The 56893-nt window shown below is 72.3% G+C and carries 50 protein-coding genes and 1 pseudogene; 33 read left to right on the top strand and 18 right to left on the bottom strand.

The genetic code is table 11. From position 1 onward, the window contains the following. The first annotated feature begins 62 nt into the window (after positions 1–62). From ACFV3E_RS37890 to ACFV3E_RS37835, 12 genes and pseudogenes are all read left to right on the top strand, one after another. Positions 63–1424, top strand: a complete 1362-nt coding sequence (locus tag ACFV3E_RS37890; protein ID WP_500539711.1) for a ferredoxin reductase family protein — start codon at positions 63–65, stop codon at positions 1422–1424. Positions 1425–1434: 10 nt separating this feature from the next. Then, complete coding sequence (locus tag ACFV3E_RS37885; RefSeq protein WP_500539709.1) at positions 1435–1878, top strand: FMN-binding protein; 444 nt, start codon at positions 1435–1437, stop codon at positions 1876–1878. Between the two features lie 34 nt (positions 1879–1912). Next, positions 1913–2638: an FAD:protein FMN transferase gene (locus ACFV3E_RS37880; RefSeq protein WP_500539737.1), complete on the top strand. Its 726-nt coding sequence runs from the start codon at positions 1913–1915 to the stop codon at positions 2636–2638. Between the two features lie 149 nt (positions 2639–2787). Next, positions 2788–3429 (top strand): CBS domain-containing protein, encoded by a 642-nt coding sequence (locus tag ACFV3E_RS37875; protein ID WP_500539707.1) that lies wholly within the window; start codon positions 2788–2790, stop codon positions 3427–3429. A 120-nt stretch (positions 3430–3549) separates the two neighbouring features. After that, on the top strand, positions 3550–4617 hold the full coding sequence (locus ACFV3E_RS37870; protein ID WP_500539705.1) for a zinc-dependent alcohol dehydrogenase family protein: 1068 nt from the start codon (positions 3550–3552) through the stop codon (positions 4615–4617). Positions 4618–4642: 25 nt separating this feature from the next. Further along, positions 4643–5305, top strand: coding sequence for a helix-turn-helix domain-containing protein (locus tag ACFV3E_RS37865; protein ID WP_500539703.1), 663 nt, complete (start codon positions 4643–4645; stop codon positions 5303–5305). Positions 5306–5326: 21 nt separating this feature from the next. Then, on the top strand, positions 5327–6247 hold the full coding sequence (locus ACFV3E_RS37860; RefSeq protein ID WP_500539701.1) for a universal stress protein: 921 nt from the start codon (positions 5327–5329) through the stop codon (positions 6245–6247). A gap of 364 nt (positions 6248–6611) precedes the next feature. Further along, entirely contained in the window at positions 6612–7244 is a 633-nt protein-coding gene (locus ACFV3E_RS37855) for a CBS domain-containing protein (protein ID WP_500539699.1), read from the top strand. Positions 7245–7531: 287 nt separating this feature from the next. Next, complete coding sequence (locus tag ACFV3E_RS37850) at positions 7532–8152, top strand: pyridoxamine 5'-phosphate oxidase family protein (protein ID WP_500539697.1); 621 nt, start codon at positions 7532–7534, stop codon at positions 8150–8152. A 34-nt stretch (positions 8153–8186) separates the two neighbouring features. Beyond that, positions 8187–8575 (top strand): annotated as a pseudogene (locus ACFV3E_RS37845) (response regulator); the annotation flags it as partial. Between the two features lie 151 nt (positions 8576–8726). After that, complete coding sequence (locus ACFV3E_RS37840) at positions 8727–9701, top strand: Acg family FMN-binding oxidoreductase (protein WP_500539695.1); 975 nt, start codon at positions 8727–8729, stop codon at positions 9699–9701. A gap of 437 nt (positions 9702–10138) precedes the next feature. Beyond that, positions 10139–10765 (top strand): hypothetical protein, encoded by a 627-nt coding sequence (locus ACFV3E_RS37835; RefSeq protein WP_500539693.1) that lies wholly within the window; start codon positions 10139–10141, stop codon positions 10763–10765. Between the two features lie 90 nt (positions 10766–10855). On the opposite strand, the gene ACFV3E_RS37830 is transcribed toward ACFV3E_RS37835, so the two are convergent. The 5 genes from ACFV3E_RS37830 to ACFV3E_RS37810 all read right to left on the bottom strand — a co-directional run bounded on the left by ACFV3E_RS37830 (position 10856) and on the right by ACFV3E_RS37810 (position 15223). Continuing rightward, positions 10856–12016, bottom strand: a complete 1161-nt coding sequence (locus ACFV3E_RS37830; RefSeq protein ID WP_500539691.1) for an LLM class flavin-dependent oxidoreductase — start codon at positions 12014–12016, stop codon at positions 10856–10858. 26 nt (positions 12017–12042) lie between these two features. Then, positions 12043–13239 carry an SfnB family sulfur acquisition oxidoreductase gene (locus ACFV3E_RS37825; protein ID WP_500539689.1) on the bottom strand — a complete coding sequence of 399 codons (1197 nt, stop codon included), beginning with the start codon at positions 13237–13239 and terminating at the stop codon, positions 12043–12045. Next, a complete protein-coding gene (gene ssuE, locus ACFV3E_RS37820) occupies positions 13236–13793 on the bottom strand; it encodes an NADPH-dependent FMN reductase (protein WP_500372306.1) in 558 nt (185 codons plus the stop codon). The genes ACFV3E_RS37825 and ssuE overlap by 4 nt, the downstream gene beginning before the upstream one ends. Positions 13794–13822: 29 nt before the next feature. Next, positions 13823–14959: a dimethylsulfone monooxygenase SfnG gene (gene sfnG / locus ACFV3E_RS37815; protein WP_500539687.1), complete on the bottom strand. Its 1137-nt coding sequence runs from the start codon at positions 14957–14959 to the stop codon at positions 13823–13825. 183 nt (positions 14960–15142) lie between these two features. After that, the gene (locus tag ACFV3E_RS37810; protein ID WP_392567699.1) at positions 15143–15223 is read right to left on the bottom strand and encodes a putative leader peptide; all 81 of its coding nucleotides are present in this window, start codon (positions 15221–15223) and stop codon (positions 15143–15145) included. Between the two features lie 7 nt (positions 15224–15230). On the opposite strand from ACFV3E_RS37810, the gene ACFV3E_RS37805 reads away from it, so the two are divergent. Next, a complete protein-coding gene (locus ACFV3E_RS37805) occupies positions 15231–15455 on the top strand; it encodes a hypothetical protein (protein ID WP_500539739.1) in 225 nt (74 codons plus the stop codon). Between the two features lie 68 nt (positions 15456–15523). On the opposite strand, the gene ACFV3E_RS37800 is transcribed toward ACFV3E_RS37805, so the two are convergent. Next, a complete protein-coding gene (locus ACFV3E_RS37800) occupies positions 15524–16312 on the bottom strand; it encodes an SAM-dependent methyltransferase (RefSeq protein WP_500539685.1) in 789 nt (262 codons plus the stop codon). Positions 16313–16951: 639 nt separating this feature from the next. Between ACFV3E_RS37800 and ACFV3E_RS37795 the strand changes: the two genes are divergently transcribed. Further along, positions 16952–20530, top strand: coding sequence for a S8 family serine peptidase (locus ACFV3E_RS37795; protein WP_500539683.1), 3579 nt, complete (start codon positions 16952–16954; stop codon positions 20528–20530). A 461-nt stretch (positions 20531–20991) separates the two neighbouring features. Then, a complete protein-coding gene (locus tag ACFV3E_RS37790; RefSeq protein WP_500539681.1) occupies positions 20992–24423 on the top strand; it encodes a CARDB domain-containing protein in 3432 nt (1143 codons plus the stop codon). 80 nt (positions 24424–24503) lie between these two features. Here ACFV3E_RS37790 and ACFV3E_RS37785 read toward each other — a convergent pair whose 3' ends face one another. Beyond that, the gene (locus tag ACFV3E_RS37785; protein ID WP_500539679.1) at positions 24504–25958 is read right to left on the bottom strand and encodes an MFS transporter; all 1455 of its coding nucleotides are present in this window, start codon (positions 25956–25958) and stop codon (positions 24504–24506) included. A gap of 165 nt (positions 25959–26123) precedes the next feature. Between ACFV3E_RS37785 and ACFV3E_RS37780 the strand changes: the two genes are divergently transcribed. From ACFV3E_RS37780 to ACFV3E_RS37720, 13 genes are all read left to right on the top strand, one after another. Further along, on the top strand, positions 26124–26564 hold the full coding sequence (locus tag ACFV3E_RS37780; protein WP_499509010.1) for a MarR family winged helix-turn-helix transcriptional regulator: 441 nt from the start codon (positions 26124–26126) through the stop codon (positions 26562–26564). A gap of 165 nt (positions 26565–26729) precedes the next feature. Beyond that, the gene (locus tag ACFV3E_RS37775) at positions 26730–27482 is read left to right on the top strand and encodes an SDR family NAD(P)-dependent oxidoreductase (RefSeq protein ID WP_500539677.1); all 753 of its coding nucleotides are present in this window, start codon (positions 26730–26732) and stop codon (positions 27480–27482) included. Between the two features lie 207 nt (positions 27483–27689). After that, on the top strand, positions 27690–28388 hold the full coding sequence (locus ACFV3E_RS37770; protein WP_500539675.1) for an SDR family oxidoreductase: 699 nt from the start codon (positions 27690–27692) through the stop codon (positions 28386–28388). Between the two features lie 170 nt (positions 28389–28558). Further along, a complete protein-coding gene (locus ACFV3E_RS37765; protein ID WP_500372297.1) occupies positions 28559–28930 on the top strand; it encodes a ClpX C4-type zinc finger protein in 372 nt (123 codons plus the stop codon). 143 nt (positions 28931–29073) lie between these two features. Then, on the top strand, positions 29074–29544 hold the full coding sequence (locus ACFV3E_RS37760) for a cation:proton antiporter regulatory subunit (protein WP_499509014.1): 471 nt from the start codon (positions 29074–29076) through the stop codon (positions 29542–29544). Positions 29545–29546: 2 nt separating this feature from the next. Beyond that, positions 29547–30785, top strand: a complete 1239-nt coding sequence (locus tag ACFV3E_RS37755; protein ID WP_500539673.1) for a cation:proton antiporter — start codon at positions 29547–29549, stop codon at positions 30783–30785. Between the two features lie 171 nt (positions 30786–30956). After that, positions 30957–32210, top strand: a complete 1254-nt coding sequence (locus ACFV3E_RS37750) for an MFS transporter (protein ID WP_500539672.1) — start codon at positions 30957–30959, stop codon at positions 32208–32210. A gap of 498 nt (positions 32211–32708) precedes the next feature. Continuing rightward, on the top strand, positions 32709–33707 hold the full coding sequence (locus tag ACFV3E_RS37745; protein ID WP_500539670.1) for an RNA polymerase subunit sigma-70: 999 nt from the start codon (positions 32709–32711) through the stop codon (positions 33705–33707). 5 nt (positions 33708–33712) lie between these two features. Further along, positions 33713–34018, top strand: coding sequence for a hypothetical protein (locus tag ACFV3E_RS37740; RefSeq protein WP_500539668.1), 306 nt, complete (start codon positions 33713–33715; stop codon positions 34016–34018). Next, on the top strand, positions 34006–34461 hold the full coding sequence (locus ACFV3E_RS37735) for a DUF6069 family protein (RefSeq protein ID WP_500539666.1): 456 nt from the start codon (positions 34006–34008) through the stop codon (positions 34459–34461). Before ACFV3E_RS37740 ends, ACFV3E_RS37735 begins: the two co-directional genes overlap by 13 nt. A 126-nt stretch (positions 34462–34587) precedes the next feature. Beyond that, on the top strand, positions 34588–35124 hold the full coding sequence (locus ACFV3E_RS37730; RefSeq protein ID WP_499509019.1) for an NUDIX hydrolase family protein: 537 nt from the start codon (positions 34588–34590) through the stop codon (positions 35122–35124). A 189-nt stretch (positions 35125–35313) separates the two neighbouring features. Continuing rightward, positions 35314–36339: a baeRF2 domain-containing protein gene (locus ACFV3E_RS37725; protein ID WP_500539664.1), complete on the top strand. Its 1026-nt coding sequence runs from the start codon at positions 35314–35316 to the stop codon at positions 36337–36339. Positions 36340–36406: 67 nt separating this feature from the next. After that, complete coding sequence (locus tag ACFV3E_RS37720) at positions 36407–36847, top strand: ATP-binding protein (RefSeq protein ID WP_500539662.1); 441 nt, start codon at positions 36407–36409, stop codon at positions 36845–36847. Positions 36848–36932: 85 nt separating this feature from the next. Here ACFV3E_RS37720 and ACFV3E_RS37715 read toward each other — a convergent pair whose 3' ends face one another. Further along, positions 36933–37664, bottom strand: a complete 732-nt coding sequence (locus ACFV3E_RS37715) for an SDR family oxidoreductase (protein ID WP_500539660.1) — start codon at positions 37662–37664, stop codon at positions 36933–36935. Between the two features lie 180 nt (positions 37665–37844). On the opposite strand from ACFV3E_RS37715, the gene ACFV3E_RS37710 reads away from it, so the two are divergent. Then, a complete protein-coding gene (locus tag ACFV3E_RS37710) occupies positions 37845–38678 on the top strand; it encodes a helix-turn-helix transcriptional regulator (RefSeq protein ID WP_500539658.1) in 834 nt (277 codons plus the stop codon). A gap of 95 nt (positions 38679–38773) precedes the next feature. Here ACFV3E_RS37710 and ACFV3E_RS37705 read toward each other — a convergent pair whose 3' ends face one another. Next, positions 38774–41254, bottom strand: coding sequence for a tetratricopeptide repeat protein (locus ACFV3E_RS37705; protein ID WP_500539657.1), 2481 nt, complete (start codon positions 41252–41254; stop codon positions 38774–38776). Between the two features lie 178 nt (positions 41255–41432). Between ACFV3E_RS37705 and ACFV3E_RS37700 the strand changes: the two genes are divergently transcribed. After that, positions 41433–41888 carry a carboxymuconolactone decarboxylase family protein gene (locus tag ACFV3E_RS37700; RefSeq protein ID WP_500327697.1) on the top strand — a complete coding sequence of 152 codons (456 nt, stop codon included), beginning with the start codon at positions 41433–41435 and terminating at the stop codon, positions 41886–41888. A 219-nt stretch (positions 41889–42107) separates the two neighbouring features. Beyond that, positions 42108–42455, top strand: a complete 348-nt coding sequence (locus tag ACFV3E_RS37695; protein ID WP_500539655.1) for a hypothetical protein — start codon at positions 42108–42110, stop codon at positions 42453–42455. Positions 42456–42567: 112 nt separating this feature from the next. On the opposite strand, the gene ACFV3E_RS37690 is transcribed toward ACFV3E_RS37695, so the two are convergent. From ACFV3E_RS37690 to mmsA, 3 genes are all read right to left on the bottom strand, one after another. Further along, on the bottom strand, positions 42568–43680 hold the full coding sequence (locus ACFV3E_RS37690; protein ID WP_500539654.1) for a substrate-binding domain-containing protein: 1113 nt from the start codon (positions 43678–43680) through the stop codon (positions 42568–42570). Positions 43681–43759: 79 nt separating this feature from the next. Next, positions 43760–45058 carry a multiple monosaccharide ABC transporter permease gene (mmsB, locus tag ACFV3E_RS37685; RefSeq protein ID WP_500539652.1) on the bottom strand — a complete coding sequence of 433 codons (1299 nt, stop codon included), beginning with the start codon at positions 45056–45058 and terminating at the stop codon, positions 43760–43762. Continuing rightward, a complete protein-coding gene (gene mmsA / locus ACFV3E_RS37680) occupies positions 45055–46602 on the bottom strand; it encodes a multiple monosaccharide ABC transporter ATP-binding protein (RefSeq protein ID WP_500539651.1) in 1548 nt (515 codons plus the stop codon). Before mmsA ends, mmsB begins: the two co-directional genes overlap by 4 nt. Positions 46603–46867: 265 nt before the next feature. On the opposite strand from mmsA, the gene ACFV3E_RS37675 reads away from it, so the two are divergent. Next, positions 46868–48058, top strand: a complete 1191-nt coding sequence (locus ACFV3E_RS37675; protein WP_500539649.1) for an ROK family transcriptional regulator — start codon at positions 46868–46870, stop codon at positions 48056–48058. 12 nt (positions 48059–48070) lie between these two features. Here ACFV3E_RS37675 and ACFV3E_RS37670 read toward each other — a convergent pair whose 3' ends face one another. The 6 genes from ACFV3E_RS37670 to ACFV3E_RS37645 all read right to left on the bottom strand — a co-directional run bounded on the left by ACFV3E_RS37670 (position 48071) and on the right by ACFV3E_RS37645 (position 52840). Beyond that, the gene (locus ACFV3E_RS37670) at positions 48071–48700 is read right to left on the bottom strand and encodes a TetR/AcrR family transcriptional regulator (protein ID WP_500539647.1); all 630 of its coding nucleotides are present in this window, start codon (positions 48698–48700) and stop codon (positions 48071–48073) included. Then, positions 48700–49584 (bottom strand): class I SAM-dependent methyltransferase, encoded by an 885-nt coding sequence (locus ACFV3E_RS37665; protein ID WP_500539645.1) that lies wholly within the window; start codon positions 49582–49584, stop codon positions 48700–48702. The genes ACFV3E_RS37670 and ACFV3E_RS37665 overlap by 1 nt, the downstream gene beginning before the upstream one ends. A gap of 87 nt (positions 49585–49671) precedes the next feature. Continuing rightward, the gene (locus ACFV3E_RS37660; RefSeq protein ID WP_500539643.1) at positions 49672–50295 is read right to left on the bottom strand and encodes a histidine phosphatase family protein; all 624 of its coding nucleotides are present in this window, start codon (positions 50293–50295) and stop codon (positions 49672–49674) included. Positions 50296–50394: 99 nt separating this feature from the next. Beyond that, entirely contained in the window at positions 50395–51234 is an 840-nt protein-coding gene (locus ACFV3E_RS37655; protein ID WP_500539641.1) for an MBL fold metallo-hydrolase, read from the bottom strand. A gap of 7 nt (positions 51235–51241) precedes the next feature. Beyond that, positions 51242–51757, bottom strand: a complete 516-nt coding sequence (locus tag ACFV3E_RS37650) for a DUF302 domain-containing protein (RefSeq protein ID WP_500539639.1) — start codon at positions 51755–51757, stop codon at positions 51242–51244. An 81-nt stretch (positions 51758–51838) separates the two neighbouring features. Continuing rightward, positions 51839–52840: a LuxR family transcriptional regulator gene (locus tag ACFV3E_RS37645; RefSeq protein ID WP_500372276.1), complete on the bottom strand. Its 1002-nt coding sequence runs from the start codon at positions 52838–52840 to the stop codon at positions 51839–51841. Between the two features lie 252 nt (positions 52841–53092). Between ACFV3E_RS37645 and ACFV3E_RS37640 the strand changes: the two genes are divergently transcribed. Continuing rightward, entirely contained in the window at positions 53093–56845 is a 3753-nt protein-coding gene (locus ACFV3E_RS37640; protein WP_500539637.1) for a S8 family serine peptidase, read from the top strand. The last annotated feature ends 48 nt before the right edge of the window (positions 56846–56893 follow it).

Genomic DNA, 56893 nt, shown 5'->3' with positions numbered 1-56893 from the left:
AAACACAGAGGTTCGGTGGCGATGCTGGGGCGCCCGACGACGATGACGCTCCTGGGAGCCCCATGGCCACCACCTCCACCACCGCCCGCACCGGTCGCGGACTGCACCACCGGCGGCCGCGCCGCGGCCTCGTCCCGCTGCTCGCGCCGCTCGCGATCTGGGCGGGTGCCGCGGGGGTACTGGCGCTGTGGTGGTCCGACACGACCTCGGTGGTCGGCCCGGCGGGGTGGCTGACCGGTGCGGGCCGCATCACCGGCCTCCTGGCCGGATACGCCTGCGCGGTCCTGCTCGTCCTGATGGCCCGCGTCCCCCTGCTCGACCACGGTGTCGGCACCGACCGGCTCGCCCGCTGGCACGCCTGGGGCGGCCGGTGCACCGTCTCGCTGGCCCTCGCCCACACCCTGCTGATCGTCTGGGGCTACGCCGCGGCCTCGCACACCTCCTTCCCGGCTCAGACCACGACGCTCGTACTGGACTATCCGGACCTGCTCAAGGGCACTGCCGGATTCCTGCTGTTCGTCGTCACGGGCGCGCTCTCCGCGCGTGCGGCCCGCCGGAGGATGAGCTACGAGGCCTGGCACTACCTGCACTTCGCCACCTACCTCGCGGTCTTCCTCGCCTTCGGGCACCAGCTGTCCAACGGAGCGGACTTCGTCGGGAACCGGGCAGCCCAAGCCGCCTGGTACGCCCTCTACCTCGGCGCCGCCGTCCTGGTCGCCTGGTACCGCTTCGCCGTACCGCTGCGGCGCGGGCTCCGCCACAGGCTCACGGTCGTCGCCGTCCACCCGGAGGCACCCGGGATCGTGTCCGTCCACCTCACCGGTGAGCACCTGGACGAGCTGGCGGGTGTGCCGGGACAGTTCCTGCGCTGGCGCTTCCTCACCCGCGGGCTGTGGTGGACCGCCAACCCGTACTCCCTGTCCGCCCCGGCCCACCCCCGGCACCTGCGCATCACCGTGAAGTCCGCGGGCGGCCACAGCGGCGCCCTGGCCCGGCTCACCCCGGGCACCCGCGTATGGGCGGAAGGTCCCTACGGCGGCTTCACCGCGGACCGCCGCACCGCTTCGAGCGTCCTCCTCCTGGCGGGAGGCGTCGGCATCACCCCGCTGCGGGCCCTCTTCGAGACCCTGCCCGGTCAGGTGACCCTCGTCTACCGGGCACGCCGTCCGGAGGACCTCGCCCTGCGGAGCGAACTCGACGCGATAGCGCACAGGCGTGGCGCCACGGTCCACTACGTGGTGGACGACCCCGCGCGGTACCACTCACCGCTGACCGCGCGGGCGCTGTCCGCCCTCGTCCCCGGGCTGGCCGGTCACGACGTCTACCTCTGCGGCCCGCCGGCCATGGCGGAGGCCGCCGTACGGGCCCTGCGCGCCGCGGGTGTGCCCGCCCGCCGCATCCACCACGAGTCGTTCGCGTTCTGAGGAGAACCGCATGCGCCGCGCCGTGCTCACCACCACCGGGACCAGCGCCCTCATCGCCGGAATGCTCCTCCTCAAACCCCACCAGCCGTCCGTGGTGGCGGGTGGTCCGGATCCCTCGGCGGACTCGCCCACGCCCCGGCGGTCGGAGCCGGCGTCCGCGGGCGCCCACGGCGCCGCCACCAGCACCTTCACCGGTGCGCCCGTCGACACCCCGTACGGGACCGTGCAGGTGGCCGCCGTGCTCGCCGAGGGGAAGATCACCGCCGTCCGGGTGCTCCGGGCGCCGGAGGGCAACGGCAGGGACCGGCAGATCGCCGCCTACGCCCTGCCCCGTCTGACGCAGGAGGCCCTCGGCGCCCAGAGCGCCCGCATCGACGCCGTGTCCGGGGCGAGCTACACCAGCCAGGGGTACGTCCGGTCCCTGCAGAGCGCTCTGGACCAGGCCCGTGCGTGACCCCGCCTCCGGCCTGCACCACGTCGAACACGTCATGGGCACCGTCTTCTCCTTCGACGTCCGGGACCGGGCCACGTCCGCCATCCGCCACGCCCTCGACCGTGCCGTCCGCCATCTGCACACCGTGGACGCCGTGTTCTCCACGTACCGTCCCGACAGCGCCGTCAGCAGGCTCGGCCGTGGCGAGATCGGCCTCGCCGACTGTCCGGGCGAGGTGGGCGACGTGCTGGAGCTGTGCGCCCGGGCGGGCCACGAGACGGACGGCTGGTTCAGCGTCACGGCCCGTGGCACCCTCGACCCCTCGGGCCTCGTCAAGGGGTGGGCCGCCGAGAACGCCTCCCGGATGCTCCACGAGGCCGGCGCGCACCACACCTGCGTCAACGGCGGCGGCGACATCCGCCTCCGAGGCGAAGCGGCCCCCGGCACACCTTGGCGCATCGGCATCGCCGACCCGCTGCGCCCAGGGGTGCCGCTCGCCGTCGTGACCGCGAGCGGGGACCTGGCCATCGCCACCTCGGGCACCGCGGAGCGGGGCGCCCACATCCTCGTCCCGCACGACGCCACCCCGGCCACCGAGCTGGTCTCCCTCACGGTCGTCGGACCGGCCCTGACGATGACCGATGCCTACGCCACCGCGGCCTTCGCGCGCGGCAACGCATCCCACACCTGGCTGGAGGCCCTGGACGGATACGAGGCGCTCGCCGTCCTCCCCGACGGCCGCACATGGCGAACGTCCGGATTCGGCAACCACGTCCCTTGAGCGGCGACCGCGCTGATCCGCGCGCCAGGTGGCCGGGAGGCGAGGGGCATTGGGACCGCCCACGGGGCCGGGTGGCCCCATGGCAGCGGTTGCCGGAGCGTCCCAGACTGGGTGCGGGAGGTCTTCCGTCCTCGTCGAAGGAGGCGGCCATGAACGCCAACCGGCATCCGGCGACCGTCGGCGACGTGATGACGCGCAAGGTCGTCGCGGTCGCCCTGGGCACGTCGTTCAAGGAGATCGTGCGGACCCTGGAGCAGTGGAAGGTCAGCGCGCTGCCCGTGGTGGCCGACGGGACCCGGGTCGTCGGCGTGGTCTCCGAGGCGGATCTGCTGCGCAAGGAGGAACACCGCGAGGACGACGCCCCGCCGGTCGGCGCAGGCCCGGACAAGGCGGCCGCGGTCACCTCCGAGCAGTTGATGACGGCCCCGGCGGTCACCGTGCGCGAGGACGAGCCGCTGGCGCGGGCGGCGCGGACGATGGCCGTGCACCATGTGAAGCGGCTGCCGGTGGTCGACGCCGACGGCTCGCTGCGGGGCGTGGTGAGCCGGGGCGACCTGCTCAAGGTGTTCCTGCGGACGGACGCGGAGATCACCCGTGACGTGCGGGACGTCCTCGCGGGCGAACTCCTTTCGGGCGCTTGGCAGTTGGTCGAGATCGAAGCCACCGACGGAATCGTCACGGTGAGCGGCCTGCTCGCCGACCGCTCGCTCGTCCCGGTCGTGGCACGGATCGTGCGCTCGGTCGAGGGTGTCGTGGACGTGCGCTTCGACCTCACCTCGAGCCGCGTGTGAAGTGCCCCCGACGGCGACCGGTCGGACCCCCCCGACGGACCCGACCGGCCCAAGCGGACGCCGGGCGCCCCGCAACACGCTGGCAGCAGCACACGACTCCGCCCGAAGGAGGGGAAGGCCATGAAGGCGTGGGTTTTCCAGGAGCCCGGGCAGGCGCGCTGGCAGGAGGTGCCGGATCCGGACGTCGAGGACTCCGGCGACGCGATCGTCCGCGTCGACGCGGTCACCATCTGCGGCACCGATCTGCACATCCTCAAGGGTGACGTGCCCGACGTGCGCCCCGGCACCGTGCTGGGGCACGAGGCGGTCGGCGAGGTCGTCGAAACCGGTACCGGAGTCGCGACGGTGCGTCCCGGCGACCGGGTCGTGATCTCCTGCGTCTGCGGGTGCGGCCGGTGCCGCTTCTGCCGCGAGGGCGCCTACGGGCAGTGCCTGGGCGGTGGAGGCTGGGTACTGGGGCACCTGATCGACGGGACGCAGGCCGAATACGTGCGCGTGCCGTTCGCCGACCTCTCCCTCCACCCACTGCCCGCCTCGCTGGGCGACCAGGACGCGGTGCTGCTCGCCGACGTCTTCCCCACGGCCTACGAGGTGGGTGTCCTCAACGGCCACGTGCGGCCCGGCGACAACGTGGCCGTCGTCGGCACCGGACCCATCGGGCTGGCCGCGATCGCCACGGCCCGTCTCTACTCCCCCGACCGGATCATCGCGATCGACCTGGCGGAGGCCCGGCTGGACGCGGCCAAGCGCCTGGGGGCCGAGGCCGTCGCCAACGCCGGTGAGCAGCCCGAACGGCTGGTCCACGACCTGACCGAGGGACTCGGTGCCGACGTCGTGATCGAGGCGGTGGGACTGCCCGAGAGCTTCGAACTGTGCTCGCGCATCGTGCGGCCGGGCGGCCACCTCGCCAACGTCGGCGTCCACGGCGCGCCGGCCAGGCTCCACCTGGAGGACCTGTGGAGCAGGAACGTGACGATCACGACGGGATTGGTGGACACGTTCTCCACCCCGGTCCTATTGCGCATGATGGCGGCCGGACGCCTTCCGGCCGCGTCCCTCGTCACCCACACCTTCGAACTCCACGACATGGCGGAGGCCTACGACGTGTTCGGCCGGGCGGCCGACACCGGAGCGCTCAAGGTCGTCCTGGGCGGCCCGCAGCACACGGCGGTGGCGCTCACCGGCTGAGCACCGAGGAAAGGACCGAGCGGTCATGACGAAGCACCCGACAGCCACCGCGCCCGGGGACGTCGGCCGGCGCATCGCGATGCGCCGTGCGGAACTGGGTCTGTCGCAGGAGGATGTGGCGCGCCGCACGGGCATCGCCACGGGCTACCTGCGGTACGTGGAACAGGACTCCACCGCCGCTCCGGGCGTCGCGACGCTGCGCGGCCTGGCCATGGCGCTGGACACCAGTGTTTCCGCGCTCAGCGGGGGCGAGGCCGATCTGCCGCCGGGTCGCGGGCAGGCCGCACTCCGTGCCGAACTGGTCGAACTGGGCGGCGCGGAGTGCTGGAGACTGCTGTCCACGCACGGGGTCGGCAGGCTCGCCCTGTCCATGCCCGACGGGCTCACCGTCCTGCCGGTCAACTACAGCGTCGACGAGGGCACGATCGCCTTCCGCACTTCCCCTGCAGCGACCCCCGCGGAGGCCTCCGACACCAGGTGCGCCTTCGAGGTGGACGAGGTGGACGACGCCCTGAGCCAGGGCTGGAGCGTCCTCGTCCGTGGCATGGCGCACACCGTGACCGACGCCGCGGGCGTCCGGCGGCTCGACGACCGGGCGTACACGGGGCCGTGGGCCGGCGGGGATCGCGACCTGTGGGTGCGGATCACCCCGGCGACCATAACGGGCCGCCGCATCGTGGTCGGCTGACATGAGGGCAAGGGGACGGGGATGAACGGCACCGGATACGGAGCGGAGCCGCCCCGCGGACCGCACGGGGACGTCGTCGTGGGGTTCGACGGGTCGGATCCCGCCGTACGCGCCTTGGACGTTGCCGCCGACGAGGCACACCGGCGGGACACCGCGCTGCGGATCGTGCTCGGCCTGCCGTGGCCCGATCCGGGCGAGGTCGGATTCGGCCTGGACGCCGATCGTGAGCGCGCGCGGGGCGAAGCGGCCCGTACGGTCCTGGACTTGGCCGCCGCACGCATGGAGGACCGGTACCCGGGGCTGTCCGTCGCGCTGGAGCAGGCGGCCGAGCCGGCTGCCTCCGCGCTGGTCCGCCTGGGCCGGGCCGCGGCCCTGACCGTCGTCGGCACCCGCGGCCGTGGCGGCTTCGCCGGGCTGCTCCTGGGTTCCGTCAGCCTGCGGGTGGCCGCTCACACCGCCGGCCCGCTGATGGTCGTCCGCGGCGAGGACACGGCCGCCCGGCGGGGGCTGCTGCACGACAAGGTGCTGCTCGGTCTGGAGGACGAAAGCGACGCCGAGGCCGCTCTGTTCGCCTTCGAGGAGGCCGGACGACGCGGCGCACGGGTGCGGGTACTGCACACGTGGGCCCACCCGCACGTCTCCCTGGGCGAGTGGCCCGTGTCCCACCGTCAGGACCTGGCCTCGCAGGCCCGGCAGCACAAGGAACTCGCGCGGTTCGCCGTGTCCAAGGTGACCGAACGCTTCCCCGATGTCGCCGTGCGCGTGGACTCCGTTCCAGGACATGCTGCGGCCGCCCTGGTGGAGGCGAGTCGCGCGGCGGACGTGCTGGTGGTCGGCGCCCACCGGCGGGAGACCCGTCCGTTGGGACTGCACCTGGGCCCGGTCACCCATGCCGTGCTGCATCACGCGCACTGCCCCGTCGTCCTGGTCCCGATCGGCTGACCGCCTGGTCCCCCGTCGTGCGGTCAGACGCCTTCGGTACCGGCCGGGCCCGGACAAGGGGCCGGTAGGCCCCTGCGGGCGCCGGGTTCCGGGGCACAGGATGTAGGCGAGGGTCGCCGCCAGGGCCGCCCGGTCGGCTCACGCCACATCACCTCGACGGGCTGCATGACGGAGGTGCCGGCCCAGGCGCGGCAGGGCCTGATGGAGTTCGGCTCTGCGGGGCCGATCCGGCCTTCGGCCGGGCCGTGTCCCGCCATGTGGCCCACCACCTGCCGCAGACCCGCACCCGTCTGCTGGACCTCCACGGGCCCGGGCAGCAGAACCCCACGTTGCCTGCCCGGGCCCATCCCGCGAGGAGGAACTGATGCACGGCAGCCCCCACGTCGTCAGCGACGTGATGACCCGGTCCGTCGTCGCCGTCGGCCGGAACGCGTCGTTCAAGGAGATCGTCATGACGATGGGGCGCTGGAAGGTCAGCGCCCTGCCCGTGCTGGAGGGCGAGGGCCGGGTCGTCGGTGTGGTCTCCGAGGCCGACCTGCTGCCCAAGGAGGAGTACCGCGACAGCGCCCCTTCCCGCGACGAGCAGATGCGACGGCTGCCGGATCTGGGCAAGGCCGGCGCCACCACCGCCGACGAGCTGATGAGCGCCCCCGCCGTGTGCGTGCACAGCGACGCCACGCTGGCCCAGGCGGCGCGCGCCATGGCGTTCCGCCACGTCAAGCGCCTGCCGGTCATCGACGGTGAGGGCATGCTGTGCGGCATCGTCAGCCGGGGCGACCTGCTGAAGGTCTTCCTGCGACCGGACGAGGAGATCGCCGAGGAGGTCAACCGCGAGATCGCCGGGTACCTCTTCCCCGGCGAACCCTCGTCGGTGCGGGCACGCGTCGACGGGGGCGTCGTCCACTTCTCCGGCGCGCCGGGCGACCCGTCCCTGGTTCCCGTGGCGTCACGGTTCGCACGTGCCGTGGAGGGCGTCGTCGACGCCGTATGGGACTGACCTGCGCCGCACGCGTTCGGCAGGGATGGCCGGGCCCGCGGCCGTCCATCCCGCCCACGCCTCCTCGACATCGGTCCCGCGTCGCAACGGATTGCGCCGCCACCAGGCCGTTCTCACCGGCTGTGGGGCCCGTTCGGCCCTGTCTCCGCGGCCGCCGGCGGACGACCATCGGAAGGGTGCGACCGCGACCGCGGCAGTGCGCGGTCTCTCGGAGCCTCGGGACGAAGGACGTGAGCAGCATGGCACCGAACCCGTTTCCGGCCGCGCCTGGTGACATGGGGCGCCGTGTGGCCAAACGGCGCGACGAGCTGGGCCTGACGCGTGAGGAGGTCGCGGCCCGGGCCGGCATGGCCACCAGTTATCTGCGGTTCATCGAGGAACAGTCCACCGCGGCTCCCGGTCCGGGAACGCTGGGCACCCTCGCGGCCGTCCTGGACACGACGGTCGTCGCGCTCAACGGAGGTGAGGCCGACCTTCCGCCCGGCCGGCTCGGACGCGCCTCGTCCCACGCACGCCTGGTGGAACTCACCGCCGAGGAGTGCTGGTCACGCCTGGACGGCCACGGTGTGGGCCGGATCGCGGTGACCGCTCCCGGTCGCGAGGCCATCCTGCCCGTGAACTACACCGTCGTCGACCGGTCCGTCGTCTTCAGGACCGCCCCCGGTTCCGGGCCGTCCGAGGTCACCGGAACGGAGGTCGTCTTCGAGGTGGACCACGTGGACGAGGCGCTCAGCCAGGGCTGGAGCGTCCTCGTGCGCGGCAGGGCCAGGCGTGTCGAGGACCCGGAGGCGGTGCGGCACCTCGCCCGGCAGGCGTACAGCGGTCCGTGGCCGGGCGACGACGACCGCAGCGAGTGGGTGCGGATCGAGGCGGGAGCCGTGAGCGGCCGACGCATCGACGTCCCCTGACCTGCCCGCTCCGCTGCGATGGGTCGATTCGGCCCTGGCGCGCCCGGTCCTCGACGGTGACGATCACCGGGACGCGGGACGACAGCACGGCGACACAGGGCAGGGGCCGGCACGGTCGGCCACCCGCGGCCCGGCACTGCGGCCGGACGTGGCGATGCTCGACGTGCACCTTCCGGACGGCGACGGCATCGGCGACTGCCGGGAGCTGCGCTCGCGTATGCCGGGGCCGGCCTGCCCGATGCTGACGTCCTTCGCCGACGACGCCCTGCTGGACGCGATCATGGCCGGTGCCGGCCACGTGCTGAAGCAGATCAGTCGATACGCGACCCGGCGACCACCGCCCGGCTGATGAACGGCCTCCCTCACCAAGAAGAACCGGCGAGTCCGCGGGACGAGACACTGGCCGCGCTCACCCCACGCGACAGCCCAGCCCGCCCCCCGTGCCGAGGCCGAGCCGCGCCGCTGAGTCGTGCCGGGTGGCCCCGGCCTCCGGGACGACCGGCCCCTCACCCGACGCAGTGGCGGAGCCGCAACCTGGAACCGGATCCCGTTCCCGGTCCGGGAGGAGAGCGCCATGATGCCCACGACCCTCGACGGGGCCACGCTGGAGAAACTCGTCTCCGCCGCCGTCGCCGCACCGTCCTTCCACAACAGCCAGCCGTGGCGCTTCCGGCTGGAGCCGGACACCGCCACGATCCTGGTCCGTGCCGCGGGTGAGCGCGGCCTGCGTGAGGCCGACCCCCTGGGCAGGGCGCTGCACGTGTCCGTCGGTGCCGCGGTGTTCAACCTGCGGGTCGCGGTCGCCCACTTCGGCTGGGAACCCGTCGTCCGGTTGCTGCCCGTCCCGGCGCAGCCGGACCTGCTGGCCTCGGTACGCCTGGCCGGGCCGCCCCGCAGCGGTGGTGAGCGCCACGCGGACCTGTACCGGGCGTTGTGGCGCCGGCACAGCAGCCGCACACCCTTCTCAGGGCAGTGGCCCCCGGGACCGGTCCTCGCCGAACTGGCGGACGCCGCCTTGGCGGAAGGGGCGAGGCTCCACCTGCCGGACGCCGGGGAGACGCGGCGGCTGCTGCGGCTGACCGAGGAGGCCGAGCAGCGCGGCGTCGTCGACCCCGCGCGGCGTGCCGAGAGCCGGAGCTGGATCCGCGACGACGCTCCGGACGGCCTGCCGCCGACGGCCCTCGGCCCGCGGGACGCATCGGCCCTGCTGCCCATGCGGGACTTCTCCGCGCTCCGCCCGGAGAACCAGCTGCCCTCCGCGGTCTTCGAGCGGCAGCCCTTGATCGCGGTGCTGTCCACCGCCCACGACCGGCGCGCTGACTGGCTGCGGGCCGGCCAGGCACTGGAGCACGTCCTGCTGGTGGCCACGGCGCACCGGGTGCGGGCGTCCCTGCTGCACCAGGCGCTGGAGTGGCCCGACCTCCGCTGGGCGCTGCGCAGCCCGGAAGGCGGGCCAGGGCACGTCCAGATGCTCATCCGGCTCGGATACGGCCCTCAGGGCCCGGGGAGCCCGCGCATGTCAGCGACGGAGGTCGTGGAGGGGACGTGACGTTCCGGCTACCTGCCGAGCGGCAAGCTCCACCCAGGTGCGTTCCCCAGGGCGGCCGCCGGCGGGGCGGTGAACGACCCGCCGGGCTTCCCGCCCGCTGCACCGGGTTCGACAGTCCGCTACGGCGGCCACCTCCGGGCAGCCCGTCCCGTCGTCGCCCACGGCGGCGGGACGTCGGTGTCGATGAGGCCGTATGCGCCGTGGCGGGGTGAACTCGAGGGCGGCCACCGCCTCCTCGACCCCCTCGGCGATGCGCACGCGCAGTCCCAGACGGGTCGGTCCCGCGGAGACCCCAACCGGGCGCCGTAGCAGGGACGTTCGGCCCCATACCGATGGGCCTTCGGCCCACGGCGGACCTCCCCTGCCACGCAGGACAGTGAACACGCAACGAAATCCACCAGGTTAACGCTCCTCCCGGATCGGAAGGGATCAGCACCATGGCCATCCAAGGACACCCCCAGCGGCACACCGGCCTGCGCCTCCCCGCACGGCGCAAGGCGGGCACCGGCACCGCACCGTCCGGCGAGGCTGCTGCCACGTCCGCCACGGACGTCCGCGCCCACGTCCTCGCGGGCCTGCGCGTCCTGACCGGGTTCGTCTTCCTGTGGGCCTTCCTCGACAAGGCCTTCGGTCTCGGCTACGCCACCGGCTCCGGCAAGGGCTGGATCGACGGCGGCTCGCCGACCCGGGGGTTCCTCAGCGGCGTCGCGGCCGGCCCCCTGCGGTCCGCCTTCCACGCCTGGGCGGGTGCCGGCTGGGCGGACTGGCTGTTCATGCTCGGTCTGCTCGGCATCGGCGTCGCCGTCACGACCGGTGTGGCGCTGCGGATCTCCGCCGTGGCCGGCACCGCGATGATGGCCCTGATGTGGGTCGCCGAGTGGCCCCCGGCCCGGCACCTGGCCGACGGATCGCCCAGCATGTCGGCCAACCCCTTCGCCGACTACCACCTGGTCTACGCGGTCGTGCTGGTCGCCCTTGCCGCCGCCTCCGCCGGCACCACGTGGGGTCTGGGCCGCGTCTGGGCCCGGCTGCCCCTGGTCCGCGACCACGCCTGGCTCCGCTGACGCCCACGGCTATGCCCGCCACCGGCCCGGGGAGCTCCGCTCCCCGGGCCCTGACGGCTTGCGAGAAGGAGGCCGGCGCTCAGGGGTGGATCACGGTGTGCTTCCGGCGTCCGCGAAGGGGATCTGCGCCGAGTCGGCCGCCGGGCTGCCGAAGGGGTGCCGCCACAGGCCCTGTGCCTGGAGTCTCGGCAGGACCCCCTCTCCGAACCAGTACGCCTCCTCCAGGTGCGGATAGCCGGAGAGGATGAACTCCTCGATGCCGAGGGCGTGGTACTCCTTGATCCGCTCGGCGACCTCGTCGTGACTGCCGACCAGCGCGGTACCCGCGCCACCGCGCACCAGGCCGATGCCCGCCCACAGGTTGGGGTGGACCACCAGGCGGTCGCGGCTGCCGCCGCGGTGCAGGTCGAGCATGCGCCGCTGGCCCTCGGACTCGCTGCGGGACAGTCCGGCCTGGACGGCCGCGACGGTCTGCGGGTCGAAACCGTCCAGGAGGCGGTCGGCCTCGGCCCAGGCCTGCTCGGAGGTGTCGCGCGTGATGACGTGCAACCGGATGCCGAAGCGCAGGGTGCGTCCCTGTCCGGCCGCCAGGCCCCGGATCCAGGCGATCTTCTCGGCGACCTGCGCGGGCGGCTCGCCCCAGGTCAGGTAGACGTCGGCGTGCCGGGCGGCGACCTCACCGGCCACCGGTGAGGAACCTCCGAAGTACACCTCGGGAACCGGGTCGGGCACCCGGGCGAGCTTCGCGTCCTCGACCTGGAGGTGCTCACCGCGAAGGTCGACGGACTTGCCCTCCCACAGCCCCTTCACGACCTCCAGGAACTCACCGGTGCGGCGGTACCGCGCGTCCTTGTCCAGGAAGTCGCCGTACGCCCGCTGCTCATGGCTCTCTCCCCCGGTGACGACGTTGAGGAGCAGCCGTCCGCCGGTCTGGCGCTGGAAGGTGGACGCCATCTGGGCGGCGAGCGTCGGCGAGACGAAGCCGGGCCGGAAGGCCACCAGGAACTTCAGCCGTTCCGTGTGCTGGCTGACCATGGCCGTGGTCAGCCAGGCGTCCTCGCACCACGCGCCCGTGGGGGTGAGTGCGCCGGCGAAGCCGAGGTCCTCCGCGGCGCGGGCGATCTGGCTCAGGTAGGCGATCGACGGCGGCCGGTCGCGGCCGGACCGGGTGGCCGGGGTGCCGTGGCCGCCTCCGACGACGTGGCGGCTGTCGCCGTTGGTGGGCAGGAACCAGTGGAAGGTGAGGGACACGTGGGCTCTCCGATCGGGGTGGTCCGTCACAGCAGGCCGTGGCGGGGCGGCCTGGTGCCGTTGAGCACGTACCGGCCGATGTGCTGGACCTTCCAGCGGGACGGGTCGTGCAGGGTGTGGGTGCGGGCGTCGCGCCAGTGACGGTGCAGGCCCAGGGAGTCGAGTGCCGACCGGGTGCCGGAGACCTCGAAGAGGGCGCTCGCGACCTCGACCGCGGTTTCGGCCGCCGTCACCTTGGCCGCGGCCACCGCGATCGAGGCCTCGGCGGCCGAGGTCTCGGTCAGGTCGGCACGCGCTGCGTCCACGGCCTTCGCCGCGGCGGACAGGAGCGCGTCGGCGGCCCGTACCCGGATGGCCAGTTCCCCGAACCGCTGGATGAGCAGAGGGTCCTCGGCGGCGGTCTCGTGCCCCTCCTCAACGCTTTCGAACCAGGGGCGGCTCTTGGTGCGGACGAACTCCACGGCCTCCGCCAGCGCACCGGCGGCGATCCCCGCGTCGATGGCGGCGTGCAGCAACTGGGCGACGGCGCCGTGCAGTTGCGGGCCCCGGAAGGTGAGGTGGTGAGGCACGACCCGTTCGGCGGGAACGGGCACCGACTCCAGGCGTACGGTGCCGCTGGCGGTCGTGCGCTGCCCCATGCCGTCCCAGTCGTCCACGACGGTGAGCCCGGGCGCGTCGCACGGCACGTACGCCACGTGGAGGTCGCCGTCGTCGGCGCGGGCGAGGACGGGGATCCAGTCGGCGAACAGGGCGCCGGTGGAGTAGTGCTTGACGCCGTCGAGCGCGTACGTGCCGTCCGGCAGCCGGGTGAGCCGGGTCCGGATGTCCCGCACGTGCCGGGTGCCCGCTTCGGACTGGGCGTTGCCGAAGCGCTTGCCGCGCAGCACCTCGCGGAAGAAGAACTCCTTCTGCTCGTGGGTGCCCTGCCGGCGCAGCACGTTGACGTACACGAAGTGGCTCTGCGGGATCTGGGCGAGACTGGGATCTGCGGCGGCCAGCAGGTGGAAGATCCCGGCGAGCGTCCCGGTGCTGACGTCCGCGCCGCCGAACTCGGCGGGCACGGTCACCGCGAGGAGGCCGGAGGCGGACAGCCGTTCCAGCTCCGGGCGCGGGAGCCTGCGCCGTGCGTCCCGTTCGGCGGCGCCCTTGCGGAAGTCGGCGGCGAGTGCGGCGGCGACGGCGAGGGCCCCGGCGTCGTCGGCGATGGTGGTCGCGGCCTTCATCCGGTGGCCGCCAGGAACGTGGGGTGGCCACCGAGCGCACGCGAGAACTGGTCCGTGACCTGACGCAGTGCCTCGGCCGAGGCGGGGGCCACGGTCAGCGTGCCGTCGTCGCCCACGGTGAGGTCCTTGTCGAGGGTGAACCAGCCCGGCGTGATGTGCGCGGGGTTCATGGAACTCAGCACGGGGCGCAGGGCGTAGTCGATGGCCAGGACGTGGGCGGTCGTGCCGCCGGTGGCCAGCGGGAGGACGGTCTTGCCCGCGAGTGCGTACTGCGGGAGCAGGTCGAGCAGCGACTTCAGCAGCCCGGAGTAGGCGGCCTTGTAGACGGGGGTGCCGATCACGACGCCGTCCGCCCGGGCGAAGAGGGCCACGGCCTCGACGATCGCCGGATGGCCGAAGTCGGCGTGCAGCAGGGCCTCGGCCGGGAGTGTGCGGACGTCCAGCGGGATCACTTCGTGCCCCTGGGCGGTGAGCCGGTCGTCCAGGTGGCGCAGCAGCCGCGCGGTGCGGGACGTTGCGGAGGGGCTTCCGGAGACGGACAGGACGGTGGCCATACCGGGACCTTCCAGGTGTCGGGACGGGGTCAGTGGGCGGTGCGGGTGAGGGCGGGGCCGTCGCCGGCGGGTCGGGCGGCCTCCATCTCGCGGACGAGGGGCAGTACCCGCTTGCCGAAGTACTCGACCTCCTCCAGGTAGTGCAGGAAGCCGAGGAGGAAGAGGTCGACGCCGAGGCGCTGGTGGGCGACGATCCGTTCCGCGATCTGCTCCGGGGTGCCGATGAGGCCCGTGCGGAAGCCGTCGTTGTACTGGACCAGGTCCTCGAACGTGGAGTCCTGCCACATGCCCTTGCCGTCGGCGGTCGACCGCCCCGCCTGCCGGACGGCGTCGCGGAAGCCGTGGACGGCCGGGGTGTCGGCCTTGGCGACGATCTCGCGGAGGGTGTCGCGGGCCTCGGCCTCGGTGTCACGGGCGATGAGGAAGGCGTTGAGGCCGAACTCCGGTGCCGGGCGGCCGGATTCTGCGGCGGAGGCTCGGACGTCCGCGATCTGCTCGGTGACGCCGTCGGCGTCCGTGCCGTTGCTGAAGTACCAGTCGGAGACGCGGCCGGCCATCCGGCGGGCGGCGGAGGAGTTGCCGCCCTGGAAGATCTCCGGATGCGGGCGCTCGGGGGTGTTCAGGGGCTTGGGCTTGAGGGAGAAGTCCCGCAGCCGGTAGAAGTCCCCGGCGAGTTCGGCGTGGTCCTCGGTCCAGATCGTGCGGAGCGCGCGGATGAACTCCTCGGAGCGCCGGTACCGCTCGTCGTGTTCCAGCCAGGGTTCGCCGAGGGCGGTGAACTCGCCCTTGAACCAGCCGCTGACGACGTTGACGGCGAAGCGGCCGTGGGACAGGTGGTCGACGGTGGCGCCGAGCTTGGCGAGGACGCCCGGGTGCCACAGGCCGGGGTGGACGGCGGCGATGACCTTCAGGCGCCGGGTGGCCAGCAGCAGGGCGAGGCTGAAGCTGGTCGACTCGTGCTGGTACTCGGCGCCGTAGCTCGCCATGTAGCGGACCTGGCTGAGCGCGTAGTCGAACCCGTTGTCCTCCGCGAGCACGGCCAGATCGCGGTTGTAGTCGTAGCCCCAGTCGGTGCGCTGTTCGATGCTGCTGGTGACCAGTCCGCCGCTGACGTTCGGCACCCAGTAGGCGAAACGGACGGGGTCGGTCGCGGGCGGTGCGGGCATGGGGGTCTCCTGGCGAAGGTGCGCACGGATCGGCGCGCGCGAGGGCGGGGAGGAGGTTCGTCGACCGGAATTCAGGCGCGCGGGACAGAGGTTCCCGGGCAGGCCGCGGTCACGGCAGAAGGCGGCCGCAGAAGGAATTCACGGGGAGATCGACGTGCGTGCGAGGGTTTCCCTCGGGCGCGTTCAGGCCCGCCGGCGACAGAAGGAGCTGGAGACACGCTCGAGGTCGACATGGCGTCGCCGCGTGAGGTCCTGTCGCTTCATGTCTTCGATGGAACAGCAGGAAGTCCGGCCGGTCAAGAACGCCCGGATGCGATTCCACATGCTGAGAGTCGCGTCGGTGACCGAGCTGCGGCTGGAACTGCCGTACGAGTTCCACCGGGAGGAGTACGAGCAGATCCTGCACGACGTACGGCACCTGGTCGCGCCCGAACTGGGGTGGCGGCCCGCCGAGGACGACCTGCCCGCCGGACGGCCGCTCCCGGCGGGACGGTGACGCTGCGGCCCGGACGGTGACGCTGCGGCCCGGCCGGACCGCGTCGCGCACCGTTGCGGGCGCGGGCGTCACGGGACGCGGGCGACTCCGGCGTAGATCCCGCTGCCCTCGGGGGACGGCGCCGGGGACGTCCTGAACCACTCCGGGGCCGTCACCAGGCCGGGGGCGACGAGGTCCAGGCCGTCGAAGAAGCGGGCGACTTCCGGGCGCGTACGGAAACCGAGGCGGATGCCGCCCTTGGCGTACTCGGCGGTGACCTGTTCGGCGAGCTCCGGGTAGAGATCGGAAGCGGCGTGGGACAGGACGAGGTGACTGCCCGGCGGCAGCGCGGCGAGCAGGGGCCGCACGATGCCGTGGGCGTCCTGCTCGTCGGGGACGAAGTGCAGCAGGGCGATGAGCGAGAGCGCGACGGGGCGTGTGAAGTCCAGGACGCCCCGCGCGTGCTCGAGGATCTCCTCCGGCCGATGGACGTCGGCCTGGAGGAAGTCCGTGACGCCCTCGGGATGGCCCGCCAGCAGCGCCTGCGCGTGGTGCAGCACGAGGGGATCGTTGTCCGTGTAGACGACCTTCGCCGCCGGTATCACCTGCTGGACGATCTGGTGCAGGTTGGGTTCGGTGGGGATGCCCGAGCCGATGTCGAGGAACTGGTCGACGCCCTGCGCGGCGAGCCAGGCGGCGGCCCGTTGCATGAACTGCCGGTTCTGCCGGGCCGCGTCACGCGCCTCGGGCGGCAGCTTCTCGCCGACGGCCTCGTCGACGGGGTAGTTGTCCTTGCCGCCCAGCAGCCAGTCGTACACGCGCGCCGGGTGGGCCCTGCTGGTGTCGATCCGCGGTGAGTGGGGGGTGCCGGTCGCCATGACGCACTCCATCGCGCGAGGGGAGTCGGTCGTGCTGTCGATCGCGGCAGTCTCGCACACCATGTCGTACGCGAACACGGGCAGTTGGCCGGGGCGGCCCCCGTCCCCGCGGCTTTGGTGTCACAAATGGCGACATCTTCGGGCGCTCCCGAATTCACGTCACAACGATGGGAGCATTCATTCCCGTCCTCGAAACTTTCGGGGAAAGCGGGGCCCCGGCAGCGCCGCCGGTCGAGTTCTCTTGTTTCCGGTCGGTAAATTCCGCGGACACTCCCCTGCGCACTGAACCAGCAGGTCACCAGGGCCGCTTGAGACTCCCTCGCCCGGCCGCCACGACCAGGACCATCCGAGCCGAAAACAGAGAACGCTACATTCCGATAGCCTCAGGTTCAAGCTCTTTACACGCCCTCTTCAGTGGTGATCGAATTCGTGCAATCATCCACGCTGGAGGGCAATGTGAGACCCCCTTCTACCCGAAGATATGCGGCGGCCGTGGCTGCTGCCGTTGTCGTCGCTCTCGTCACCCCTGGAGCGGCGAACAGCGTTCCTCCCTCCCCGTCGGCCACGGCGACACCCGCAACCGCCGAGGCACAACGCACGCCCGCACGGGTCACGTTGGTCACCGGTGACAAGGTGACGGTGGCTCAGGGGCCGAAGGGCACCGCGCCCGCGGTGGAGGTCGAGCGCGCCCCGGGGGCCACGGGCTCGGTGCGCGTCGCCACCGAGGGCGGGGACACCTATGTGTTCCCCGACGAGGCGGTGGCGTACATCGCGAAGGGGCTGCTCGACAAGCAACTGTTCAACGTCACAGAGCTGATAGCCCAGGGTTACGACGACGCGCACCTCAGCGCGCTCCCCCTGATCGTCACCCGCACCGAGGGCTCCGCCACCCTCACGTCCCGCTCATCGGCGCTGCCGGGGGCCGAGACCACGCGCAGCCTTCCCTCGGTCCGCGGCGAGGCGGTCCGCACCCGGCGGTCGAAGGCGGCGGACTTCTGGTCGGCCCTCACCGGTACCGCGCGGGCCGACGCCGAGGAAGTCGCGGCGGCGCCGCGGTTCTCCGCCGGCGTCGACAAGGTGTGGCTCGACGGCAAGGCGAAGGCGACGCTCGCCGACACCACGGCTCAGGTCGGGGCGCCCGCCGCCTGGGCCGCGGGAGGCACGGGGGCCGGGGTGCGGGTGGCCGTCCTCGACACCGGGGTGGACGCCACCCATCCGGACCTGGTGGACCGCGTCGTGGCGTCCCGCAGCTTCGTCCCGGACGGGAACGTCGTCGACCGGAACGGGCACGGCACCCACACGGCGTCCACCGTCGCCGGGACGGGCGCCGCCTCCGGCGGCAAGGAGCGGGGGGTCGCCCCCGGCGCCGACCTGCTGGTCGGCAAGGTCCTCGACGACAGGGGATCCGGGACCATTTCGGGGATCATCGCCGGGATGGAGTGGGCGGCGCGGACCGAGCACGCCAAGGTGGTCAGCATGAGCCTGGGCGTCAGCGGCTGGCACACCCAGGACGATCCGCTGAGCCAGGCCGTCAACCGGCTGAGCGCCGAGACGGGTGCGCTCTTCGTCATCGCCGCCGGCAACGACGGGCCCGGTGCCTACAGCGTGGCGGCGCCGGGGACGGCGGACGCCGCACTCACCGTCGGCGCGGTGGACGCGTCCGACCACCTCGCCGAGTTCTCCAGCGCCGGACCCCGCATGAACGGCGACGCCATCAAGCCCGACATGACCGCCCCCGGCGTGGACGTGCTGGCGGCGCGCTCGCAGTACATGGAGTGGGGCGAGGGCTTCTACCGGGTCGACAGCGGGACGTCCATGGCCACGCCCCATGTGGCCGGGGCGGCCGTCCTCCTGGCGCAGAAGCACCCGCGGTGGACGGGCCGGCAGATCAAGGACGCCCTGATGGGCACCAGCGTGCCGACCCCCGACTACAGCCCCTACCGGGCGGGCACCGGCCGGCTGAACGTGGCCGCCGCCTACAACCAGGACCAGGTCATCGCGACCGGGTCGGTCGACGCGGGGCTGGTGCGGTGGTCGCCCGGTGCGCAGCGGCAGCCGGTCAAGCGGCAGGTCACCTACACCAACACCACCGACCGTCCGATCACCTTGCAGCTCTCCGTCGACCGCGGCAACTCCCCGGCACAGGTGTTCGCGTTGTCCGGCGACCGCGTCACGGTGCCGGCGAACGGCACCGCCACCGCCGAGGTCGTGGTGAACCCGAAGGGCCTCGCGGCGGGTCAGTACGCCGCCCGGGTCACGGCACGCCTCGCGGGCGGTGAAGTCCACACGGCGGTCGGGGTCTCCGTGGAGTCCGAGAAGTACGACCTCACCATCCGCCTGAAGGACCGCTCCGGCCGGCCCGTGAGCGGCGAGGTCGAGATCCGGAGCGCGGACGGCGGCTCCACCTACCTGTGGGTTCCCGACGGGTCGCTGACCAGCCGCTGGGCGCCCCGTTCGTACATGGTCGCGTCGCTGGCGGACGTGCGGGGTCTCCACGGGCCCCACTCCCTCGGGCTCGCGGTGCTGACGGCCCCCGAGATCGAGCTCACCGGCGACCGCTCCGTGGTGCTCGACGCCTCCCGGGCCCGCCAGGTCAAGGTGGCGACACCGCAGCCGACCAGCGTGGTGAGCAGCAGGGTCGACCTGTACCGCTCCTTCACCTCCGGCACTCCCACTCCCGGCGACGGGAGCGCCCTGCGCGAGCGGATCTGGCCCTCGGCGACGTACGACAGCCTGTGGGCGCTGCCGACCAAGGACAAGGTGCGCAAGGGCAGCTTCGCCTTCACCACCAGGATCCGCGCCGAGCAGCGGCCCCTGGAGATCACCTACCGGGGCCACCGGCTCGACGACCCTCTCGTGCAGCCCGGTTCCCGGCCGCTGCGGGACGGCACCTCGCGCCTGGACGCCGTCTTCGCCGGCACCGGCACGCGGGCCGAGTACGCCGGCGTGGCCGCCCGCGGCCGGGCCGTGGTGGTCCGCGACAGCGACGCGGTGACCCCCGCCGATCAGGCCGCGGCGGCGCGCGCCGCCGGTGCGGCACTGCTCCTGGTGGTCAACGACCGTGAGGGCCGCGGCAGCGACTGGTACGGCGACCCCGACAAGGTGACGACCGGACGGCTCCCGGTCGCCTCGCTGTCCCTGGACGAAGGGGAGGCGCTGATCAAGGAGGCCACCGCCGCGGGCAGGAAGGGGGTGCGGCTGGCGGTCGAGGCGCATCCCGCGCCGGAGTACCTGTACGACCTGGTCGACCAGCACCTCGGAGGGATTCCCGCGGATCCCTCCGCCAGGACGGACGCCCGCAGCCTCGCGCGCGTCGACGTCGACTTCACCCCGCCTCCCGGGCGGCAGGTCACCGAGTCGCGGCTGGACTTCCCGTCGTACGACTACCCGCCGTACAACGGGTTCTCGCCCAACGCGCTCCCCGCCGAGGTGGCCGCCCCCGGGCGCCGCACCGACTGGGTCACCGCCGGCGTCACCTGGCAGCAGAACGCCGCACTGGACGGCTGGGGCGGCTCGTCGACGGACCTGGTGACCTACCGGGCGGGCAGCGTGCACAAGGACCGCTGGTTCGGGCCGATCACCCGGCCTCGCATGGTCACCTCCGACCTCCCCTACCGGGGCGACAACGCGATGAGCGCCTACATCCAGGGGTTCGGCGACGCGGGGTCGGCGCACAGCGGCGGGTCTGGCATGTACCAGGCGATCTCCTTCTACCAGGGCGACCGGCAGCTGACCCACATGGAGGGCTTCCCCTGGTTCGGCGTCGGTGACCTGGCGCCCGAGAAGCTCCCGTACCGGCTGGTCGTCGACACCAGGGGCGACACCGCGCTCAGCCCCTACTCCACCGCCACCCGCACCGAGTGGCGCTTCAGCTCCGGTGCCCCGGAGGGTGTGCAGGCCGTCCCGTTGGTGCAGTTGGACTACGGCACGGCACTGGACGCCGAGGGCCGGGCGCAGCGCAGGACGGAACTCTCCGTCACTCCGGTGGTGCTCGGCAGCTCGGCCGCCGGGGACGCGGTCTCCTCGGTCCGGCTGGAGGTCTCCTACGACGACGGCACGACCTGGCTGCGGCAGGGGCTCAAGCAGAAGAAGGGCACCTGGCAGGCGGCTCTGAACGCGCCGCACCGGGCCGGCTACGTGTCGATCCGCGTCACCGCCGAGCAGCGCAACGGCGGCGGAGTCACCCAGACCGTCACGCGGGCCTTCGGCCTGAAGTGACACCGTGAGGGGCCGGTGCCCGGCACGACATCGTGCCGGGCACCGGCCCTTTCGCGTGCCCGAAGCCAGCGATCTTGCGTAGAGCACTCAATAAATTGCGCTCCCTCCGAGCATGCGTCACGCCGAAGCCGACTGATCCGACGGCCGTCCGGAGGGTCTACCAGGGTCTATTCCACTACGGCTCACATGCCCACGCGCGCAAGCGCTCCGCAAGTGACGCAAGCACGACTCGGCCTCAACTACCCCTGAATTACAAGCTGTTGACAAACCCGAGACGTACGAGAAACCTAATGACGCAGTTTCCGCAAGAAGTTGACTGGCTGACTCAATTGGCGTGCATGGCCGGCTCTCATGTCGGGACGATCCCCTTCGGTCCCCGCTTCCCCTGCTTCTCCTGCTCCTCCTGGTTCCTCCTCGCCCGGCTGCCGCGCTCCCCGCCCCCCCACGGAATAGAGGACCCCATGAATTGGAGACCCCTCGGCCGACGGTCGCTGTCCGCCGCCGTCCTGGCCGGGCTCATGACGGTCGGGCTGTTACCGATCTCCGCCACCGCCCAGGCAGCCCCCACGGCCTCGGACGCTGCCGCCGCCGATGTCAACCTCGCCCTCGGCCGCCCTGCCACGGCGGGCGGTTCCCTCGGCGCGTACCCGGCCGGGAACACCACCGACGGCGCCCAGGCCTCCTACTGGGAGGGCCCGGCCGGCTCCTTCCCCCAGTGGGTGCAGGTCGACCTCGGCGCCACCCGAGCCGTCGACCGGATCGTGCTCAAACTGCCCTCCGGCTGGGAGACCCGGACCGAGACGCTCTCCCTGCAGAGCAGCACCGACGGATCCTCGTTCACCACGCTCTCCGCCTCCGCCGGCCGGGTGTTCAACCCGGCCCAGGCCAACACCGTCGCCGTGGACCTGAGCTCGCCCGTCAACGGCCGGTACGTCCGCGTCAACGTCACCGGCAACACCGGCTGGAACGCCGCGCAGCTCTCCGAGCTGGAGGTGTACGGACAGGACGGCGGCAGCACCGACCCGCCGCCCACCGGCACCAACCTGGCGCGCAACAAACCGGTCGAGGCCACGTCGTCGACGCAGACCTACGTCGCCGCCAACGCCACCGACGACTCCACCTCCACCTACTGGGAGGCGGCCGGCCACCCGGCGGACCTCACCGTGAAGCTGGGCTCCGCCGCGGACGTCACGGCCGTGGTGGTCAAGCTCAACCCGGACCCGGTGTGGGGCGCCAGGACCCAGGGCATCCAGGTGCTGGGCCGCGGGGCGTCCGACACCGGCTTCACCTCGCTGCGCGACCGCGCGGACTACGCCTTCAGCCCGGGAACGGGCAACGCGGTGACCATCCCGGTCAGCGGCCGCTGGGCCGACGTGCGCCTGCGGTTCTTCTCCAACACCGGCGCGCCCGGCGGGCAGGTCGCCGAGTTCCAGGTCGTCGGCACCGCGGCGCCCGCGCCCGACCTCACCGTCACGGGCCTGACCTGGTCACCGGCCGCCCCGTCGGAGCGGGACCCGGTCACCGTGAACGCCGGTGTGCGCAACGCCGGCACCGCGCGCTCGGCCGCGACGACCGTGGACGTCAGCGTGGAGGGCACGGTCGCCGGCAGCGCCGACGTGCCCGCCCTCGACCCGGGTGCGTCCGCCACCGTCGCCGTCTCCACCGGCACCCGCGCGGCCGGCAGCTACGCCGTCTCCGCGGTGGTCGACCCGCGCAACACGGTCGCCGAGCTGGACGACACCAACAACAGCCGGAACGCCGCGGACCGGCTGGTCGTCAGCCAGGCCCCCGGCCCCGACCTCGAGGTGACCTCCATCGCCACGAACCCGGCGAATCCGGCCGTGGGCGCGTCCGTCTCCTTCACCGTCGCCGTGCACAACCGCGGCATCACCGCCGCCGCGGCGGGCTCGGTGACCCGGCTCCAGGCCGGCACCACCACGCTGAACGGCACGACCGGTCAGGTCGCGGCCGGTGCCACGGTCAACGTGGCGATCAGCGGCACCTGGACGGCGACCGCCGGCGGGGCCACACTCACCGCCACCGCGGACGCCACCGGGGTCGTCACCGAGACCAACGAGAACAACAACGTGCTCACCAAGTCCCTCGTCGTCGGACGCGGCGCCGCCCTGCCGTACACCGAGTACGAGGCCGAGGACGGCCGCTACCAGGGCACCCTGCTCACCGCCGACGCCAAGCGGACCTTCGGGCACACGAACTTCGCCACCGAGTCCTCCGGCCGCAAGTCCGTCCGCCTCGACTCCGGCGGACAGTACGTCGAGTTCACCTCCACCACGTCCACCAACTCCATCGTGGTGCGCAACTCCATCCCCGACGCCTCCGCCGGCGGCGGAGCCGACGCCACCATCAGCCTGTACGCCGACGGCACGTTCGTGCAGAAGCTGGACCTGTCCTCCAAGCACAGCTGGCTGTACGGCAGCACCGACGACCCGGAGGGGCTGACCAACCGGCCGGGCGGCGACGCGCGGCGGCTGTTCGACGAGGCGCACGCGCTGCTGTCGCGCACGTACCCGCAGGGCACCACGTTCCGTCTGCAGCGCGACGCGGGCGACTCGGCGGCCTACTACGTCATCGACCTGATCGACCTGGAGCAGGTGGCTCCCCCGCTGAGCAAGCCGGCCAACTGCACCTCGATCACCGAGTACGGGGCCGTCCCCGGCGACGGGCTGGACGACACCGACGCCATCCAGCGGGCGGTCACCGCCGACCAGAACGGCCAGATCTCCTGCGTGTGGATCCCGGCCGGGCAGTGGCGGCAGGAACAGAAGATCCTCACCGACGACCCGCTCAACCGCGGCCAGTACAACCAGGTGGGCATCAAGGACGTCACCATCCGCGGCGCGGGCATGTGGCACTCCCAGCTCTACACCCTGACCCCGCCGCAGAACGCCGGCGGCATCAACCACCCGCACGAGGGCAACTTCGGCTTCGACGTCGACGGCAACACCCAGATCTCCGACATCGCCATCTTCGGCTCGGGCACCATCCGCGGCGGCGACGGCAACGCCGAGGGCGGCGTCGGCCTCAACGGGCGCTTCGGCAAGGACACGAAGATCACCAACGTGTGGATCGAGCACGCCAACGTCGGCGTCTGGGTCGGCCGTGACTACTCCAACATCCCCGAACTGTGGGGCCCCGGCGACGGACTGGAGTTCACCGGCGTCCGGATCCGCGACACCTACGCCGACGGCATCAACTTCGCCAACGGCACCCGCAACTCCACCGTCTACAACTCCTCGTTCCGCAACACCGGCGACGACGCGCTGGCGGTGTGGGCCAGCAAGTACGTCAAGGACACCTCCGTCGACGTCGGCCACGACAACCACTTCCGCAACAACACCATCCAGCTGCCCTGGCGGGCCAACGGCATCGCGGTCTACGGCGGCTACGGCAACACCATCGAGAACAACATCGTCTCCGACACGATGAACTACCCGGGCATCATGCTCGCCACCGACCACGACCCGATCCCCTTCTCCGGTCAGACCACCATCTCGGGCAACGCCCTGTACCGGACGGGCGGCGCGTTCTGGGGCGAGGCGCAGGAGTTCGGCGCCATCACGCTCTTCGCCCAGGGCACGGACATCCCGGGCGTGACCATCCGGGACACCGAGATCCACGACTCGACCTACGACGGCATCCAGTTCAAGACGGGCGGCGGCTCCATGCCCGGCGTCAAGGTCACCGACGTCCGCATCGACAACTCCGTGGGCGGCTCCGGCATCCTCGCGATGAGCGGCGCCCGCGGCAGTGCCACCCTGACCAACGTCACGATCACGAACTCGGCCCAGGGCAACGTACTGATCGAGCCCGGCTCCCAGTTCACCATCACCGGATCACCGAACGGCGCGTCCGCGGCACGCAGGTCCGTCTGAAACCGGCGGGGTCCCCGGCTCACCGCGAACCGGGGACCCCGCATGCCGCCGCCGCACCGCACGCCCTGCGGTGCGGCGGTTCAGCCGTCCAGCGCCGCCTTGCGGAACTCGGGGGCGGGCGCGGGCTCGGCGTCGCCCGACGCGGCGCGGGCGGCCGGGATGGCCATGGCGACGAGCGCGGCGACCAGCGCGATGCCGCAGCCGATCACCAGGCCGGTGCGGAAGCCGTTCTCGGAGGTGAAGGTGTAGCCGCCCACGGTCGTGGTCATCTGCGAGAGGACGACACCGATCACGGCTGCGCCCACCGAGGTGCCGAGCGAACGCATCAGGGCGTTGAAGCCGTTGGCGGCGGCGGTCTCCGACAGCGGGACCGAACCCATGATCAGGGCGGGCATCGATCCGTACGCGAGTCCCACGCCGCTGTTGACGACCATGACCGCCAGCATCAGACCCCAGGCGGAGCCCGTCAGCACCAGCGACAGGCCGTACCCGGCGGCGAGGACCAGGGCGCCGCACATCAGGGTGAACTTGGGGCCGCGGGCATTGGTCAGCTTGCCGCCCAGGGGAGAGACGATCATCATCATGATGCCGCCCGGCAGGAGCCACAGACCCGCCGCGAGCATGGACTGGCCGAGGCCGTAGCCGGTCGCCTTGGGGAACTGCAGCAGCTGCGGGACGACCAGCATCCCGGCGTACATGCCGAAGCCCACGAAGACCGAGGCCAGGTTGGTGATCAGCACCCGGGGCCGGGCCGTCGTCCGCAGGTCGACCAGAGGGTCGCGGGTGCGCAGTTCCCACCAGCCCCAGCCGGCCAGCACGACGACGGCGGCACCGAACAGGCCGAGCGTGGTCGCCGAACCCCAGCCCCAGTCGGCACCCTTGGAGACGGCGAGCAGCAGGCAGACCAGTCCGACGCCCAGGCCGAGCGCGCCGGGCACGTCGAAGCGCTGGCCCTTGGCGCCGGCGGGAACCTCGGGGATGAAGAACCAGATCAGCACCGCGACGACGGCGGCCAGGCCCGCGGAGCCCCAGAAGAGCACGCGCCAGTCGGCGTACTGGGCGATCGCGGCGGCGATCGGCAGGCCCAGGCCGCCGCCGATGCCCATGGAGGCGCTGACCAGGGCGATGGAGGAGCTGAGCTTCTCCGCGGGGACCACGTCACGGAGCAGCGCGATGCCGAGCGGCACCATGCCCATGCCCATGCCCTGCAGACCCCGTCCGACGATCATCGGCGTGACGGAGGACGACAGGGCACACACCACCGATCCCGCCACGAGCGGCACCGAGCAGACGATCAGCATGCGCCGCTTGCCCACCAGGTCGCCGAGACGCCCGAAGACGGGCACGCACACGGCCGCCACCAGAAGGGTGGCGGTGATCACCCAGGCGGCGTTCGAGGACGAGGTGTGCAGGATCTGCGGCAGCTCCGTCAGCAGCGGGGTGACGAGCGTCTGCATGATCGCGGCGGTGATGCCGGCGAGGGCCAGCGTGGCGACCACGCCCCCTGCACGGGCTGTGGGTTGTGGGGCGTTCATGACGGCACTCCTCGCCTGACGGTCCTGCGTTCGGGATCGATGTGCATCGTACATAGGAAGTGCATCGCGCACATGATGTGGCTGGTGCACGCGCTGTGCGAGGATGACAGCGGGCGCCGCACACGCACTTCGGCGGCCCGGCGGACGGCAGGAGGCGGAAGACGTATGGGCAGGTCCACCCACGAGGTCGAGTACGAGCAGATGCTCCTCAGCCGCCACGAACTGCTGCGCCACAGGTCCGGCGCCCTGGACCGCAGCGCCTACATCCTCCTCAGCCGCATCCGGGTCCAGGGGCCCATGTCGATCGGCGAGCTGAGCGAGGCCTTCGCGCTCGACGCCTCGACCCTCAACCGGCAGACCGCCGCGGCCATGCGCGCCGGGCTCGTGGAACGCATCCCCGACCCGGAGGGCGGCATGGCACGCAAGTTCCGCATCACCCCCCAGGGCGCCCGCATGCTGGACGAGGAACGCGACGCCATCATCGGCGGCCTGGACAAGGTCATGGCCGACTGGCCGGACCAGGACATCGCCGCCTTCGCCTCCTACCTCAGGCGCTTCAACACCGACATCGAACGCCTCGCCGGGCGGCCCTGGCCCCGCCCCTGAACCGCCGGGCGCCCGGCCGGCGGACCGCCAACCCACCTCGCCGCCACAATATTTGACGGGTCAAGCACTCCTCGATTTACTTGACGCAGCAATCTCTTCTGCGACGGTCCGGCTCGCCCGCGCCGTCACCCGCGGAAGTACCCGTCATCCCTTGGAGGTTGTGCAATGGGACGTCTACCGGGCCGCGCCGCGCTCGTCACCGGTTCGACGAGCGGCATCGGGCGTGCGGTCGCGGAAGCCCTGGCACGCGAGGGTGCCACCGTCGTGGTCACCGGGCGCAGCGCGGAGCGCGGTGCCGGGGTCGTCGAAGGGATCACGGCGCAGGGGGGCCGGGCGCACTTCGTCCAGGCCGATCTGGCGGTGGGCGGTGCGGAGGTCCGGCGGCTGGCACAGGAGGCGTCGGCGGGCGCGGGCGGGCCGATCGACATCCTGGTGAACAACGCCGCGTACCTGGTGCCGCCGCAGTCGATGACGGAGGCGACCGAGGAGCAGATCGACGAGGCGCTGGCGGTCAAAGTCAAGGTCCCGTTCCTGCTGACGGCCGCGCTGGTGCCCGCCATGGTGGAGCGCGGCGCCGGATCGGTGATCAACGTGGGGTCGATCAACGGCGTCGTCGGCATGGACTTCGCCGCGCTCTACGGCGCCACCAAGGCCGGCCTGCACTCGCTGACGAAGTCCTGGGCGGTCGAGCTGGCCGCCAAGGGTGTGCGGGTCAACACCGTCGCCCCCGGCCCAACCGTCACCGAGGCGAACGAGGTCTACCGCACCCTGCTGGAGAAGCTCGCCCAGAACTACCCCGCCAAGCGGCCGGGCACCGCCCAGGAGGTCGCCGCCGCGGTGGTCTTCCTCGCCGGCGACGACGCCGCCCACATCCACGGCGCCACCCTCCCGGTCGACGGCGGCGCCCTCGCCCTCTGAGGCGGACATCCAGGCCCCGTCTGCGGCCCCCCTCCGGCCCCACCTGCGGTTTCGCGGGTGGGGCCGTGTCGTCGCCATGATCGACGAGCTCTGACTATCATTATTGAATCCAGATGCTAGCCTGGAACCGCCGCGGACCCCGAAGGACCGCGTGCCCGAGCTGTGTCCGGTGCCCTGCCGAGAGGGCGTGTCGCAAAGGAAAGCCGTATGGACATCAAGGGATCCGTCGCGCTGGTGACGGGAGCCAACCGAGGGATCGGGCACGCGTTCGCCCGGGCGCTCCTGGAGCACGGCGCGGCCAAGGTCTACGCCGGAGTCCGCGACCCGAAGAGCGTGACCGATCCGGATCTCGTCCCGCTGCGGCTGGACGTGACGGACGAGGCGCAGATAGCAGCGGCCGCCGGGGCGGCGGGCGACGTCTCCCTCGTGGTCAACAACGCCGGCATCGGCGGCGCGACCACCGGGCTGCTGTCGGGTGGCCTCGACGGCGCGCGGCAGGCGATGGAGGTCAACTACTTCGGCACGTGGGCGGTGTCCCGGGCCTTCGCCCCGGTGCTGGCCCGCAACGGCGGTGGGGCGCTGGTGAACATGCTGTCGCTGGCCTCCTGGGTCGGGCAGCCGCAGTTCCCCGGCTACGCCGCGTCCAAGGCCGCGCAGTGGTCGCTGACGGACGCCCTGCGCAAGGGCCTGCACGACCAGGGCACCCTGGTCGTCGGTGTGCACTGCGGATTCGTGGACACCGACCTGAGCGCGTGGACGGACGCGCCGAAGATCAGCGCCGCCAGCGTGGCGGAACTGACCATGGAGGCCCTGACCCACGACCGGTTCGAGGTCCTCGCCGACGAGCAGACGCGAAGCGTCAAGGCCGCCCTGTCCCAGCCCCCGACCGTGGGGTCCGCGGCCTGATCCGGCCGGCCCCGGTCCCGCCACACGGCGGGGCCGGGGCCGCCGTCATCGGAGGTGACACCTCCCCATCCGCCCGACACCGGCGGGGAGATGGCGTACGCGAACGGCTTGTCAGGGTTTCCCTGACGCCCTACGGTGTCAGGGAAACCCTGACAACCCAGGAGTGAGCCGTGCCCCCCTCTGGCATCCAGGACGAATTCACCCGGTGCTCCTTCTGCGGCAAGCCGGACCGCGAGGTCGAGAAGCTGGTCGCGGGCGCGGGCGTGCAGATCTGCAACGAATGCGTGGCGCTGTCCGCGTCGATCATCGACGGGAGCCTGGGCACTCCGCCGGGACCTCCCCTGCCGCTGTGGGCGTCGCTGACCGACGCGGAGATGCTGGGCCACATCCCGCGGGTCGCCGCGCACATCGACCAGGCCGAGGCAGATCTGCGCTCGTGGGTGCAGGAACTGCGGCGCCGCGGTGTCACCTGGACCCGGATCGGCGAAGCCCTCGGGATCACCCGGCAGTCCGCGTGGGAGCGGTTCTCCGGCGAGGAGTGACCGCCGCCGCCCCCTGCTGCCCGGCCATGCGACCGACGCCTTCGGAATAGAACGCTCCGGATGAACGTAATAAGGATGTAAAAGTCGCTGGTCAAGAGCACGCCGTCCACGGTGGTGGAGTGCGGGTCGCCTGGGAGGCAGGAGTGGGCATACGGCGGACGACCCTTCCGGGCATCGGCACGCAGTACGACGTGACCACACGGACCGGGCGGAACCTGTCGGTGGTGGTCCACCAGGACGGACGCAGGTTCCTCGGCTTCTACGAGGCCGACGATCCCGACGCGTGCGGGATGTCGGTCCCGCTGGAAGCCGACGAGGCCGCCGGGCTGGCGCGGTTGCTGGACCCGACACCGCTGGAGGCCGTGCGGACGGAGGGCATCGGGCTGGTCACCGAGCAGATCCCGGTGGACTCCAGGTCGCCGTACGCGGGACGGCCGCTGGGTGACACCCGTGCCCGCACGCTGACCGGGGCCTCCGTCGTGGCCGTGATGCGGCGGACCACCGCGCACCCCTCCCCCGGGCCGGACTTCCGGCTGGCGATCGGCGACACGCTCGTGGTGGTCGGCACGCGTGAAGGCGTGGACGCGCTGGCCGCGATCGTGGCGGGGCAGTGACGATGCACGACACCACCGCGCTGCTCATCGAGCTCGGCGCCGTCATCCTCGGGCTGGGCCTCATCGGGCGCTTCGCCGGCCGGATGGGGCTGTCGCCCGTCCCGCTCTACCTGCTGGCCGGACTGGCCTTCGGGCACGGCGGCATCGTGCCGCTGTCGGCGAGCGCGGACTTCATCTCCGTGGGGGCCGAGATCGGCGTGGTCCTGCTGCTCCTGCTGCTCGGCCTGGAGTACAGCGCGTCGGAACTGGTCACCAATCTGCGCGCGCAGTACCCGTCGGGGGTCGTGGACTTCGTCCTCAACGCGGTACCCGGCGCGGTGACGGCACTGTTGCTGGGGTGGGGGCCGGTGGCCGCCGTCGCGCTGGCAGGTGTCACCTGGATCTCCTCGTCCGGTGTCATCGCGAAGGTGCTCACCGACCTCGGCCGGCTCGGCAACCGCGAGACGCCCGTGGTGCTCGGCGTCCTCGTCATCGAGGACCTGGCCATGGCGGTCTACCTGCCGCTGCTGACCACCCTGCTGGCGGGCCTGGGCCTGGCGGCCGGGGGCGTGACGCTGGCGATCGCCCTCGGCACCGTGGGCACGGTGCTGTACCTGGCGTTGCGCCACGGCCGGCTGCTCAGCAAGGCGGTCTCCACCGACAACCCCGAGATGCTGCTGCTGGTCGTGCTCGGCCTGGCGCTGGTGGTGGCGGGCATCACCCAGAAACTGCAGGTGTCGGCGGCCGTCGGGGCGTTCCTGGTGGGCATCGCCCTGTCCGGTGAGGTCGCGGCGGGAGCGGGACGTCTGCTCACACCGTTGCGCGATCTGTTCGCCGCCGTCTTCTTCGTGTTCTTCGGGCTCTCCACCGATCCGGCGGCGATCCCGCCCGTGCTGCTCCCGGCGCTGGCCCTGGCGCTGGTCACCACGGGAACCAAGATCGTCACCGGCTGGTACGCCGCCCGGCGGGCGGGCATCCATGCGCGGGGCAGACTGCGGGCGGGTGGCGCGCTCGTCGCACGCGGGGAGTTCTCCATCGTCATCGCGGGCCTCGCCGTCGCCACACAGCCCCGCATCGGGCCCCTGGCCACCGCGTACGTCCTGATCCTGGTCGGCATCGGGCCCCTGGCGGCCCGCTACACCGAACCCGCGGTCACCGCGCTCGGCCGGCGCCTGCGGCGTGACGCCTTCGCGCCTCCGCTGCCGGGGGCCGTCGAGGCGTTCGAGGTGACGCCGCCCGAGGACTCCCCCGTCCGGCGGTGACGGCGGTCATCTCCATCAGAGATGACAGATATCGTGATGCATCTTCCACACGAAGGAAGTAATCGTCCGGTCGGGGCGCTGCAGCATGCATCCGAGCGGCGCGAGGAGTTGCTCGGTCGCCACTCCACCCGCCCGAACCGCACCTCGGTTCCCGACACGAGAAGGTCCCTCGTGTCCGCTCCCCGCACGATCAGGTCCCTGCGTCGTCCGGCCACCGCCGGGGCCGCCCACGGCGTTCCGGGATGGCTGGTCGGGCTGCTCGCCGTCGCCTCCGGGATGACCGTCGCCAACCTGTACTACGCCCAGCCGCTGCTGGCGTCGCTGAGCACGGTCTTCCACCTCGGTCCGGCAGCGGCCGGCACTTTGATCACGGTGACCCAGATCGGCTACGTGGCCGGCATGGTCTTCCTGGTCCCGCTCGGCGACCGGCTGGAGAAGCGCCGGCTGGTCACCGCGCTGCTGACCGTCACCACGGTCTCCTTGGCGGTGGCGGGTTTCGCCACGAGCTTCCCGATGCTCCTCGTCGCGTCCCTGGTCAGCGGTGCCACCTCCGTCGTCGCACAGATCCTGGTGCCGTTCGCGGCGAGCCTCGCGCCCGACCGCGCCCGCGGCCGCATCATCGGGCGGGTGATGAGCGGACTGCTCGCCGGGATCCTGCTGTCCCGCACCGTCAGCAGCCTGGTATCCGACCTCGCCGGCTGGCGCTACGTCTACCTCGGCTCCGCGGTCCTGATGGCGCTCCTGGCCCTGGCGCTGCGCGCCGCCCTGCCGCAGCACGCCCCGACGACCTCCCTGTCGTACGGGCGGGTCCTGCGTTCGACCGCGCGGTTGGTGCGGACGCATCCGGCGTTGCGACGCCGGGGGCTGTACCAGGCGGCCATGTTCGGGACGTTCAGCGTCTTCTGGACCCCCGTCTCCTTCCTCCTCACCGGCCCGTTCCACTACTCGCCGATCGGCGTCGCGGTCTTCGCGCTCGTGGGCGCGGCGGGTGCCGCGGTGGCACCGCTGGCGGGCCGCTGGGCGGACCGCGGCCTCGTCCGCCCGGTCACGGGGATCGCCCTCGGCGTGGCGGCCGCGGCCTTCGCCGTCGCGGGCTTCGGGCAGCACAGCATCATCCTGATCGCCTTCGCCGCGGTCCTGATCGACATGGCCGTGCAGACCTCGCTCATCCTCGGGCAGCACACGATCTACCAGCTCGACGCCGCCGCGCGGTCGCGGCTGAACAGCGCCTTCATCGCGATCTTCTTCGTGGGAGGCGCGCTCGGGTCGCAACTCGGGGCGGTGGCCTACCACGCGGACGGCTGGACGGCGGTCAGCGTCCTCGGCGCCGCGCTGCCCCTGATCGGCCTCGGCTACTGGGCGACGGAGCGTCGCGGCGCCCGCAAGGGCGCGGAGGCCGCGACCGCGCAGCCCCCGTCCCGGTGACGGATCCGGCAGCCTCCGCGAAATGACCATGCGTCAGGCGTGACCTTCGGGTCCTTGGTTCGGAGCCGCGTAGCGGCGGAGTTCCCTGCGTGTCCGTACCATGCCATGCCGACCGACCCTGTTGAACCCTCCCCCTGCTTGAAGCAGGGGGATTCCTGGCTCAGGAAGCCCTGCAGGTCAGCGACCCGCAAGGTCTTACTCCATCAACACCAGCCGGGATGGAACCTGCCCGGTCGTGTACGGCAAAGCTGAGGTGGCTCGTGCTTGGTTCTCGCAACGCGCCGTCGCGCTGGCTTGGTTCTCGCTCAGCACGACACACACATTACCCGCCGGCCTTTCGCCCTGGGGGCGAAACCCCTTTCCCTGCCCTGCTCCGCAGGGGTCCGATCACTCCCCGGCCTGAACGCCGGGGCATCCTCGGAGGAACCTGGTGATGAGTTGTCGCGCCCGCACCCGTCACACCTACGACGGGACACGACGAGACGGAAGGACGACGTGATGAGTTCGGACACGCGGCTGGAGGAGCTGGGCGGGAGCGGTCTTGGCGAGGTCGACGAGCCCGCGTTCTCGGGACTGGCGGAGCGGCACCGGCGGGAGCTGCACGTGCACTGCTACCGGATGCTCGGGTCGTTCGAGGACGCCGAGGACACCGTGCAGGAGACCTTCCTCCGTGCCTGGCGGCGGCGGGAGACCTTCGAGGGGCGGTCGACGTTCCGCGCCTGGCTGTACCGGATCGCCACCAACGCCTGCCTGGACCTGCTCGCCAAGCGCCGCCCGGAGCCCGCGGCCGGCGGCGAGGTGCTGTGGTTGCAGCCCTACCCGGACCGGCTGCTCGACGAGCTGCCCGCGGCCGACGCCGACGAGCCGGAGACCGTCGCCGTCGCGCGGGAGACGATCGAGCTGGCGTACCTCGTCGCCGTCCAGCACCTCGCGCCGCGCCCGCGCGCCGTACTCATCCTGCGCGACGTGCTCGGCTGGCCGGCGAAGGAGGTCGCGGAACTCCTCGGCGACTCCGTCCACTCCGTCAACAGCGCGCTGCAGCGGGCCCGCGCCGGCATGCGGGAGCACCTGCCCGCCGAGCGGCAGGACTGGAGCGGCGGCGCCGAGGACTCCGGGACGCGCGAGCTGGTACGCCGCTTCACCGACGCCAGCGTGGCCACGGACGTCGACCGGCTCGCCGACATGCTGCGTGACGACGTCCGCTGCTCGATGCCGCCGACGCCCGGCCTGTCCCTGGGCCGCGACGCGGTGGTGACCGGCTGGGTCGAGGACGGCTTCGAGGGCATGCGGGGACTGCGCGGCGTCCCCACGTCGGTGAACCGGCAGCCCGCCGTCGCCTTCTACCTCTGGAACGAGCGCGAGGGCGCCTGCCTGCCGCTGACGCTCGACGTCCTGCGCGTCACCGGCGGGGTGATCACCGAGATCGTCACCTTCCACGCCGACCGGTTCCCGCGGCTCGGGCTGCCGGAGCGCCTGCCGGCGGACGGCACGGAGTAGTCCCGGTGCGGACGCTCGCGCTGCGCGGTGGCGCCCGTGTCGCGGTGGTCGCGGCGCAATGGTGCGACGCGTTCGGTGTCGTCACCCGCGGGCGGGTGCAGCTGGAGCTGCGTGACGGCGAGCCCGGCCCCGTCCTCGGACGCGACGCCGGGTTCTGGCTTCGCGGCACCGGCGTCCGCGCCCTGCGCAACCCCGGCCGTCGCACGGCGAGGGTGCGCATCGTCACCCCCAGGGCCGGGACCGTCACCTGCCGGTCAACACACCCCGTACGCCAGTTGCCGAATGACGGAGGAACGACATGGACAACATGAAGGACACCGGGGTCGTCGAGGGCCCGGCATCGGGCCGGACCAGCCACACCCACGGACTCCGCAGGCTCGCCGGCACCGGCTTCATTGCGGCGCTCGCGGCGATGGTGGCCACCACCCTCGCCGCTGCGCTCGCCCAGGCCGTCGGCGTCGGCTTCGAGGTCCCCGACGGCGGCGAGACGATCCCGTTGTCCGGGTTCGCCGTGGTGACCGGCTTCTTCTCGGTCGTGGGCATCGTCATCGCCGTCGCTCTTCTTCGTTGGAGCGCTCGCCCCGCCGAGCGATTCGTGTGGACGGCAGTGTCGCTGACCGCGATCTCGCTGGTCCCGCCGCTCCTGTCCGGGGCTGACACCGCCTCGACCACCGCCCTCATCGGGCTGCACCTCGTCCCTGCGACGGTCATGATCCCCACCCTGGCGCGGAGCCTCCGCACCCGGACCGATTGACGATCCCGCAACGGGACGACGCGCGGCGCAAGGGCGTGCGCGAGCGCACCAACGTGGGTCGAACAGGTTCGCGGCGCACCCCGGCGATCACCCCCACGTGGCCTGCTCTCCGCGTACGATCACCCGATGGCCGACATGACCGAAACCACGCCCGGCTGGCTGTCTCCGGACGACCTGGAGCTGACCCGCGCACGCATGCCGATCCTGTACGTCGACGCCGTGCCCGTGCGGGTCGACGACAGCGGGGAGGTGACACACATCGGTCTCCTCCTGCGCATCGGACCGGACGGGAACGTCAGCCGCGCCCTCGTCTCGGGGCGGGTGCTCCACCACGAGCGTGTCCGCGAGGCGCTCATCCGCCACCTGGAGAAGGACCTCGGGCCCATGGCGCTGCCCCGCATCCCGGTCTCGCCGCAGCCCTTCACCATCGCCGAGTACTTCCCGACGCAGGGTGTGACGCCCTTCCACGACCCCCGGCAGCACGCGGTGTCCCTGGCCTACGTCGTCCCGGTGGCGGGCGACTGCCACCCCCGGCAGGACGCCCTCGACCTGGTGTGGTTCACCCCGCAGGAGGCGTCCTCGCCGCAGTTGCAGCAGGAGATGCAGGGCGGGCAGGGCGTTCTGCTCCGGCAGGCCCTCGCCCACGTCGGCTGCCTCACCTGAGTCCGTGGCGGCCCGGGCGGTCCACTGCCCGCGCCGCCACACGCACGAGGGACCACCGCGCGGGTACGGGCACGCTCCAGCGGGTACGGGCACGCTCAAGGGGGGCCGGCACCGGTTGCCGGCACACACCGATCCGCGCGGGCCCCGGCCGCCGCCCGGCCACAGGGGCCCCGTCCGGGAGGCACCCTGATGAAGCTGTCGTTCCTGCAACCGCTGTTCGACCGGCCGGGCCCGTGGGCGAGCGCCTACCTGGACACCTCCCGGGACGTCGCGGATCCCGACCGGGTCATCGCACGCCGCTGGCGGCACCTGCGTGACGACCTCACCGCCCACGGCGCCGACCCCGCCACCGTCCACGCCCTGCACGCCGCGGTGGGCATGGACGACGACCTGCCCGGACGGCACGGCCAGGCCCTGTTCGCCACCCGTGGGGAGCTCGTGCTCGCCGCGGAGCTGCCCGAACCGCCCGTGCACGACACCGCCGACCTCGACGACCTGCCCGACGCCCTGCCCCTGGTGGTGCAGCGCGCCCCGGACCTCCCCTACCTGGCGCTGTTCGTCGGCCGCACCGAGGACGGCGGCGGCATCCAGGTCGCCGCCCAGACCGAGCGCTGGCCGGCCGGACGCATCGACACGGATCCGGCCGTCCGGCAGACAGTCCCGGCCGAGGACTGGCAGCGGACCGCGCCCCGGCTCGCCGGGGACCTGACCGACCTCGCCGACCGCGGCGCCGCCGAGGTACTCGTGCTGGGGCGGGATCCCGGCGACCCCCGGACCGCCGGTGTCCTGGTCGACCACATGCCGGAACGCCTGGGGAACGCCCTCGTCACGGTCGGCACCGGCAACCCCGGCGGCACTCCCGACCGGGCCCTGCTGGAGGAGCACCTCGCCCGAGAGCTCGGCGGCCGCCTCAACGGCGCGGACCAGGCCCGCCTGGAGGCGTATCTGATGCAGCGGGCCCAGGACCGCGCCGCCTGCGAGGGCACCGGAGCCGTCGTCGCGGCGCTGGGGCGCGCGGACGCCGAGGCCGTCCTGGTCAACGATCCCCCGCCGCTCCCCGGGTACGTGCGGGCGGGGCCCGGTGAACCCGCCGGAGCCGCCCTGCTGCGTGCCGCGGCGTGTACAGGTGCCGAGCTGGTGGTCGTGCCCCGCGGCACCCTCGCCCTGGACGACGGGGTCGGTGTCCTGCTGCGCCGCCCCGACCCCGGCGCGTAGCCCCCGGCCTGTGGAATCGCCGGTGACCCGCCCGTGTTGTACCTGTAGGTACAACGAGAGGGATGGGATGGATACCGTCGACGCAGGGCAGCGGCCGGGCCGGCAGTCCCTGCCGGCCCAAACAGAAAGCTGGGCGCTCTCCTACCGGCCAGAAGCCCCCGCAGAAGCCCGCAAACTCACCAAGGAAGCCCTGCACCGCTGGAAGGTGCCGGCAGCCGCTGCCGACGAGATCCTGCTGGTCGTCTCGGAGCTCGTCACCAACGCCTTCGAATACGCCCGGCCGCCCATCGTGCTCCACCTGGGCCGCGACCGGAGCACCGGGCAGGTCCGCGTGGAGGTCACCGACGGCGGACCGGCCGCCTCCGTCGGGGAATGGGCCGCCAGCTGCGGCGCCTGCGAACACGGCCGTGGCCTGACCATCGTGGACCAGGTGGCCTCGGCGCACGGCGACCGCTGGGAGACCGGCCGCGCCACCCACTGGGCCGAACTCGCTCCCGCCGCCGCCTGACCCCCGGCGGCATCGTACGGCGCGGGGTCCGCACCGGATCCCGCGCCCGCGTACGCGGGCGGCGACCGCCACCGGAGGCGGGCGCTCAGCCCTGCGCGGTGGGGCGTACGACGAGTTCGTTCACGTCGACGTCCGCGGGCCGGTCGATGGCGAAGGCGATGGCGTCGGCGATGGCGGACGCCGGGATCGCCAACCGCTCGGCGGCCGCGTGGGCGGCGGCCCGGGCCTCCTCGGAGCCGCCGCGGTCGGTCAGCTCGCTCCGGGTGAAGCCGGGGCTGACGACCGTGACGCGGATGTCCCGGCTCTCCTGGCGCAGCCCCTCGGAGAGCGCGGCGACGGCGAACTTGGTGGCGCTGTAGACCGCCGCCGTCGGGTCGACCCGGTGGCCGGACACGGACGAGACGTTGACGATGTGCCCGCCGCCCTGCCTCCGCATGACGGGAAGTACCGCCGCGATGCCGTAGAGCACTCCCCGCAGGTTGACGTCGATCATCTGCTCCCATTCGTCGACACGCAGATCGGCGACCGGCGACAGCGGCATCACCCCGGCGTTGTTGACCAGCACGTCTATGCGGCCGTGTTCCTCCATCGCCGCGGCGGCGAAGTCGCGCACCGAGTCGCGGCTGGTGACGTCCAGCTCGCGGTACGCGACCGGTGCGCCTGCGGCACGCAGTTCCCCGGCGAGCGCGGCCAGGCGCCCGGTGCGCCGGGCTCCGAGGAGCACCGCGTGCCCCTGCGCCGCCAGACGGCGGGCGGTCGCCTCGCCGATACCGCTACTGGCTCCGGTGATCAGGACGGTCTTGGGGTTCGTGGACATGGTCGTTCTCACTTCGCAAAGGTGTCGGGGCGGCGCCTCGCCGCGTGCTCCATCCGACAGTCCGCGCGCCGGAGGAGGAAGGGTGCGTGTACCTGGGTGCCGCACACCCAGGTACACGCAGGTCGGCGGCCCGTGCGCCCGTACCGGTGGCCGCCCGCGGGCACCGTTAGCATCGGTGGCATGAAGCCCCCGCGCGAGAACGAGCTCGGCGCGTTCCTGCGCGCGAGCCGGGCGCGCGTGGAACCGGCCGACGCCGGGCTGGCCGCCGGGCCCTCCGGGCGGCGCGTGCGCGGGCTGCGGCGTGAAGAGGTCGCGGTGCTCTCGGGGGTGAGCGCGGACTACTACGCCCGCCTCGAGCAGGGCCGCGAACGCAATCCTTCCGCCCAGGTCGTCGATGCCCTCGGCACGGCGCTGCGGCTCACCCCGGATGCCCGCGGGCACCTCCACCAGCTGGCGGGACTGGCTCCCCGGCGCACGGCGGACCGCCCCCGCGAGCAGGTGCACCCCTCGCTCCTGCAACTGCTCGGGGCGGCGTTCCCGCGCGCCGCGGCCTACGTGCTCGGCCCGGCCTTCGACGTCCTCGCCGCGAACCCGGTCGCCGACGCGCTGCTCTCGCCGTTCGGGGACGAACGGAACATGCCCCGCATCCTGTTCACCCACCCCCGCGGCGGGGAGGTGTTCACGGACCGGGAGCTGCTGCGGCGCAGCACCGTGTACGCGCTGCGCCTCAACGCCGGGCGGTTCCCGGCAGACCCGGACATCGCCGGCCTGGTCGCGGAACTGACCGGGACCTCGCCGGAGTTCCGCGCGCTGTGGGAGGACCACACGGTGGGCAGCCTGCCCCGGGCCTTCAAGGTGTTCGTCCACCCGGTGCTGGGGCGTGTCGAGCTCACCTACCAGACCTTCGACGTCGTCGACGCCCCGGGACAGCTCCTGCACGTCGGGACCCCTGAGCCGGGGAGCCCGAGCGAGGCGGCGCTGGCCTCGCTCGGCCCGGCCGGCGAGCCCGGCTGACCAGCCGCGCGGCCGCGCCCCGCCCGGTTGCCGCGGCAGCACGCGGCTCACATGGTGCGAGACCGGCCGTCCCCGCCGCGACCTGAAGCCCCGCGTCAGGCGCCCGGTACGAGCTCGCGCAGGATCGCTTGTCCGGCCTCGCGGTGCTGGGCGGCGGCGGGCGGATCCGTGACGTCGAGCACCGCGGCGATCCCCTCGTGGGCCAGCGCCTCCTCGTACCGGTACCCCACCTGGGGGGCGAGGTCGAGCGCCTGCCGGTGCAGCCGCAGTGCCTCCTCGGGCAGACCGGCCAGCCGGCAGGTCTCGGCGTAGCCGTTGAGGAAGTGGATCTTCCACTGCTCCTCGAAGAGTTCGTCGAGCAGCGCGAAGGCCTCGCGATGGCTGGCCAGCGCCTCCTCGTAGCGGCCCATCCGTCGCAGGGCGACACCCAGGCAGTTCAGGCACCAGGCCTCGTTGTGCCGGTGCCCGTCCTCACGGGCCAGCGCGAGGGCGTGGTGCAGATGGTCGGAGGCGGGTCCGGGTTCCTCGCGCGCGATGGCCACCCCGAGGGTGATGAGCGCGGTGAGCGCCGGCGGCCAGGCGGGGTCGGCGTGCGGGATCTCCAGCGCCTCGCGGGCCAGGCGCGCCGCTTCCTCGCGGTGCCCCAGCTGCAGCATGGCCCAGGCCTCGTAGGCGGTGGCGTGGGCCGTGCCCATCGGGCAGTCGGCGTCCGCGTACAGCTTCCCCGCCAGGCGGAACAACTCCAGCGGCTCCTCGACGTACCCCTGGTCCCACCCCAGGTAGCCGCGCCGCATGGTCAGTTCGGCCTCGGCCCGGACGTCCCCCGCCTCCGCCACCAGGGCGGTGGCCGCCTCGTACGCGGCACCGGCCTCCGCCATCCGCCCCGCGTTGTAGCGCGCGAAGCCCAGATCGCTGTGCGCCTCCCCGAGTTGCCGCCGGTCGCCCAGGCGCCGGGCTGCGGCCAGCGAGCCCTCGAAGAGGGTGTTGAGCTGTGTGGTGCCGCAGCGCCGGGCGAAGTAGGACCTCATGAAGCGCGGCAGTTCGCACACATGGGCGTCGGCCCCGGCGGCGAGGGCCGCCTCGAAGGCGGCCAGCAGATTGGCGTACTCGGCGCCGAACCAGGCGAGGGCGGTGTACTTGTCGGTGAACCGCGGCAGCTCCGCGGGGGCCGGGCCCGCGCAGGCGTCCCGGCTGCGGGACGGGAAGGGCATGGTGGCGTCGGCGGCGGCCGCCGCGTGCACGTAGTAGTCGAGCACCCGGGCCCGTGCCCGCTCCCGCTCGGCCGCCGGGTCCTGCTCGGTGGTGGCCCGCAGTGCGTGCCGGTGCACCAGGTCGTGCAGCCGGTAGCGGCCGGGGGCGGGCTGCTGGACCAGGTGCGCGTCGAGCAGGTCCTCGAGCATCACCCGGGTGTCGCGCAGCGGCACGTCCGCGAGGGCGGCCGCGACGTACTCGTCGAAGGTCGACCCCGGCAGCAGGCTCAGCAGGCGGAACAGGCGGCGCTGGGCACGGTCCAGCTGGTTCACCGACATGGCGAACGCGGTGTCGAACTCGGTCGGGCCCTCCGCCATCCGCTCGACGAGGATGCCCACGGTCCAGCCCGGCCGGTGCCTCAGCCGCGCCGCGGCCAGCCGCAGGGCCAGCGGCAGGTTGCCGCACAGCCGCAGCACTTCTGCCGCCGCCTGCGGTTCGCGGGCCAGCCGCCCGCCGGATCCGTCGGGCTCGCCGCTGGCACGGGCGAGCAGTTCGGTGCTCTCCTGCGAGGTCAGCACGTCCAGCGAGACGGGTGGCACCTCCTCCAGGCCGAGCAGCCGGTTGCGGCTGGTGACCAGGGCGACGGACGGGCCCGCACCGGGCAGCAGCGGGCGGACCTGGGCGGCGTCCGCGGCGTTGTCCAGGACCACGACGGCCCGCCGGTGCGCCAGTTCCGAGCGCCAGCAGGCGGCCAGTTGCTCGACGCCCTCCTGCGGGATCCTCTCGGAGGGCACGTCGAGCGCCGCGAGCAGCGCCCGCAGCGCGGGGTCCGGGTCGAGCGGCCGCCGGCCCTCGGTGAACCCGTGCAGGTCCAGGTAGAGCTGGGCGTCGGGATAGTCGGCGGCCAGGCGGTGCGCGGCGTGCACCGCCAGGCAGGTCTTGCCGACGCCCGCCATGCCGTCGACGGCGACCACCCTGCTCCTGCCGACCGCGGCGAGCACGGCGGCGAGTTCGTCCCTGCGTCCGGTGAAGTCGGGCGCGTCACGCGGCAGATCGTTGCGGGGCGGCCGCGGGGCCGACGCGAGCGGCGTCGGAGGGTGGGCCTGGCGGCTGGTCCTCGGGGGCGCGGGCAGCGGGTTGGAGGCCCGTTCCCACAGCGGGCGCAGCGGGCGCGGGTCCCGTGCGACGAGGCGGCAGAGCGCGACGACCGCGGGCCAGGGCGGCACGGTCCGGCCGGTGAGGTAGCGCGACAGTGACGACGAGCTCAGGCCCGTGTCCCGCGCCAGGGCCCGTACACCGCGTCCGGACAGCTCCTGGAGCATGCGGAGCCGGGCGGCCAGCTCCTCCGGTGGGTCGGCCTCCGCCGTCCGTTGCTGCGCAACCACCCGTCCCCCGCCTTCCTGTCCCGCCCCGGAAGAACGCCTCGGGGCCGCATCGCCGCTGTACAAGGCCGTTCCGGCTGTCCCACGGTGTCCCACCGCCGTCGTCATGGCAAGTCCCAAGCGCTGTCATGGAGTCACGCCCCGGGGAGCGGGGCACCGCAGAGGAAGAGGGAGAACCATGATGCAGTCCCGTATGCAGAACCCGGCCGCCGTCCTGCCCGGCGCGATGCAGCCCATCCAGGAGCTGATCAAGGCCGTGCACTCCGGTGGGGTGGACGGGCAGACGCTGGAGCTGGTGCATCTGCGGGTCAGTCAGATCAACGGCTGCAGCGCCTGCGTCGACGGCGGCGCGAAGACGGCGCGCAAGGCCGGGGTGAGCGACGAGCGTCTGGCGACGGTCGCCGCGTGGCGGGAGGCCCCGTACTTCAGCGAGGAGGAGCGGGCGGCGCTGGCACTGGCCGAGGCCGCCACGCGGCTGGCCGACCGGCCCGAGGCGGTCGGTGACGAGGTGTGGGACGCGGCCGCCACCTACTTCGACGAGAAGCAGCTCGCCGCGATCGTCCTGATGATCGGCGTGACCAACCTGTTCAACCGACTCAACGCCACGACGCGGCAGATCGCCGGCGCCTGGGGATGAGGGGCGCGCCGTCCGGGCCCGGGCCGCGTCCACGACGCGCCGCCCGGGACCGGCGTGCCCGGCCGCCTGGGCCTTGGTGTCCCGGGCCGAGGCCTGAGCCGGGTCCCGCGGGGCGGCCGGCCGCTGTCACAGCGGCGGGGGCTGTCCGGTCGGGAGGGAGATGGCTCAACTTCTTCTCGCGTCCCACCCGGGCACGACCGAAGAGTGAGGAGGCGCGCCATGCTGCAGATCACCAGGGCCGTTTCGGCGATCGGGGGAACGCGTGGGCACGACCAGGGGTACGCCCTCACGCCACGGTGCCCGCACGCGACCGCGTGTCGCGCCACCTCGGCGGACAAATGGCTGGTGGGGTTCAGGGTCCGGGCCCGCGGCCCCGCGGCCACCTGGTTCTACTACGTGGTGGACCATGCGGACGACGCGATCTCCGCGAAGGAGGCGGCCATCACCATGGCCGGTGACGAGATCGACGTCCCGCGCCCGCACGGGCTTGGCGGCCTCGGGAGGACGGAGATCCGGCTCATCCACGACGACGGGCTCGGACCACGGCGGCTGCTGCGCTGCCCTTGACCTGGCTCCCGTGGCGGCGGCGTCCTCCGGTGCCGGGAACGCGGCTGCCGCCGGTGTCCCGGACGTGGTCCGGGGCACCGGCGGCAGTGGTGGTGCGCGACTGCTTCGTGAGCTACTTCGTGAGCGCGGAGAGCTTCGGGTCGTTGGCGTAGGCCTCGGCCGCGTTCTCCTTGGTCACGATGACCGGCGGGAGCAGGTACGACGGGACGACCTTGCTGCCGTTGTTGTACGACTTGGTGTCGTTGATCGTCGGCTTGCCGCCCGTCTGCAGGGCCTGGACCATCTTGATGGTCTCGGCGACGAGCTTGCGGGTGTCCTTGTTGATGGTGGAGTACTGCTCACCCGCCATGATCGACTTCACCGACTCGACCTCGGAGTCCTGGCCGGTGACGACCGGGACCGGCTTGCCGGCGCCCTTCACCGAGGTGATGATGGCCCGGGCGAGGGTGTCGTTCGGCGAGAGCACGCCGTCGAGCGTCTTCTTGCCGTTGTAGGTGGAGTTCAGCAGCGAGTCCATGCGGCTCTGGGCGTTCTCCGCCTTCCAGCCCTGGGTCGCGGTCTGCTTGATGTCGGTCTGACCGGAACCGACAACGATGTCGCCCTTGTCGATGGCGGGCTTCAGCACCTCCATCGCGCCGTCGAAGAACACCTTCGAGTTGTTGTCGTCCGGCGAACCGGAGAACAGCTCGATCGTGTAGGGGCCCTTCGCCTTCTTCGCCTTCATGCCGTCCAGCAGCGCCTGGCCCTGCAGCTGGCCGACCTTGAAGTTGTCGAACGCGATGTAGTAGTCGACGTCCGGGGTGTTGGTGATGAGGCGGTCGTAGGCGATGATCGTCGCACCGGCCTGCTTGGCCTGCGCCACCTGGGTGGACAGCTGCGAGGCGTCGGTCGCACCGATGACGATGACCTTCGCGCCCTTGGTCACCATGGAGGAGATCTGCGCCTGCTGGTCCGCGACGGTGGTCGAGGCGCCCGCGTACTGCACGTCGGCCTTGAAGCCGGCGTCCTTCAGCCCGTTGGTGAACAGGTCGCCGGCGAGCACCCAGTTCTCCGAGGTCTTCGCGGGCAGCGCGACACCGACCAGGGCGTCCTTAGCGAAGCCGCCCTTGGCGTCGCTGGTGTCCTTACCGGTGGAGCCCTCGCGTTCGTTGGAGCACGCCGTGCCCAGGGCGAGCAGCGCGGCGGCGCCGATCACGGCGACGGCTCTGGTGATGGTTCTGCGCATGTGGGTTGTGCCCTTTCCTGGTGATGCGGGGAGAATCGAGCGCCGCCCTGATGCGGCACCCTGGGTTACTGCCGGTCGGTCAGCCTGCGACCGGAGCCTTGTCGGGGTCGGATGCCGGGTTCGCCGGGTCGACCGGTGTGGACGTCTCGTTCTGGCGGAACGGACGCATCAGGGTGCCGATGATCGAGAAGCGACCCTGGCTCTTGCTGTAGACGTCGAAGGCGACGGCGAGGAGGAGGACCAGGCCCTTGATGATCTGGACCATGTCCGAGCCGACGCCCTCCAGTTGGAGACCGTTGTTGAGCAGCGCCATGACGAGACCGCCGACGATGGAGCCGCTGATGGTGCCGAGGCCGCCGGAGACGGCGGCGCCGCCGATGAACACGGCCGCGATGGCGTCGAGTTCCCAGCTCAGACCGTCCTGCGGGCCGGACGCCGCGGACCGTGCCACGAAGATCATGCCGGCGAGCGCGGCCAGCACGGACATGTTCATCATGACGAGGAAGTTGACGCGCCGGAGCTTCACGCCGGACAGTTCGGCCGCGCGGGAGTTGCCTCCGACGGCGTAGATGTGCCGGCCTCCGACGGTGTTGCGGGTGTAGTACGAGTAGGCGAGCACCAGGGCGATCAGGATGATGCCGGAGATCGGGAAGCTGGTGCCGACGCGGCCGCCGGCGAAGCGCAGCGTCGCGAAGATGATGACGCCCACCATCACGGCCAGGCGGATCCCCGTGACCCACAGCGGCGCGGAGTCGGCGTGCATGGCGCGCCGGGTCTGCCGGGCCTGCCACTCGCGCCAGGCCACGCCCGCGCAGGCGACCAGACCGAGCAGGAGGGTCAGGTTGTTGTAGCCGGTGTCCGGGCCCACTTCGGGCAGGAAGCCGGCGCCGATGTCGCGGAATCCGGTGGGGACCGGCACGGTGTCGGCGTTGCCGATGTACTGGTTGCCGCCGCGGAACAGGAGCATGCCCGCCAGGGTGACGATGAACGCCGGCACCCCCACGTAGGCGACCCAGAAGCCCTGCCAGGCACCGATCGCCGCGCCGACGAGCAGGCCGAGCAGGATGCCCAGGGGCCAGGGGAGCGAGTGCTCCTGCATCGTCTTGGCGACCACGATCCCGGTGAACGCCGCCACCGAGCCGACCGAGAGGTCGATGTGCCCGGCGACGATCACCATCAGCATGCCGATGGCCAGGATCAGGATGTAGGAGTACTGGCTGACCACGGCGATGAGGTTGCCGGAGGTCAGGGTCAGGCCCCCCGTCCAGATCTGGAACAGGAGCACGATCGCGACGAGCGTGGCGATCATGCCGAACTGGCGGGCGTTGGAGGTCGAGCCTCCGAAGAGGTTCTTCTGCAGGTCTGTGATGCGGCTCATGGGCTCGGTGTCTTCTTCATAGAGGTCATCTGTTTCATGAGGAGTTCCGGGTTCGCGTCGCGGCGTGTCACCTCGCCGGTGATGGCGCCTTCGAACACGGTGTAGATGCGGTCGCAGAGTCCGATGAGCTCGGGCAGCTCCGAGGAGATGACGACGACGCCCTTGCCCTGGTCGACCAGCCGCTGGATGATCCCGTAGATCTCGTACTTGGCGCCCACGTCGATCCCGCGGGTGGGCTCGTCGAGGATGAGCAGGTCGGGGTCGGTGAACATCCACTTGGCGAGGACGACCTTCTGCTGGTTGCCGCCGGAGAGCTTCACGACCTCCTCGTCCACGCTGGGGGTCTTGATCCTCAGGTTCTGCCGGTACTCCTCGGCGATCCGGTGCTCGCTCACCGGGTCGATGACCTGGTGGCGGGAGATCTTCGACAGCTTGGCGGCGACCATCGAGGTCTTGATGTCGTCCAGCAGGTTGAGGCCGACCGACTTGCGGTCCTCGCTGACGTAGGCGAGGCCGTGCCGGATGGCCTCCGACACCGTCTTGAGGTGGATCTCCTCGCCGTCCTTGAAGACCCGTCCCGACAGGAACGTGCCGTAGGAGCGGCCGAACAGGCTCATCGCCAGTTCGGTGCGCCCGGCGCCCATGAGGCCGGCGAAGCCGACGATCTCACCGCGCCGCACCGTGAAGCTGGACCCCTTGCACACGAGCCGTTCCTCGGATGCGGGGTGCCGCACGGTCCAGTCGCGGACCTCGAAGAACACCTCGCCGATGTCGGGCGTGTGGTCGGGGAACCGGCTGTCGAGTTCGCGGCCGACCATGCCGCGCACGATGCGGTCCTCGTTCACGCCGTCGGCCTCGACGTCCAGGCTCTCGATCGTCCGGCCGTCGCGCAGGATGGTGATGGTGTCGGCGACCGCCTCGATCTCGTTCAGCTTGTGGGAGATCATGATCGAGGTGATGCCACGGTCCCGGAAGCCGCGCAGCAGGTCGAGCAGGTGCTGCGAGTCGGTCTCGTTCAGGGCCGCGGTCGGCTCGTCGAGGATGAGCAGCTTCACGTCCTTGGCGAACGCCTTGGCGATCTCGACGAGTTGCTGCTTGCCGACGCCGATGTCCTTGACGAGCGTGTCCGGGTCCTCCTTGAGGCCGACGCGCTCCATCAGCTCCACCGCCCGGTGCTGCGCGGCCCTCCAGTCGATCGAGCCGCGTTTGCGCGGCTCGTTGCCGAGGAAGATGTTCTCCGTGATCGACATGCCGGGGACCAGCGCCAGTTCCTGGTGGATGATGACGATGCCGGCCTGCTCGCTGGCCCGGATGTCGTGGAACCGCACGGTGTCGCCGCGGTAGACGATCTCGCCGGTGTAACTGCCGTGCGGGTGGACCCCGCTCAGCACCTTCATGAGGGTGGACTTGCCTGCGCCGTTCTCGCCGCAGATCGCGTGGATCTCCCCCTCCTTCACCACCAGGTTGACGTCCGCGAGCGCCGTCACGCCGGGGAACGTCTTGGTGATGGACCGCATCTCCAGCAGCATCGGGGCGCGGCTCATGCGCGGAGCTCCACGCTGCGGACGCCGCGACGATCACGCGGGCCCGCCTCCCCTGGGATGCGACATTTCGTGGACATCAACTTGCCTCCGATGACACTGCGCCGTGCCTCCATGCCGGACCTGTTACGGCTTGGGCACCGGACTTTAAATCCATTTGTTTTACTAAGTCAACGCCCTTGAGCGGTATCGTCATTGCGGTAAGAGAGGAACGCGTGTGCGGCAAGCAGGAACAAACCTCCCCAAAGTCGGGCGGTACAACCGGGCGGTGGTCCTGGACCAGATCCAACTCGCCGACGGCATCAGCCGGGTCGAGATCGCCCAGAAGACGGGGCTGACCCCGCAGACCGTCTCGGGGATCGTGCGCCGTCTGCTGGACGAGGGGATCGTCCGGGAGGACGGGGCCAGTCGTGGCGCGGGCGGCGGCAAGCCCCGCACCACCCTGCGGGTCAACGCGGACGCGGGCAATGCGGTCGGTCTCGTCTTCGACCCGGTCGAACTCACCTGCTCCGTGGTCGACCTGCTCGGCCGGCCGCTGGTCGTCAGACGGCACCCCACTCCCCCCGGCACCGATCCGACGCACGTGGTGGCCGCCATGGCAGACCTGGTCGCCGAGGTGCTCGCCGAGGCGGACGTGCCGCGCGCCAGCGTCCTGGGGCTGGGTCTCGCCACCCCCGGGCCGATCGACCAGCGCAGCGGCATGATCGTCGCCCCGCCCCAGCTCGCGCACTGGACGCGCGTCCCGCTGCAGCAGATGCTCAGTGACGCCACCGGTCTTCCGGTGACGCTCGACAACGACGCCACGGCCGCCGCGGTCGGGGAGCGCTGGTCCGGCGCGGGCCGGGGTGTGGCGAACTTCGCCTACCTGTTCTTCGGCACCGGCATCGGCGGTGGTCTGGTCCTCAACCACCAGGTCTACCGGGGCGGTTCGCTCAACGCCGGCGAGTTCGGACACTCGACGGTGCTGTCGGACGGGCCGGAGTGCTACTGCGGCAACCGGGGCTGCCTGGAAGGACTGGCCAACCCGTCCGCGATCGTGGCCGAGACGCACCGCCGCCTCACCGACAAGCCCGGCGGCAGCGTGCTGTCCCCGGCGTACGACCGGGACCCGGCCTCCGTCGACCACGCCGCGGTCCAGCGGGCGGCCGGAGCCAGCGACCCGATCGCGGCCGCGGTCGTCGACGAGGCCGCGCGTCACGTGGCCACGGTCGCCGTGACCATCGCCAACTTCATCGACGTGGACCTCATCATCCTCGGCGGCCACGGCATCCAGCACGTAGAGTCCCGCTACGTCGACGCCGTCGCCTCCGCGCTGGCCTCACGACCCCTGGCCCGGCACATCCGCGTCGTCCAGGTCGCGGCCTCCCCCCTCGGCGCGGACGCGGCCGTCGTGGGCAGCGCCGCACTCGTGCTGCACGCCACGTACTCACCGCAGTTGTCGTCGCTCGTCCTGGACTGAGGTGGGCGCGCTTCAGGGCGACGAAGGATCAGGTCGGCGCGCCGGCGCGCCGATGAGGCGCTCGACCGCCGCGACGTAGGCGGCGTGGTCCAGTTCGGGATCCCAGGCGGTCTGCAGCGCCAGCCCCTGGTAGATCGCGACGAACACCCGGGCCAGGCCGTCGGCGGGCCACGCGGCGTCCAGCTCGCCGCGCTCCTGGGCCGCCCGGACGAGGTCGGTGACGACGGCGCGGGGACGGTCCACACCCTCGCGCGCCACCGCGTGCACCCGGGGTGCCCGCAGGGCCTCGGCCCAGATCTGGACACCGAGTTGCACGCGCTGCCGCTCGTCGGAGCCGGCGAGTGAGCGCAGCAGCTCCAGGTAGCCTCCGGCGACCTCGCCGAGGGCGTCGGCGGTGTGCCCGGCGGGGTCGTCCAGGTGCAGTCGGCGGGCCTGGTCGTCGTGCCACCGGTCCGCGATGGCCACGACCATGGCGTCCTTGTCGGCGAAGTAGCGGTAGACCAGGCCGGCGCTGAATCCGGACTCGGCCGCGATGTCCTGGATGGTGGTGCGGTGGAAGCCCGTACGGGCGAAGCAGCGGGCGGCGGCGTCGAGGATCTGCGCGCGCCGCGCCCGCAGGTGCTCCTCACTGACCTTGGGCATCACTTCACCTCGGCCTGGGCGATCCGGTAGAAGGGCGCGGCCGGCTCGTGCCGCCCCAGGGGCTCCAGGTACCGCCCGGCGGCCTCCCTCGCCGACCGGTCCAGGGTGAGCTCCAGCCCCCGCTCGGTCAGGTACTCCGGGAGCTCGTCCGGGAGGAAGCCGAAGGTGAAGGGTTCCCCGGCCGTACGCACCGTGTCCGCCCAGGCGGTGACGCCGTCGAAGTCACCGGTGCCGTCCAGGGCCCTTCGGTCCATGTAGGTGAGGACGATCCGGCTCCCAGGCGCCAGCGTCGTGGAGAGCGCCGTCAGCGCGGCGTGCACCGACGGCGCGTCCAGGTAGTTCGTCACACCCTCCCACACCACCACCGCCCGCTCGTCGCCCAGTCCCGCCTCGCGCAGGGCGTCGCCGAGGTCCTGGTCCATCAGGTCCACGGGAACGAAGCGGATGCCGTCTCCCGGCCGGCCCGCCCGGGCGGACCAGGTGGCGGCCAGCCCGCGCTTGACCGCCTGCGTCGCCGGGTGGTCGACCTCCAGGACGGTGACGCCGCGCGCCGCGTCGAGGCGGAAGGCCCGGCTGTCGTAGCCGGCGCCCAGCAGGACGAGTTGCCGGGCGCCGTGTTCCAGGGCGTCCACGACCAGGTCGTCGATCAGCCGGGTGCGGACCACGGCCGAGGCGCGCGGCCCGGCGGGCCAGCGCCGGTCGATCCACCGCTCGAGGAAGCCCGCCACGCCCGGACAGCGGGCGATCGTCACGGCCAGGCGGTAGCCGGGACCGAGGCACGAGGCGGCGTACGGGTCGGTGAACAGGCGCGGTCCCCTGCGCACCGACTCCAGGGCCCGGAAGAGCGCGACGTGCTGCGCGGTGCGGCTGGGTGTGCTCTGCATGGCTCCATCATAATGAATGCACATCCATTTTTTATCCAGGGGCAGCGGACGGCCTCCGGCGGCCCTGACGCCGGCCGGTCCGCGCCCTCACATCCGCAGCTCGGGCGGGAAGCCGGTCCAGCGCAGCTCCGCAGGGAGGTGACGGGTGTCGTTCTGGACCAGGACCGAGACGGGCCGCCCCGGCGCGTAGCGGATGACGGTCAGGGCCGCGTTGCCCTGGTTGACCCCGAGCCACCGCCACGGAGGGGCGTCCATGGCATGCCTCACCAGCCAGCCGACCAGGAAGTTGTGGGTGACGACCAGTTCGTGACGCTCCCGATCGCCCTCGACGGGACCGGTGAACTGCTCGAGCGCGCGCAGGGCCAGCGACGGACCGAGCGCGCGCTCCTGCGCCGTGGCGCCGTCGAGGAAGCGCAGGAGGTGGTCGGCGCTGTCCTGGGGCAGTTCGTCCCGCCGCGGGAAGTAGGGGACGTAGTCGCCGGCGGTCTCCGAGGCGCGCAGGACGGCACCGTCCAGGTGCTCCCCGATCAGGGCGGCGGTCTGCGCGGCCCTGGGCAGGGGGCCGTGATGGACCACGGAAATCGGGTGGTCGGCCAGGCGGCGGCCGAGCAGGGCGGCCTGGCGGCGCCCGTCGTCCGACAGACCGCTCTCGTCCGGCACGGCCTCCCCGTGCCGGACGAGGTACAGGTAACGCGTGGCCACAGCCGTCATGCCCGGGCTCCTTCGCGATGCTTCATGATCGAGTGGGTCGTCCCTGGGCACGACGCCCCCGCCGCCGTTCCGGTTCCGGTCCCGGTCCGGGCGGCGGGGTCAGGGCAGGAGGGCGAGGGCGCTGTACCAGACCGGGCCCGGGTTGAGGCGGTCCGGGTGGAGCTGCAGCATCCGGTCGTAGAACGTGCGGGGGCGGGGTTCCTCCGCCAGCAGGCGCTGGGCGTCGAGCAGGTAGTCGCGGGTCTGCCGCAGGATCACGGGGTCGTCGGGCAGGGCCTTGTCCTTGTGGCCGGCCACGACCGCGCGCGGGTGCAGCGCGAGGACGGTGCCGATCGCGGCGAGCCACTTGTTGATGCCGCCGCCGGCGCTTTCCCGGAGGTACTGGTGGACCCCGTTGTAGGCGACATCTCCGGCCACGACCAGGCCGATCGACGGGACGTGCAGGACGGTCGTGTCGTCGGTGTCGGTGTGGCCGGTCTCCACCACGCGCAGCGGGTGCCCCTCCAGCGTGAACCCGTCGTCCGGGACCACCCGGTAGACCACGGGGCTGTCCGGGATGAGCCCGGGGAAGTCCACGTCCCACCTGGTCCGGCGGCCCTCGGTGGCCTGCCTGTGCATCAGCTCGATGGTGCCCTCGGTGGCGTACGGGACCGCCCCGGGGAAGCGCCGCAGCAGCAGATCGGTGCCGAACCAGTGGTCACCGTGGCCGTGGGTGGCGTAGACGTACGTCAGCCGTCTGCCGGAGCGTTCGATCCAGTCCCCGACACCGCGCACCTGCTCACGGGTGAACGGCGGGTCGACGAGGACCGCTTCCGCGTCGCCGAGGACCAGCGTCGAGGTCAGCGGCGAGGAGAAGATCGGGCTCCCGTCGGGCAACCGGGGGCCTTGGGCGCGGCGCAACCCGTCGCACACGAAGGTGTCGTAGCGCAGATCCGCCATGGTCGGGTCAGCCGAGCCCGGCGGGCACCGGCGCCTCCATCAGTGTCAGCAGGTGGGCGACCTTGTGGTCCAGTTCCAGGCCCACTTGGGCGATCTCCTCGCTGCCGTAACTGCCGAAGTGGGAACTCGGCTTGTCGATCACGAATCGCGGTGCGTCGGCGCTCCGGTAGATCTCGGTGCGGAGCGGCGCGTGCATCATGGCGGAGGGATCGTGGCGGAACATCCGCTCGGCGATGGCGTAGTTGCCCATCAGGTACATCACGAACGGCGTCGTGTCCCCGGCGATGCCCATGAGCGCCGTTCCGTTGTCCCTCCAGAAGATCATGAATCCGTGGGGCGCGTTCCCCTCGGCCAGCGCGAGGGCGCTCTCCCAGGAGCCGCCGGACCGGACGAGGTCCCGGATCTCATCGGCCCGGTACTGCGGCACCAGCGACTCGTAGCGCCGCACGGCCTCCTCGAACGTCCCGGGCAGGGGGACGTCGAACCTGGTGACGCCGTAGTCGACCGTTCGCGCCTCGGACACCTGGACCACCTCGGACGGCACGGCACACCGCCGCGCCCTCCTCCCATCGTCCCTCCGCGGCGCGGCGGCGCAACTCCGCGCTCACACCCAGTTGCGCCGGGCCGCCGCGACGCCGGCGCCGAACCGGTTGGTGGTGCCCAGCTCCGTGTAGAGGTCCTGGATGCGCCGGCGCAGTGTCCGCGTCGAGATCCCGAACTGGCGGGCGATGGCGTCGTCCTTGACCCCGGCGGCGAAGAGGGCGAGGAGGTTCCGCTCCTCGTCGGTGGGATTGCGCACCTGCTCGCCGGGGGTGGAGGGCTGCGGCGCCGGCGGCGGCTGCGAGCTCGGCCCGCTCAGTGAGGCGGCACCGGCCCAGTAGTGCTCGAAGAGCTCGGTCAGGGCCTCGAGCAAGGGGGGCGCCTCGGTGTAGAGGGTGTCGGTGCTGTCGGGGCCCAGGCTCAACGACACCATGGCCGCCGAGCGGTCCGCCATGGTCAGCTTGACGGGCAGCGAGGACACGACCCTGGCCTCCTCGCCGCGTGAGACCAGGCTGCCCAGCTCCTGCCCCCCGCCGTCCTCGTCGAAGCTGGCTGCCGCGTAGACGACCCGCACCCGTACGCCGCGCCGTACGGCGGCCTCGTCGAGCGGACCGTTCGGAGCGAACAGGAAGGGGGGTCGGGCCAGGCCGCACATCTCGTACTTGGCGGCCTGGTGCAAACGGTAGTAGCAGTCCCCGACTTCCTCCGGGCCGCTGATCGTCCGCGTGGCGGGTTCGCCGGCGCTGGACCGCCTGGCCTCGTCGAACAGCGCGCCGAGCGGACCGGTGGCGTCGCGCACGGCGGCCAGTTGGCGTTCGCGGGACTCCACCAGTGTCCGCAGCGCGTGACGCGGATCCACGGTCAGGTACTCCCCCGAGGAGCGGCGGCTGAGCAGCCCGGAGTGGTGCAGGCGTTCCAGCAGGGCCACCGCCGCTCCGGTGCCCAGCCCGAACGCCGCGGTGACGTCGTCGGCCGTACCGCCACCGTGTGCGAGCAGTTCGCGGTAGACGGCCTCCGCCCCCGCGTCGAGTCCGACCAGCTCCAAGGGTGCGGCGCCTTCCGTCATCGTTCTCCACCTCTGACCTTCGTGCACGCGAGCGAACTGACGTCATGTCAGCAACGTGTGATGGATGTGCCGCGGTGCGGCGGCCGCTCACACCGTGCAGTGTGTCTCGCTTGCCGATCATTGCGCCGCTTTGCGCCGTGTCCACTTGGTGACATGGCACAGAAGTGCCAAAGGGCCGCCTTTACAGCGATGCGAACGGATGGCTGACTGCGTTCCACCCCACCCCATCGAGTCCATGAGGTTCCCTTGCGCATGCCTCCGTCCCGCAGACGCGGGCTGACAGCCGCCGTCGCAGCACTGGTGGTGCTGACGGCCACGGGTCCGGCCGCATCGGCCGACCCCTCGGCGACGTCCCCCTCCCCCGCCGCGACCGGTGCCGCTCCCGCTGCCGTGCGCACCGTCACGCTGATCACCGGCGACAAGGTCACCGTCACCGGGGACGGCCGGGCCCAGGCCGTCACCTCGGTCACCGACCCGCACGGCAGGACCGGCGGCGCCCACGTGATGTCGGTGGGCACCGACACCTACGTGTATCCCGACGCCGCGGTCCCCTACATCGCGTCAGGAGCCCTGGACGAGGGGCTCTTCAACGTCACCGCGCTGCTGAAGGACGGCTACGACGACGCGCGCAGCGACCGGCTGCCGCTCATCGTCACGTACACCGACGCCGCCGCCCGCTCCCGCAGCGCGAAGACCCCGGAGGGCGCGCGCAGGACCCTGGCCCTCAGCAGCATCCAGGGCGCGGCGATCTCCGCCGAGCACGAGCGGGCCGCGGACTTCTGGTCCTCCCTCACCGTTGCCGACGCGAAGGCCACCGCGGCCGCGAAGACGGCGGGCAGCGGACGGCTCGCCGGCGGCATCGCCAAGGTGTGGCTGGACGGCAAGGTCAAGGCCACGCTGTCGGACACCACGGCGCAGATCGGCGCCCCGGAGGTCTGGGCCGGCGGGGACACCGGGCAGGGCGTGGACGTCGCCGTCCTGGACACCGGCATCGACGCCGCGCACCCGGACTTCGCCGGCCGCATAGCCGCGACGGAGAGCTTCGTGCCCGGCGCGGACGTCACCGACCGGCACGGCCACGGCACCCACGTCGCCTCCACCGTCGCCGGGACCGGCGCCGCCTCCGGTGGTACCGAGAAGGGCGTCGCCCCGGGCGCGTCCCTGCACATCGGCAAGGTCCTGGACGACTTCGGCAGCGGCCAGGACTCCTGGATCCTGGCCGGCATGGAATGGGCCGCCCGCGACCAGCACGCCAAGGTCGTCAGCATGAGCCTGGGCGGCGACGCCACCGACGGCACCGACCCGCTGAGCGAGGCCGTGAACCGGCTCAGCGAGGAGACCGGGGCGCTGTTCGTCATCGCGGCGGGCAACTCCGGCCCTGCGCCCTACACCGTGAGCGCCCCCGGTGCCGCCGACGCCGCGCTGACGGTGGGCGCGGTCAACGGCCCCGGCAAGGGCGTGGACCAGCTGGCGGAGTTCTCCAGCCGCGGCCCCCGCGTGGGCGACAACGCCGTCAAGCCCGACCTGACCGGCCCGGGGGTGAACGTGCTGGCCGCGCGCTCGCAGTACGCCCCTGAGGGCGAGGGCGCGTACCAGACGATGAGCGGCACCTCCATGGCGACGCCCCACGTGGCGGGCGCCGCGGCCCTGCTGGCCGCCGAGCACCCGGACTGGACGGGGCAGCAGCTCAAGGCCGCCCTGATCAGCACCACCGCGAGCACCCAGCGGTTCAGCCCCTTCGAGGCGGGCAGCGGGCGCGTGGACGTCGCCGCCGCCGTGAAGGCGACGCTGGTCGCCTCCGGCGACGCGTACGCGCAGACGCACTACCCGTACACGCCGGGTCAGACGGTCCGCAAGGACGTCACCTACACCAACTCCGGCGCCGCACCGGTCACCGTGGACCTGTCCCTGAGCCCGGGCCAGCTGCCCGAGGGCCTGTTCACGCTGACCGAACCGCGGCTGACCGTGCCCGCCCACGGCACCGCCTCCGTCGGCGTGATCACCCACCTCGACGCGGCCGAGGACAACGGCGCCTACTCCACCCGCCTCGTCGCCACCGGCGCCGACGGCACGGCACTGGCCCGCACCACGGTCGGGGTGAACAAGGAGGGCCGCCGGGTCAACCTGACGGTCACCGCCAAGGACCGGCACGGCAAGGCCCTGCCCGGCACCCTCATCCTGAAGGACGTGGAGCGCAACACCGCCCCCAAGGCGTTCGCCGTCGACGCCTCGGGCCGCATCGACCTGCGCCTGTCCCCGAGCACCTACTCCGCGTGGCTGAACGCGGACGTGCCCGGCATCGACGGTACGCACACGCTGGGCTTCGCGATGTTCTCGGCGCCGCAGATCGACCTCGACGCCGACCGCACCGTGCGGTTCGACGCCGCGAGCCTGCGCAAGGCGGCCGCCGTCACGCCGCAGCCGACCGCCAACGAGTTCATGCGCGTGGACCAGTACCGCACCAACGGCGACCTGTTCCCGTTCCTGGACAGCTACATGCCCGAGTACTGGCGCTACGACAGCCTCTGGGTGACCCCGACGCCGAAGGTCACGAAGGGCTCGTACCACTTCGCGACCCGCTGGCGGCAGGTCCAGCCGCCGCTGACGTTCTCCTCCGGCTCGCAGACCTACGACGACGTCACCCTCCAGAGCATGTCCCCCAAGCTGCGGGAGGGCACGGGCACCTACCGCGCGGTCTGGGCCGGTGACGGCTCCGCCGCGGACTTCCGCAAGCTCAAGGTGCGCGGCCAGGTGGCGGTCGTCCGCCGCAGCGACACGGTGTCCGCCCCGGACCAGGCCGCCGCGGCGGCGAAGGCCGGCGCACGGCAGCTGCTGATCCTGAACGACGGCTACGGCAAGTTCGACCCCTGGGCCGACCTGCCCGACGCCGCCCCCCTGCCGGTGGCCTCGCTCGGCACCGACGACAGCGCACGGCTGCTCAGCCGGCTCCGCAAGCCCGGTACGGCGACGCTGAAGGTGGTCTCGCACCCGTACCCGCGCTACGCGTACGACCTGATCCGCCACCACGACGGAGCGGTCCCGAAGGACCCGTCCTACCGTCCCCGTCCCGGGGACCTGGCCCGCATCGACGAGTCCTTCCGCAACAGCACGCAGGCCGAGGCCGTGGCGTACCGCGAGGACGTGTCGCTCGTCTTCAACCGGCCCACGCTCATCCAGCCGACGCGGGTCGCGGCCCAAGGCACGCTCACCTCGTGGGTCTCGGCGGGCGACGACGCCCGCTGGATCTCCTCCGCCGCGATGCGCGACCTCGGCCAGCGGGGCGTGACGCGCACCTACAAGGCGCGCAGCACGAACACCGAGACCTGGTTCTCGGCGATCCAGCACCCGCGGGTGCTCAACGACGGCATCAGCTGGACGGCCCCCTACCGGGTGGGCGACATCATCAGCACGTCCGTCCTGCCGGCCTGGGGCGACTCGGGCGGTCACTCAGGCGTCGCCTGGGTGGACGGCAACACCTCGAAGGTCTCGCTGTACCAGGGCGACCAGCTGCTCGGTGAGGACTACAACGAGCGGATCGTCACCGCCGAGGGGCTCTCACCGGACCCGCAGCCCTACCGGATCGTGGTGGAGGGCGAGCGGAACACACCGGACCGCCCGTACTCGACCCGCACCCGCACCGAGTGGGGCTTCACCTCGAGCACCACGGACTACTCGGCCATCACGCCCTTGCCGCTGGTCCAGCTCGACTACGCGGTGGCCACCGACCTGTCCGGCAAGGCCCAGCGCCGGACCGGACTGACCGTCACCGCCTCGCACCTGAAGGGCGCGGCGGGCGCGGGGGCGATCCGCACCGTGACCCTCGAGGTGTCGTACGACGACGGCGCCACCTGGCGCAAGGCGACGCTGCGGCAGTCGGGCGGCGGCTGGAAGGCGCAGCTCGACGCGCCGTCCCGGGCCCGCTTCGCGAGCCTGCGGACGACGGCGCGGGACGCGAAGGGGAACAGCGTCAACCAGACCCTGATCCGCGCCTTCGGCGTCAAGTAGCCGACTGCGGTACGGACGAAGGGCCCTTGTCCCCGGTGCACCGGGGAC

It is taken from the genome of Streptomyces sp. NPDC059718, from assembly GCF_042733315.1.
Lineage (GTDB): Bacteria > Actinomycetota > Actinomycetes > Streptomycetales > Streptomycetaceae > Actinacidiphila.
Note: the sequence above shows the minus strand (reverse complement) of the source record. Positions and strands in the feature narration are given on the sequence as shown.

Excerpts from the sequence above, each read along its gene's own strand:
- ACFV3E_RS37890 (WP_500539711.1), top strand. The coding sequence starts at position 63 with ATGGCCACCACCTCCACCACCGCCCGCACCGGTCGCGGACTGCACCAC.
- ACFV3E_RS37885 (WP_500539709.1), top strand. The coding sequence starts at position 1,435 with ATGCGCCGCGCCGTGCTCACCACCACCGGGACCAGCGCCCTCATCGCC.
- ACFV3E_RS37880 (WP_500539737.1), top strand. The coding sequence starts at position 1,913 with ATGGGCACCGTCTTCTCCTTCGACGTCCGGGACCGGGCCACGTCCGCC.
- ACFV3E_RS37875 (WP_500539707.1), top strand. The coding sequence starts at position 2,788 with ATGAACGCCAACCGGCATCCGGCGACCGTCGGCGACGTGATGACGCGC.
- ACFV3E_RS37870 (WP_500539705.1), top strand. The coding sequence starts at position 3,550 with ATGAAGGCGTGGGTTTTCCAGGAGCCCGGGCAGGCGCGCTGGCAGGAG.
- ACFV3E_RS37865 (WP_500539703.1), top strand. The coding sequence starts at position 4,643 with ATGACGAAGCACCCGACAGCCACCGCGCCCGGGGACGTCGGCCGGCGC.
- ACFV3E_RS37860 (WP_500539701.1), top strand. The coding sequence starts at position 5,327 with ATGAACGGCACCGGATACGGAGCGGAGCCGCCCCGCGGACCGCACGGG.
- ACFV3E_RS37855 (WP_500539699.1), top strand. The coding sequence starts at position 6,612 with ATGCACGGCAGCCCCCACGTCGTCAGCGACGTGATGACCCGGTCCGTC.
- ACFV3E_RS37840 (WP_500539695.1), top strand. The coding sequence starts at position 8,727 with ATGATGCCCACGACCCTCGACGGGGCCACGCTGGAGAAACTCGTCTCC.
- ACFV3E_RS37835 (WP_500539693.1), top strand. The coding sequence starts at position 10,139 with ATGGCCATCCAAGGACACCCCCAGCGGCACACCGGCCTGCGCCTCCCC.
- ACFV3E_RS37825 (WP_500539689.1), bottom strand. The coding sequence starts at position 13,239 with ATGAAGGCCGCGACCACCATCGCCGACGACGCCGGGGCCCTCGCCGTC.
- ssuE (WP_500372306.1), bottom strand. The coding sequence starts at position 13,793 with ATGGCCACCGTCCTGTCCGTCTCCGGAAGCCCCTCCGCAACGTCCCGC.
- sfnG (WP_500539687.1), bottom strand. The coding sequence starts at position 14,959 with ATGCCCGCACCGCCCGCGACCGACCCCGTCCGTTTCGCCTACTGGGTG.
- ACFV3E_RS37810 (WP_392567699.1), bottom strand. The coding sequence starts at position 15,223 with ATGAAGCGACAGGACCTCACGCGGCGACGCCATGTCGACCTCGAGCGT.
- ACFV3E_RS37805 (WP_500539739.1), top strand. The coding sequence starts at position 15,231 with ATGGAACAGCAGGAAGTCCGGCCGGTCAAGAACGCCCGGATGCGATTC.
- ACFV3E_RS37800 (WP_500539685.1), bottom strand. The coding sequence starts at position 16,312 with ATGGCGACCGGCACCCCCCACTCACCGCGGATCGACACCAGCAGGGCC.
- ACFV3E_RS37790 (WP_500539681.1), top strand. The coding sequence starts at position 20,992 with ATGAATTGGAGACCCCTCGGCCGACGGTCGCTGTCCGCCGCCGTCCTG.
- ACFV3E_RS37785 (WP_500539679.1), bottom strand. The coding sequence starts at position 25,958 with ATGAACGCCCCACAACCCACAGCCCGTGCAGGGGGCGTGGTCGCCACG.
- ACFV3E_RS37780 (WP_499509010.1), top strand. The coding sequence starts at position 26,124 with ATGGGCAGGTCCACCCACGAGGTCGAGTACGAGCAGATGCTCCTCAGC.
- ACFV3E_RS37775 (WP_500539677.1), top strand. The coding sequence starts at position 26,730 with ATGGGACGTCTACCGGGCCGCGCCGCGCTCGTCACCGGTTCGACGAGC.
- ACFV3E_RS37770 (WP_500539675.1), top strand. The coding sequence starts at position 27,690 with ATGGACATCAAGGGATCCGTCGCGCTGGTGACGGGAGCCAACCGAGGG.
- ACFV3E_RS37755 (WP_500539673.1), top strand. The coding sequence starts at position 29,547 with ATGCACGACACCACCGCGCTGCTCATCGAGCTCGGCGCCGTCATCCTC.
- ACFV3E_RS37745 (WP_500539670.1), top strand. The coding sequence starts at position 32,709 with ATGAGTTCGGACACGCGGCTGGAGGAGCTGGGCGGGAGCGGTCTTGGC.
- ACFV3E_RS37735 (WP_500539666.1), top strand. The coding sequence starts at position 34,006 with ATGGACAACATGAAGGACACCGGGGTCGTCGAGGGCCCGGCATCGGGC.
- ACFV3E_RS37730 (WP_499509019.1), top strand. The coding sequence starts at position 34,588 with ATGGCCGACATGACCGAAACCACGCCCGGCTGGCTGTCTCCGGACGAC.
- ACFV3E_RS37725 (WP_500539664.1), top strand. The coding sequence starts at position 35,314 with ATGAAGCTGTCGTTCCTGCAACCGCTGTTCGACCGGCCGGGCCCGTGG.
- ACFV3E_RS37720 (WP_500539662.1), top strand. The coding sequence starts at position 36,407 with ATGGATACCGTCGACGCAGGGCAGCGGCCGGGCCGGCAGTCCCTGCCG.
- ACFV3E_RS37715 (WP_500539660.1), bottom strand. The coding sequence starts at position 37,664 with ATGTCCACGAACCCCAAGACCGTCCTGATCACCGGAGCCAGTAGCGGT.
- ACFV3E_RS37710 (WP_500539658.1), top strand. The coding sequence starts at position 37,845 with ATGAAGCCCCCGCGCGAGAACGAGCTCGGCGCGTTCCTGCGCGCGAGC.
- ACFV3E_RS37700 (WP_500327697.1), top strand. The coding sequence starts at position 41,433 with ATGCAGTCCCGTATGCAGAACCCGGCCGCCGTCCTGCCCGGCGCGATG.
- ACFV3E_RS37695 (WP_500539655.1), top strand. The coding sequence starts at position 42,108 with ATGCTGCAGATCACCAGGGCCGTTTCGGCGATCGGGGGAACGCGTGGG.
- ACFV3E_RS37690 (WP_500539654.1), bottom strand. The coding sequence starts at position 43,680 with ATGCGCAGAACCATCACCAGAGCCGTCGCCGTGATCGGCGCCGCCGCG.
- mmsB (WP_500539652.1), bottom strand. The coding sequence starts at position 45,058 with ATGAGCCGCATCACAGACCTGCAGAAGAACCTCTTCGGAGGCTCGACC.
- mmsA (WP_500539651.1), bottom strand. The coding sequence starts at position 46,602 with ATGAGCCGCGCCCCGATGCTGCTGGAGATGCGGTCCATCACCAAGACG.
- ACFV3E_RS37670 (WP_500539647.1), bottom strand. The coding sequence starts at position 48,700 with ATGCCCAAGGTCAGTGAGGAGCACCTGCGGGCGCGGCGCGCGCAGATC.
- ACFV3E_RS37665 (WP_500539645.1), bottom strand. The coding sequence starts at position 49,584 with ATGCAGAGCACACCCAGCCGCACCGCGCAGCACGTCGCGCTCTTCCGG.
- ACFV3E_RS37660 (WP_500539643.1), bottom strand. The coding sequence starts at position 50,295 with ATGACGGCTGTGGCCACGCGTTACCTGTACCTCGTCCGGCACGGGGAG.
- ACFV3E_RS37655 (WP_500539641.1), bottom strand. The coding sequence starts at position 51,234 with ATGGCGGATCTGCGCTACGACACCTTCGTGTGCGACGGGTTGCGCCGC.
- ACFV3E_RS37645 (WP_500372276.1), bottom strand. The coding sequence starts at position 52,840 with ATGACGGAAGGCGCCGCACCCTTGGAGCTGGTCGGACTCGACGCGGGG.
- ACFV3E_RS37640 (WP_500539637.1), top strand. The coding sequence starts at position 53,093 with ATGCCTCCGTCCCGCAGACGCGGGCTGACAGCCGCCGTCGCAGCACTG.